Here is a 57,671-nt window from a genome sequence, read left to right on the forward strand (position 1 = left end):
AACTAGCACTTTCAATATTTTCGGCTCTAATATCAGCAAAATTCTTAGAAATCAAAGCAGCATTTTCATTTAGCTCAATTCCATAAAGGTTAGCATTTTTATACAAATTTTTTATTTTTAATAATGTCGCTCCACACGCACATCCCACTTCTAGTATATTAAAATCTTCCTCACTTCTTTTATCTATATATTTAATTATATCATTTCTTATAAATGAAGAATATGATGAGTTAAAACCCCATTTTTCCTCAAATTTCTTCGAGTTTTTATATAATATACTATTAAAATTATTAATATCTTTAAATGAAGTACTTCCAAAATGATGTATGAAAGTATCATTGCAAAGCAATAAATTATATCCCTCATTTATTATTCTTATAGAATAATCATCATCTTCAAAGTTCCCTGGAGTAAATCTTTCATCAAGCAGTCCTATATCTTTTATAATACTTTTCTTTATAAGCATACAAAACCCTACTAACTTTATTCTTTTTTCCCACTTTAGAGGGTTTGACACATTGAAGTCTTTTGCAAATTCTATCATTTCTTCTATACTTTTATATTCTGTATAAATAGATTGATAATATGAACAGTTATTAGTTACAGCTCCTACAGCTCCTACATTTTCTGAACTCCAAAGAGCTGAATTTAAATTTGTAAGCCAGTTTGGTGTTACAATTACATCATTATTAAGTAGAAGTATACTTTCTCCTTCTGCTATTTTTATGCCTTGATTACAACCTTTGGGAAATCCTAAGTTCTCCGAATTTAATATTACTTTCAAATCTTTCTGATTTTTTATCCATTCTATAGTTTCATCTGTAGAATTATTATCTATTACAATTATTTCATAACTACCTTCTTCTGTATACTTTCTTATACTTTCTATACAAAGTCTTGTATATTCAAAATTATTATAAGTAAGAATTATTATACTAGTTTTTAAAAATTTAGGTTTTCTCAAAATATCTTCTAAATCTTCTGTTTCCCCCATAACTTTCAAATTTTCAAAAATAAGACTTTGAATGTTTTTATCTTTTATATTAAAAAGAGCCCTTTTATAATAAATTTTCGATTTATCTATTATATTCTTATTTTGATATAAATATCCTAAATTATAGTTTAAATCAAAATTGTCATCTTTAATTAGCAACCCTTCTTTAAATATTTGTTCTGCCATATCTAGATTATTTTCCATAATCTCTATGATTCCTTTGAAAGAGTATAGATCAATATCATTTTTCTCTATACTTTCGTACTCTTGTATCAATCCTTTGGCTTCCACTAATTTGTTTTCATTAATAAATTCTTCTATAATTCTTTTTATTTCTATTTTATATGATTCAAATTCATTTCTATTTGCAATATTTTTATCATTCATTTATTCTTACCTCTCATGACTTTTCTATTATTTTAATTCTTTCTACAGCCTTAGTATAATTTTTACATAAGTAGTAATATTCAAGAGCTTCTTTATAAAAGCCCAAACACTCAAAAATAACTCCAATATTATATAAAGCTAAATATGAATTTGTTCCTAAAAGCTTTCCATCTTTCATATCCAAACATTTCAGAAAAATCTCAGCACTTTCTTGAAATCTGCTATTATTCATATATATAAGAGCTTTCAAAAATATAAAGTCTACTTCATTCCTATAATACTTTTCATACTTTTCTATATACAAAGCCTCTTCATATTTCCCTAAGTTAATTAAACAATACCCATAACTTTCTATCAGATCTTCAATATATTCAAGCAAAAAAACATCCTTGTCTAAAAGTCCTATGGCTTCTTTAAAATGATTATAGGCTTCTCTATATTCTCCATTCATATAATAAGATTTTCCTAATTGATAAAGTATGTATATATCACTAGGGGCTTTTAGTAATATTTCCTTCAATAGACATATGTTTCTTTTTATCTTATTAGTACTATTTATTATTTCCGTAGTATATCCTATATGATCAACCTCAATATCTGCTGGAATCATTTTTCCTATAAGATTATTTATAGGAACGAGTTGTTCATGTACTATTCCTTCATATTTATAATATTTCTTGTTGAATAATCTATTTACTCTTTCTATATAGGTTTTTACTTCACCGTGTCTATCAAAGGTATTAAATGTTTTTATTCTACCGATACAATCTATTGAAGAGAGTTTCACAAAGTTTAAAACACTTTCTTTATCATATCCTACTATATTCTCATCTCCATCTAAAACTAATATCCAGTCATTACTTGCTTTAGATAGAGAATAATTTCTAGCACTTCCAAAATCATTTTGCCATCTATAGTCGTATATATTTTTAGTAAACTTACTAGCTATTTCTTTAGTTTTATCACTTGAACCAGTATCTACAATTATTATTTCATCTACAATGTCTTTTACAGAATTCAAGCAATCACCTATATTTTTTTCTTCATTTTTTACTATCATACACAATGAAATCATAAATCCATCATCCTTATAATTATTCTTTTAATGACTGTACATTCATAAATGCATCTCTATTATCAGGATCCAGCAACAAACTTCTATTGAAATATCTTAATGCATTATCTTTATCATTCATATAATAGGAAACTACACCTAAGGCATTTAAAATATCACTATCAAATGGAATTAATTCTATAGTTTCATTTAATATCTTCAAGGCTTCTATGAAAGAGCCTTGATTAATTAAACTTTCTATATTTCTAAGTAATAAGTTCTTTTCTTTAAATAAATTAACGTATTTATCATATGTCTCTATCCTATCTTTATATATCTTAATGATTCTTCTATATTGTTCGTTCCTATTTAAAATAAAATTCAATTTTCTAACAAACTCAAGCTTATTTATAGATATTAGTTTATATAACTCTAAAAACTCATTAACTCTTTCAATTTCAAAGCTATCAATATTCAGTTCTTTATAATTTTCTCCATATAGATGCTGAAATAATTTATCAGAGTCTCTTAAGTACTGTTCAAATATGTTCAGATATTCTTCATCAGTTAAGTTAGGTATATCTAGCAAAAACTTCTCTATCTCAACTATTACTTTTAATTCTTCTTTTTTATCTGAAAATTGTCTCGTTATTATTAAGCTTTTAAGTGAATTCACTAATAAAAGATTATTTGAACATGCAGCTTTTAATAAATCCTTGGATATTATATTGTTGATAGACTCTAATTCAAATAAACTATTTGAATTATTATATATCAGATACCTTAAAGCGTATATTGATACTAAGTTTACCTTAGAATAGGATATTTGAGCTATCTTATTTAATATATTGTTATCATTCCAATCTTCTTTAATGAATTTATCCTTAATATTAATATATAAGCCTATATCATTTACAACACCTTTTAATGTTTTTAGTATATTTTCTTTTTCATATATATACATTGTCTTTAAGCTATTTTCTAAAGCTGAAATAAATATATCCTTATTATTTTTTTCATTTTTAGCTTCTAATAATAGTTTATCGTAATTCTTAGAGGTAATTAAGGAATCTAAATAAATTGAAAAATAACTAAGTTTAAGACTATTATTTTTACAATTCTCATATAATTCTATGGATTTATTATAATTTCCTATCTTATTCTCTATACTACATAAAGTTAATGCCACATTATCTATGTTTCCTTTAGTGTATATAACCAAGGTTATATCCTTATAGCTGTTATTATTTTCTAGGTTATTTAAATAAAATAGATATTTTTCAAAGGCTTCCTTTGATTTAATGTATTCTTGTTTTGAAAAATAGCAAAAACCTAAATAATAGTAGTAATCTATATGATCCTTTCTAACTTCCAAGGCTTCTTCAATAATTTTGATACAATCATCATATAAATTATATTCATAAAGAAGTTTTATATAGAGTTGGTATATATAAGAGTCACTTGTTCCAAGTCTTTTAGATTCTAAATAAGCTTCTTTTATATTAATTAAGGAACTTTCGCTATCATTAATAAGATTATAGTTTTGAGCTATTTGAAATAAAACATACTTTCTGTCATCTGTACCTATTAATTCCTTCTTTAATATCTCTTGATTTCTATAAAATTTCTTTTCTATAAAATCCAAGTCTGTAGTTGAATATCCGTAATGTTTAAAACAAGCAGTTAGTCTAACTACAGGTACCGAATATTGAGGTTGCTCATGTATAGCTCCTTTATACAGACTTTTTTTCTTTTTGAATAACCTAGGAATAGGACATATAGCGTACCCTTCTTCTTCTGAAAAATTAAAGCTCTTTATATCCACTGTAGCTGCGTTATATTTCGTATATATTTTTTTATCAAAAAATTCTACTATAGTATTGGGATTTTCTAAAACCTCATCCCCATCAACTACTAATATCCATTCTCCTTTTGAATATTCTATAGACTTATTTCTTGCCTTAGAAAAATCATTTTCCCAAATATAATCATAAATGTTTTCAGTGTATTCCTTCGCTATATCCTTAGTAGCATCTGTTGAACCTGTATCAAGTATAACAATCTCTGATGATATTTTTTTTGTTATGGGCAATAATGCCTTTAAGCACTGATCTAGATATTTCTCCTCATTTTTTACAATCATAGCTATACTTAGTTTCATATATCCTCCTATTAAAAAAGCGATAGAGAAACCTCTACCACTTCTAGTACCATAATAATTGTAGACCACTTTATGGCTTCTAATTTATATTTAATCATTATTTATCTATTAAATATTTTATCGTAACTTTCTTAATATACTTTATATGTTTTCTAATATTTTTAGATCCTATACATATTTTCCAAAAGAAAAAAGGTAGGGAATTCCCCACCTTAAATACTATCTTAATAATTGTAAAACGTTTTGTGGTTGTTGATTTGCTTGAGCTATCATTGCTTGAGCTGCTTGTTGTAATATGTTGTTCTTTGAGTAGCTCATCATTTCTTTAGCCATATCAACGTCTCTAACTCTTGATTCTGCAGATTGTAAATTTTCTGATGCATTATTTAAGTTAGCTACTGTATGTTCAAGTCTGTTTTGAACTGCTCCAAGTTTAGATCTTTCTTTTGATACTGACTCTATAGCTTTATTTATTGTGTCTATAGCGCCTGTAGCATTTGCACTTGTATCAACACTATTAGCTACACTGTTAACAGTTAAAGCTGTTGAACTCATTTGAGAGAATGTAACTGCTATTGTTTGATCTTTATTAGCTCCAACTTGTAATGTTACTGTAGTTGATGCTGCACTAAATAAATCTTTAGTATTGAATTGAGTTTGTGTAGCAATTTTATCAATTTCACTTGCTAAAGCTGATAATTCTTCTTTTATAGAATCTCTATCAGTTGTTACGTTTGTATCATTTGATGCTTGTACTGCTAATTCTCTCATTCTTTGAAGAATGTTGTGAGTTTCGTTTAACGCACCTTCACCTGTTTGAATTAATGATATTCCGTCTTGAGCATTTCTTGAAGCTTGATCTAAGCCTTTAATTTGTGCTCTCATTTTTTCAGAGATTGATAGTCCTGCTGCATCATCTCCAGCCCTGTTTATTCTTAAACCTGAGCTTAATTTTTCCATTGATTTAGCTGCACTTCCATTGTTTATGCTCATATTTCTATGTGCATTCATAGCGTTCATATTGTGGTTAATTATCATAATATATTCCTCCTTGAATTTTGTTTTAGACATCCATGTCTTTTTTTAGTTTAGTAAATATTATTACTTACTATTAAATTATCGAAATAATCAATTAAGACTTTATATATCTTTTAATTATTATCCTTTTAATTATTATCTTAATAATTGTAAAACATTTTGTGGTTGTTGGTTTGCTTGAGCTATCATTGCTTGAGCTGCTTGTTGTAATATGTTGTTCTTTGAGTAGCTCATCATTTCTTTAGCCATATCAACGTCTCTAACTCTTGATTCTGCTGCTTGTAAATTTTCTGAAGCATTATTTAAGTTAGCTACTGTATGTTCAAGTCTGTTTTGTACTGCTCCAAGTTTAGATCTTTCTTTTGATACTGATTCTATAGCTGAGTTTATTGTGTCTATAGCTTCTGTAGCATCTGCACTTGAACTAACTTTAGTATCTACATCATCAACTGATAATGCTGATGAACTCATTTGAGAGAATGTAACTGCTATTGTTTGATCTTTATTAGCTCCAACTTGTAGTGTTACTGTAGTTGATGCTGCACTAAATAAGTCTTTAGTATTGAATTGAGTTTGTGTAGCAATTTTATCAATTTCACTAGCTAAAGCTGTTAATTCTTCTTTATAGAATCTCTATCAGTTGTTACGTTTGTATCATTTGATGCTTGTACTGCTAACTCTCTCATTCTTTGAAGAATGTTGTGAGTTTCGTTTAATGCACCTTCACCTGTTTGGATTAATGATATACCATCTTGAGCATTTCTTGAAGCTTGATCCAAGCCTTTAATTTGTGCTCTCATTTTTTCAGAGATTGATAGTCCTGCTGCATCATCTCCAACTCTGTTTATTCTTAAACCTGAGCTTAATTTTTCCATTGATTTTGCCGCACTTCCATTGTTTATGCTCATATTTCTATGTGCATTCATAGCGTTCATATTGTGGTTAATTATCATAATATATTCCTCCTTGAATTTTGTTTTTAGACATCCATGTCTTTTAGTTTTAGGGATTACCCCGTATGTTTATATTATCGTAGTTAGTTATAACTACTTAATATCTAAAATTTATATTTTTTTATTTAAAAACATATTGTTTGCTACAACACTATTTTGATATCCTTGATTAGCTCTTTTTAGGTTGGCTATTCTATTTAGTTCAGCTTTTATCTCACTATTTTTTTTTGAATAAATTTGTTTTAAGTTATCCTGATAATTTTTAAATTCTTTCGAGTTAAAAAATTCCTTTGCTTCTTCAAAACTATATTCACTATATTCCTTATAAAACTCTTCTCTCTTTTCCAGGTGATTATCAAAGTATTCAAATTTCTCTTCTTTTAATAGCTCTATGAGTTTTAATTCTATCTTTATTGCTTCTTCTTTATAGTTCATCAGCTTGAAGTTCCAAACATTGATGATAGAGAAGACATTTGAGCATTGTATTTATTCATTATTGTTTCTAGATTAGCAAATTTTTGATAGAATTTTTCTTCTCTATCTGATAATGAACGTTCCATTTCTTCTATTTTTCTTTCTTTTGATAATAAGTTTTTAGTTATTTCATTATCAGTATATGTAGCTGTTCCAACATAACCAACCTTTTTCAAAAAGTTAGAACTTGAACTCATAACAGAATCATTTAAAACATTTTTAACCCTTTGGAATATACCAGAGTTATTGTATTTTTCCTGTTTATCAGTTATTCCGCTTGCCGGTGTTTGTGTAAAAAGCTTCACTATCTGGTCAGCACTTGTTTCTAATGCTGCTGTTAATTTCGTTTCGTCAATTTCAATTTGTCCACTTTTAGACATATCGTTGGTAAAGTCAATACCTATGCTTCTCAAACTTATGCTTGTACCTTCAACCTTACTGTTAAACGCTTGCCTTAACTGAGACATTATATTTGTTAAATCACTATCTCTTTTTAAAAGACCTTCTTTAACTTTAGCATCCCATTTCTCTATTTGCTCATCAGTCATACTATCTCTTTGCTCTTCTGTTAAAGGCTCATACTTATATTGTTTCTTTTCACTAACCTTTGTATTTATATCACTAATTAGTTTATTATAATCATTTACAAAACCTTTTATTTTTTCTATTAATCCTGATGAGTCTTGATTTCCTGTAATTGTTGCAGATCCTATACCTGTTACTTTAAATTTAACATTATCAACAACAAACTCATTTGAGTCAGATGTTTTTCCTGTAACCTTATTACCATATGAATCAGTTATATCATATATTGCATTAGTTCCTTTTATTGAACTTACAGAATTACCATCAGAATCTTTCAAAAGGCTTGTTTTGCCTTGAGTTTCTCCAATTGACTCATATACAGTGGTTCCTATAGATAACTTTAAGGCTTTTCCATCCCCTGAACCATTCATTATGCTTATATCATCATTTTCAACCTTTACTGATGCACCTTTTTCAGTAAATGCTGCTGCTAATTTTTCAATTATTGCTGTTTTTCTTTCTGACTCATCAGTAGTTGTTATTCCACTAAAGTCAATTATAGCTTCATCACTACCATTGATTGAAAACTTAATGTCTTGTCCATCTTTAATAGCTTGATTCAAGTCAGAATAGCTCATATTTTCAAGTTTAACATCTGTTTTGCTTGTAAAACTCTCGATTCCTATATATGCTGTTTCTCCAGTTTTAGTTGTTTCTAAATATATATTTCCTGTAAGATCACTTTTAGTGAACTTAGCATTCATACCATTAGTAACTAAAGTTTGATTTAAATACTGAACAGCTTCATCATCAGTTAGTGTATCACTAAGATTAATATCAACTTTTTTCCCTGATATATTAAGCGTTAGATTTTTACCTTTTAAATCACTAAATTTATTAACTTCATTTGTTCCAGTTCCAAAACTATATTGAGCTACCTTAGCGGTTTGCTTAACATCAAGAGTATATGTTCCTAGTTTAGCTCCAGCTAATCCTTCCGCAGTAACATTTGATCCTGTACTTGTGAACTTTGAAGTTCCATAATTTTTTGAAAGTAATAAAGAATCTGGTTTACTTAAATCCATGTATTTTGAGTAAAAGTCTCTTGAATTTTTAATAATCTCTCTATACATGTCTTGTTTAAATACTAGTAAATCTCTTTCTTGTTGTGCTTTAGTAACCTTTAGTTTATATGGTTGCATCATTTGTTTAACCAGATTATCTGTATCTAATCCAGTAGCAAGTCCTGTTATTCTTTTGTATGATGTAGCAGTTGTTGATGATGTTACGCTTGCCATATCATCACTCCTTTTTATTTATTAATTTTTGATAACTTATAGGCTTCATGCCAAGTATCTCTAACATCCTCTATTAGTGGTATTAATTTTTCTAATTTTTCGCCATCTTTTTTAATATTCACTTGTAAAAGTTCATCTTTTATAAACTCATATACATTAAATAAATTTGTTGCCCACTCTCCAGCATTCTTATCTAAGCTCACCATAAGCTCCACGAATATATCTTGTGTTCTAGTTAAATACTCATGAGCATTTTTAACATCATTTCTATTTATAGCTTCTTTAGCTTGTTTAGAAAACTTTACAGCTCCATCTACAAGCATTAATAAAAGCTGTTCCTTTGAAGCATAATTAACTGAATTATTTTTATACACATTAACTGCATTTGGGTACATATTATTCCTCCTATTTTTTTATATCTATAAATACCCCTTTGGAGATTTCTGATACGTCCTTTTCTCCTTCTACTTGAAGGTTGTCTACCATTACTCCATCTATAATTATCTTTTTTTCTTTTTTAGTTTTTTTCTTTTCTTCTAAAATTTTAGCGAACTTTTTATCTTCTCTAAATTTTTCTTTTTCCTCGTTATATGCTTCTATGGTTGTTCCTTCTTTTCCATGAACCTTATGATCATCTCTTTTTTCTTGAAGTTTTAATCTTAAGTCAGTATCTATTTTATTTAATTTAAATTCCATAGAATCACCACCTTAATTTTAAGCTTTTTTATCAAATAAGGATTCTGCAGCTTCAACCATTCTAGCAATTAAATCTAAAACTTTTTTAGGTGGTACTTCTAATATTACTTCTTTCGTCTTATTATCTATTATCTTTACCATAACATCGTACTTAAATTTATCATGAACCCTATACTCTGCATGACTTCCTTCATCTTCCAAAAGTTTATTTAATTTTTCCACTGCTTTATCTATATCTTTCTTAGTGAAATCTTTTTTATCCTCTGTTTGAGTTTTAACTTCAACCTTCTGAGTCTGATTTCCTGAGTAATAATCTAGGTTTAGTTGTCCTCCCTGACTAACTGAGTTAATATCCATATTATACACCTCGATTATGTTTATTTTTTTAAATTCTTAAGCGTATCTAAATTAAATGTTAAGGCTTCCTTATTCTCTTTTTCAACTTCTTCATAAAGCTCTTTCCTTAAAATAGTAATATTTCTAGGTGCCTTTATAGCTAGTTTAACAGAACCATCTTGTATTTTGGAAACTTCTATCTCTATATCTTCTCCTATAATCAAAGTTTCGCCCTTTTTTCTTGTAATAACCAGCATCTAAATCACCTCTCAATCAAAGGATGCTTTATTTTATATTCTTCCTTATCTATTATTATCTGTTCTCCTAGTTTTTTATCCATATTTATAACTATAGGAGCTTTTAGATTTACTGTGATTTTATGTACATCTGAGTTTACAGTAACTGTATTGTACAGCATAACTTCTTTTTGAGACGATATACTTAAATTTTCAGTTAAATTTTCTTTAAGTTCTATCTCATAGTTATTTTTAACCTCAAAAGGTGAAATTATAACCAGTCCTACATCCGCATCTTCTATTGATTGAAGAATTTTAAATACAGGGTTTTCTTTAATATCAGCTATTATAAACTTCTTTAAATGTTCTAACCCCATTATACCTTTCTTGAAGGTTATTACTTCCTCTTCATTATAAGTGAAAGTTCCATGCTGTTTTGTTATTAGTTCCATTTTATCTTCCTCCTATTATTTTAGGAAATCAATTAAAGAAGGTTGTATTACTTTAGATGAAGTTTGTAGTGATGCCATATAAACTGTCTGCATCATTGAATATTGCATAAGCTTTTCTGTTATGTCTATATCCTCTGTTTTTGATAAAAGCTCTGTCATATTAAAGTTTTCATCTTCATTTTTAGATTTAGCAGACTCCATTCTGTTTTGTTTAGCTCCTACTTCAGCCATTATCTTTGAAAGGTTACCCATAGTAGCTGTTAAATCAGCTAAATTTTCTCCAGTTATTTTACTTGATTCTGTAGCATCTGAAGATTCTAAATTTTTAGTTATATCACTTAAAAGCTCCATGACATTTATATTTTTGCCTTTATCACTTCTAAACATTAATACATCTGCAGCTGAAACATTATATTCCATGCTAACACCTTGAGATATTTCTGTAGACATTTTTCCTTTTATCATATCTATTTGAGCGTTTATATTGCTATTCCCACTGTTTAGAGGAAGAAGTTCCCCATCTTTTCCTGAAAAATTTAACACATTATTCCCTGTAGTAGGATCTTCCGTTACAGTTATTGGTTTAGAAGTTGTTTTATTTCCTCCAAACAAGTATCTTCCATCAAAGTTAGTATTAAGTATCTGGGATATCTCACTAACCTTTTCATTTATTTCATCTTTTATAGCTTTTTTTTCATCAGAACCATAAGCAGCATTTCCTGCTGATATCATAAGTTCTCTAACTCTTTGAAGTGAATCATTTACCTGTCCTAAAGCTGTATCAGTAGAATCTAGCCAATTTAAGGTATCCTTTATATTTTCGTTATATTGCTTGTTTGAAGCAATATCTGTATATAACTGCATTGATCTAGCAACTTTAAAAGGATTGTCTGATGGTTTACTTATTTCTTTCCCCGTTGTTAATTGGGTTTGAACCTTTGACATATTATATAAATTAGTACGCATATCTCTTAAATAATTGTTAGATAACATTCTGTTAGTTACTCTCATTTAGTATTCTCACCTCTTATCGTTTTAATCCATTAATAACTACATCCAAAAGTTCATCTACGGTAGATATTATTTTTGCATTTGCATTGTAGGAATGTTGAAATTGAATCAAGTTTGCAAATTCTTCATCTAGTGAAACTCCTGATACAGAGTCTCTATTTTGTTCTAGAGAAGATAATAGACTATCTTGATTAGTTACCATTCTTTCAGCTTCTTGAGACTGTACTCCAAGTTTATCAATCATGTCCTTAAAGAAAGCATCTAACTTCATACCTGAGGTATCACTTGATATTTTCATACCATTGTTAGTTAGAGTTGCTCCACCTTTAGCTGGGTTAAACATGTCTTCTCTTGAGTTTATATTTTCACCGAAGTCTTGAACTCTAAGTAAAGTGTTTTGTAGTTGTGCTATTGCTAAAGCTCTGTCACCATTACCTTCTCCATCTACAGTGTTATCACCAGCGAATGCATATGAGTTATCATTAAGCTTGGCTTTTATTTTCATAACATCTTTTAAAAGTTCTGTATTTATAGTTATATTTCCAGCATTTATTTCCTGTTCTGCTTCTAGAGTAACATCTAAGTTATTAAGTTCTCCATTAGCTTTATATTTAGCAACATCTTTATTAACAAAAAATGGTGAGTAATCTTTATCTGGATATCCACCATTATTACTGCTCTTTGGAAGTCCTGAATGTATTGCATTTACTGAAAGTGCTATAGACTTTGCAACTTTATTAAGTTGATCTATGTACTCATTAATATCTTTTTGTACAGACATTATTCCTGAAAGTTCACCTGAGGTTGGTTTAAAGTCCATAAGTTCTCCAACATGTATAACTTCTCTTGAGTTTGTTGGATAGCCGTCCCCTTTAACTGGAACTCCTTCTGAGTTACTCCATAGAACTCTGTTTGCTTTGAGTTCGTTTAACTTGTCCTCAGTTAGTCCAGTAACTTTAAGTGTTCCTTTGTTTAGCTCTGATGAAGTGTCTCCAAGTTTATAATAAGTTATTACATAGGTTTGTCCAGTTACATCTGTCCCATCTTTTTGTATATCACTTATATAAGAAAATCTAGAAACATCTGCGTTTTGATCAGCTGAAACTAGTTGTCCATACTTCATATCACCTTTATCTACTGGCTTAACATCTACGCCTTCAAATTGTTTTCTATCTACAGTTATATTAAACTTACTGCTTAGTTGATCTAAAAGCAAATCTCTTTTATCCATTAAATCGTTAGGTGTATTACCTGATACTTCAACGCTCATTATTTCTTTATTAAGTTGATCTAGCTGATTCAGTATACTATTTACATCTGTAACACTATTTTTTATTAAATTTTGAGCATTTGTTTGAAGATCAATTAGTTTTGTGTAGGTGTGATTTAATGCATCTGTAAGCGCTTGTGTTTGTTGAGCCACAACTGTTCTTGCATTTGAACTTTGTGGTTGTTTAGATAGCTCCTGCCAAGAAGAAAAGAACTTTGTCATTAAAGTAGATATTCCTGTATCTGAAGGTTCATTAAATATACTTTCTACTTCTTTTAGAAAACTGTTTTTTACACCATATTTTCCCAATGTACTATTTTCATTTCTTACTTGGTAGTCTAAAAAGCTGTCTCTAATTCTTTGTATGGCAGAAACCTGAGCCCCTGTTCCCATTTGACCTGCTGTTATAGTACTTGCTGGTCTTGTTGTTTCTACTTTAGCTACTTGTCTTGAATATCCAACTGTACCTGAGTTAGATATATTATGAGATGTTACATCTATTGTTTTCTGGGCTACAGTCATTCCTCTTTTAGCTATATTAAATGTTGAGAATAATCCTGACATAATTACCTCCTACCTATTTATCTTCCCATAAGAGTTATAGGTGTCCATATCTCTTCTTGGATTAATAAGGTTTAATAATTTATTAGTAAATACTAAACTTTGCTTAATTAATAAATCGTTTGTTTCCTTCTGTAACTTTAGTATTTCTAACAATTTCTTTATTTCTCTATATAAATTTTCTAATTCTTCATCTTCCGAGTCCCATATAAACTTTTGAAAATCTACATTTCCTACTGCTCTTCTTCTTTTAACTTCCCACTCGGCAACTTCTTTATTGGAGCCTTGAATTTCTTCCACTACAGACTCCATTTTAAATATATCTTTCTTAAGTATATACTCATGTTGCCTCTCTAAGCTATGCAAAAGTTTTTCTAGACTTTCCTTTTCTTTACTTAATATATCTTTTAAGTTTTCAACCATTAAAAGTCTTTACCTTTCATAACATTATACATAGCTCTAGAAATAGCCTTTGCAGTAGGTTTATAAGTACCATTAGCTAATTGTTTTTTTATCTCTTCTATTCTCTTAGTGTTATCCTTTAGTTCTTCTATGCCATAGCTTTGAAGTGTTTTAGCTGCTTCTGATATCTCTACTTTATCTTTAACACCCTCTATTTGTTTGTTTTCTATTTTTTTTCTACTTACATTATGATAAGCATTAATATTAGTTTGAGATACACCCTTAATATTCATAACAAAACCTCCAAGCTCTTAATAATTATTCTATTTATATTATCGGACTTAATATAAATTTATTTAGAAAAAAACTTTATAATGCAAAAATTACCTAGTGAGTTGCATTATTTCCTTATTAAAAAACTAAAAGTTAAAAACTCCTATTATTATCTGAATTATTTCAGTAATAAAAAGGAGTTTCCCCTATTTTAGTGATTTTATTCTTTCTTGACCTGATACAATACTAGTTATTCTTACACCAAAATTTTCATCTACTACCACAACTTCACCATAAGCTATTTTCTTACCGTTAACTAAAATTTCAACTGGTTCTTCTGCAAGTTTATCTAACTCAATTAAAGATCCATTTGAAAGTCCTAATATATCTTTTATACTTTTCTTTGTTCTTCCAAGTACAACGGATATTTCTAGAGGTACATCTAATATTAAATCAATATTCTTATGAGGTACTCCTGTTGCTTCATTTCTTAAAGGCTCAAAATGTGCTTGATGAACTTCTACTGGTGGCATTTGTGGTGCGGGTTCTCTGTATGTAACTGGTTCTTCGTATGTATAATGCGTTTCCTCAACCTGTATGTTTTTAGGTGGAGTTTTTTCTAAAACTTCTTGTTTAACTTCCTGCGGTTTATCCTCTTCACCCATCATTATGGCTACTATTTTTTTAGCAGTTTGTATAGGTAAAATTTGCATTATACTTGAATCTACTAAATCACCTATAGTAAGTCTAAAAGAAACTTTAACTACAGATTCATCATCATTCATACCTTCTGAAAGTTTATCGTCTGGATTCTCCCAAGTTTTAGATGTTGGAGGAGATATATTAACTTCTCTAGCAAACATAGTTGCCATTGAGGTTGCAGCGGAACCTATCATTTGATTCATAGCTTCTTGAACAGCTGATATCTCAAGCTCTGATAAAACCTCCTGAGTAACTGTTCCATCTCCACCCATCATAAGATTAGCTATAACAGATGCATCAGAAGTTTTCATAATAAGTATGTTTCTTCCTACTATACCTGATGTATACTCTACTTCTAATATTATGTTAGGAGTTTCAAAACCATTTTTAATTTCATTTACTGTATTTATACTTACTACAGGAGTAGTAATATTTACTTGTTGATTTATTATTTGTGATAGCGCTGTTGAGGCAGATCCCATTGAAATATTTCCTATTTCCCCCAACAAGTCTTTTTCTATATCTTTTATGATCTCTTCATCATTACTTCCTAGATCAGGTGAAGGATCGCCGCCACTTCCATTTAATAGCGAATCTATTTCTTCTTGAGAAAGAAACCCATTACTCATCGTCTTCCACATCCTTATCTAAAATATCTAGAATAGATACACCTATATTTTTTCCTACTATACCAGGCTTTGCATAATAACTTGCTTCATTTTCTACAAACACTTTGACAGGTTCAGTAAATCTATTGTCTAGTTTTATAATATCACCTTTAACTAACTTTAAAAAATCATCTATATTTAAATGGGTTTTTCCAAGTTCAGCTGACACTTCAACATCCACAATATTTAATCTTTCTTTCACCTTTTCTTGAGTATCATCTGAATCTTCTTCAGATTCATTTTTAAACCAATATTGTACTACTAGTTTGTCAGAGATTTTCTCTAAACTCATATAAGGTATACATAAATTAATAAAAGAACTATTTTTACCAAGCTCTACTGAAAAAGAGATTAATGCTACTGGTTCAGTAGGCGCCAAAGTTTGATTTAAGGCTGGATTAGTTTCTAGACCCTCCACTTTAGGTTCAACTTCCATTATATCTTCCCAAGCAAGTTTTAAGTTAGAAATTAATCCAGTATTAACTTGTTTTATTATATTTTTATCTATATCCGAAAACTCTTTAGTTGAATAATATTTTCTCTCACCATTACCACCTAAAAGTATATCAATAACTTGATATACAAACTGTGGATTGGTTTCAAACAAAATGTTTCCGCTTAGTGGTGGCAAAGTGAAGATAGTTAGCAATGTAGGATTAGATATCGAATGTATAAATTCTTCATAGGGCACTTGTTCTACAGTTTCTAAAGTGACTTTAACGTTTCTTCTTAACTGAGCACCTAGATAGTTTGCAATTATTCTAGAATAGTTTTCATGAATAAGTTCTAGAGTTCTAATGTGCTCTTTAGAAAACTTCTGAGGGCTTTTAAAGTCATAAAGTTTAACTTTTTGTTTCTCTTCATCCCTTTGTAGCTCCTCAGGTTCAAGTTCCCCTGTAGAAAGTGCAGATAACAAGGCATCTATTTCACTTTGAGATAAAACCTCTGCCATGCTTTTCCCTCACTTTATTATGGATTCAATAATTTATTTATATCAATTATTGTTACTATTTTATCCTCTAGATTTAGTATTCCTTTTATATATCCTTGACCTTTTGAAGAATCTAGCTTTTGCATAGTAGTCTCTTCAAGTTCAATAACTTCTTGAACAAAATCAACGGTTATTCCTATTTGTTCACTTTCAATGTCTAATATGATTACATTAGACTGTTCACTTGTTAAATGATTATTTTCAAGAAGTAAATTTAAATCTAATAAAGATATTATGTTACCTCTTAAATTTATTAATCCTTTTATGTATGATGGAGCATTAGGAACTTTAGTTATCTCCATCATATCACTTATATTTTGAACATTTAGTGTTTCAACACCAAAAAACTCTTCACCTAATTTGAAGACAACAATTTGCATAGGTATCCCCTCCTAAAAGCTAACCAATAGCCTTTTTAATCGCTTCTAGCACTCTCTCTGCTTGGAAAGGCTTAACTATAAAATCTTTTGCTCCAGCTCTTATAGCATCCATAACCATGCTTTGTTGACCCATTGCTGAACACATGATAACTTTAGCACCAGGATCGAAAGCCTTTATTTGTTTTACAGCTTCTATTCCATCCATATCTGGCATAGTTATATCCATTGTAACAACATCTGGACTTTCTTTCTTATAAAGTTCAACAGCTTTTAATCCATTGTTAGCTTCTCCAACAACTTCAAAACCGTTCTTTTCTAAAATATCCTTAATCATCATTCTCATAAAAGCAGCATCATCAACTATTAATACTTTTGACATTTACATTACCTCCGTAATTAGATTACACCTATTGCACCTAATATTTTTTCTAATGAACCAGGCATTGGTAAGAAGTAAAAATACCCTCCAGCCTCATTGTTTTTTCCTGTTAAAAATTTTGTTTCTATTTCTAGTATGTTTTCACTATATTGTGCAGCCTCAATCAATGTAGATGATAGAATCGCACTTAGCATATCATGAGCCATTGCTGGTACAGATGCCATAATTGATAGATTGGTAAATTTACTTATGGCATTCATGTAAGCTCCTGATATTATATTTCCAACTTCACAAAGAGCGGAATTTCCCATTTCTGATAATAACAAATCTTCTGAACCAAGTAAAGCTTCAACAATTTCTTTTGCAGATTCTTTTTCAAAAATAAACAGAATATTTCCCGGGCAATCTCCTAAAACTCTTATTAGTATGCCCAAAACTTCTTTTTCTTCTGTAATATTAGTAAAAATATCTTCAAAATTAATTATATTAACAAAAGGAACAGTCATATCTATTTTTTTATTCACTAATTGAGAAAGCGCAGTTGCAGCATTTCCAGCTCCAATGTTGGAAACTTCTCTAATTGCATCCAACTGTAAAGGGCTTAATTTACCATGTTCCATCTTATACCTCCTACCACTCTATTATAATAAAGCGGCTACATCAAGTATTAAAGTTACAAGTCCATCACCTAGGATAGTTGCTCCTATGTACTCTTCTAGTGATTCTAAACTCTTACCGAGTGGCTTAATTACAATTTCTTGTTGTCCTGCTAAAGAGTCCACTAGTAAGCCAACGGTTTTTCCTCCAACTTTTACTATAATAACAAATTTCTTACCTTCTTCTCTACTTTGAATATTAAGTTTTTCATTTACTCTTACAAGTTGAATAACTTGATCTCTGTAGATTATAACTTCTTTTCCATTAGTCTTTTTAATATTTTGTTCTTTATAATCAATAACTCTATCAATAAAGCCTAAAGATATGGCAAAAGTCTCTCCTCCTACCTTAACTAGAAGAGCTTGTATTATTTGTAAAGTTAGTGGAAGTTTAATTATGAAAGCTGAACCTTTACCAACTTCAGAAACTACTTCAACAGTTCCTCCAAGTGCAGATATCTTTGTTTTAACAACATCCATACCTACTCCTCTTCCAGATATATCAGTAACTACTTCATTAGTTGAGAAACCTTGAGCAAATATAAGATTTCTAATATCTTCATCACTCATTCCATCGGTATTTATACCAACTTTTTCAGCTTTAGCTTTTACTTTAGCTACATTTATGCCAGCTCCATCATCTTCAACCTTTATAACAGCCTTTGTACCTTCTTGATAAGCTACAAGTTTAACTGTTCCTATAGGATTTTTACCACTTGCAATTCTTTCTTCTTTACTTTCAACTCCATGGTCAGCAGCATTTCTAAGTAGATGAATTAGAGGTTCTCCTATTTCATCTATTACTGTTCTATCTAACTCAGTTTCAGCACCTTCTATTACGAAGTTTATTTCTTTGTCAAGTTCTACTGAAACGTCCCTTATCATTCTTGGGAATCTATTAAATACAACATCTAATGGTAACATTCTTATCTTCATTACTAAGTCTTGAAGATCAGTTGTAGTTCTTGCTACTTGTTCTAAAGTTTCATTAAGTTCTTGTGACTTGTACTTTAAACTTATTTGCTCAAGTCTAGTTCTATTAATTACAAGTTCAGAAACCATGTTCATAAGTTTATCTATACGATCTAAGTCAACTCTTACTGACTGATGAGTTTTCTTGTTATCTTTAGCATTGTTTTTACTAGTTTCAACTTGTTTTCTTTCAACTTGTTTAACTTCTTGTGTAGCTTTTGCTATCTCTTTAACTGGTACGTCTAACTTTGTATAAGCTGCCTCAACACTACTAACTTCAGAAGTTTGTTCTATTTTACTCTCATCCATATTTACATAGTTAGCTTTTACACTCACAATTTCAGAAATTCCCATAACTAAGTCATAAACTTCTTCTTTAGTTGAATGAGTTAGTAATATAAACTTTAATACAAAGTCAAAGTTTTCTGACTCTATATCTTCTGTACTTGGGAAAGATTTAATAATCTCACCATGTTCCTCCAAGTCTTTAACAACTAAAAATGCTCTTGCAGACTTTAACAGAGTTGACTCACTTAAAGTTATAACTAAACTAATAGCATTAAAGTTCTTTTCCTTAGCTTGCTTAATTACTGATAAGTCGTACTGATTTAGTTCTAATTCTTCTTTAAACACTTCAACAGTTTCTTCTACTACTTCCTCTACTACATCTTCTACTACTTCTTGTTTAGTTCCTATAGACTCTAAATCTTGTATTATAGAACTAATATCTATCTGCTCATCTACACCATCTTGGATGTTGTTTATCATCTTTTCAAGTGTATCTAGACAAGCAAAAAGAACTGTTACTACGTTCTGAGTTACTTTTAACTCTCCCTCTCTAAACTTAGAAAGTACATCTTCCATTTTATGAGTTAACTCTGCTACATTGGTAAATCCCATAGTAGCTGCCATTCCTTTTATGGTATGAGCAACTCTAAATATTTCATTTAATTTATCCATATCTCCTGGATTTTGTTCAAGCTCTAGTAAAGATTCATTTAACATTTGTAAATTGTCAAAGGATTCTTCTAAAAACATTGATAAATATTGCGATGTATCCATGTTATCCTCCTTATAGTTTTCTATATATAAAAGTAGACGCTTTTTCAAAACCATATTTTTTATAATCGTAAATAGTTTCTGTAGCTCCTACAAAAAGTAGTCCTCCCTTTTTAAGAGACTCTGCAAACTTACTATAAATAGCTTCTTTAGTATCATTATTAAAATAAATGACAACATTTCTGCAAACAATTAAGTCAAAGTTTTTTTCATAAGTCCCAAGTATTAAATCATGTTTTTTAAAAGTTACCTTCTTTTTTATAGAATCATCTATATAGTATTTATCGTTAACTTTCTTAAAATATTTATTTAAATCTGAAGGACTTACGTTTTTCATTTCATTATCAGTGTATTCACCCTTATTAGCTTTACCTAAAATAGTAGTATCTATGTCTGTTGCTAAAAGAGTTAAATTCCCTTTATAATTTATATTTTCTGCAATCATTGCAAGAGAATAAGGTTCACATCCTATAGAGCAAGCTGCACTCCATATTTTTAAGGATGAGCTTTTAGCAAGGTCTTTTTTAAGTATATCTTCTAGTTGTTTAAACATCTCAGGATTTCTAAAAAATTCTGTTACGTTAATCGTAATAAAATCTAAAAATCTTTGTTTTTGATTAGGATCTTTAGATATTAATTCTTTATATTCCTCAAGATTTCTAACTCCAACTCTATTCATTAAACTTTCTATTCTTCTATGCAGCTGGTTAGGTTTATAAGCGGATAGGTTTATTCCTATATATCTATGAACCCACTTTTCAAATTCTAAGAAATCCATGGCGCCTCCTAATTTTTACTGACTATTTTTATTATACTGTCTTTTATTTGACTTAAAGGTAACACCATATCTACTTTTCCAGTATCGTAGGCTGCTTTTGGCATTCCATATATGGTACAAGTACTTTCATGTTCTGATATAGTTATTCCACCTGCATCTTTTACTGCAACAGTACCTTTTGAACCATCCCTGCCCATTCCAGTTAAAATTACAGAGACAACATTTCCTCCATACACTTTAACCGCTGAAAACAATAAATTATCTACTGCCGGTCTTACTCCCCATACAGTAGGCTCTTCATTTAAATGGATTCTCTTATCTACACCAACTTCCATGTGATATCCTGCTTTTGCTATATATATCTTATTTCTCTCAACTATCAGGCCATCTTCTGCTTCTATTACCTGCATATTAGAATTTTCATTTAATCTATCTGCAAAGGCTTTAGTAAAACCTTTAGGCATATGTTGAACTACAAAAACCGGAACATTTAAATCTCTTGGAAGTAGGGGAAGAACACTATATAAAGCCCTAGGGCCTCCTGTTGAAGCTCCTATTAAAAGTGCCTCCACTCTTTTTTTAGAACTTGTTACTCTTTCTATATGTACTGGTTCAACTTTATGTTTTATAGTACTTATCTTCTTGTTTACAGACTTTGTACTTCTTATCTTTTGTATTAAATCTTCTCCAACTTTAGTAATATCTAAAGATATAGATCCTGATGGTTTTGCTACAAAATCATAAGCTCCCAGTCTTAAACAATCCATGGTCAATCTTGAACCATTAACTGTTAAGCTACTTAACATTATCACCGGTGTAGATACTTTTCTGCCTTTTAATTCTTTAAGAGTTGTTACTCCATCCATTTTAGGCATTTCTACATCTAAGGTAATAACATCAGGTGTGAATTTATGTAATTTTTCTAATAAGTCTTCTCCATTTCTGGCAGTAGTAATAACTTCTAAATCATCCTGCTCATTAATAATATCTGATATTATTTTTCTCATAAGAGCTGAATCATCAACTACTAAAACTTTAATTTTATGCAATTCAACCAACTCCATTATATTTCTTTAGTTTCTTGTCCTATGGTTCTCACTATGACCACTCCATTTTGAGGATCTACAATCATAGTTCTTCCTTTATTTCCGCCTACATCTGAAGCAATTATTGGAATTTTAAGTTCTCCTAATGATTTTATTACAGCTTCAGCATTTCTTTTTCCTATATCATTTATCATAGTTTTATCTGAAAAGTTAAACATGGACGCTCCTCCGACAATTTTTGCCTTCAGGTGTCTTATAGAGCAACCTTCTTTTTGCATCTTGTCCATAAGTATTGGGATTGCTAAATCTGCAAACTTATATGGATTAGTTACATTTTTAAAACTTTTACTATCAGGAAGCATTATGTGCGCGAGTCCAGCTATTTTTTTTATATTGTCATATAGAGCAATACCTATACAAGAGCCTAATCCTATAGTCATAATTTTTCCTGGTGGATTAACAATATTTAAATCTGCAATTCCAACCTTTATCTCATTGCTCTGCATTTTACGCCTCCTAAAAAATTATCTGATTTTCCTCTTCAGTTAAAACTTTAGAAAGATTTAATAGAATAACAATCTTATTATCTTCTAATTTTATTAATCCTTCTATATATCTTCCAGAAATAGCTGATGTAATTGCTTTAGACATTTCAATGGACGATGTATTAATATCCTTAACTTCATATACATTATCAACTAATATTCCAAATTTATTTGTTTGTTCCTTTGTTACTACTATCTTAGAATCCTGATCATTACTAGACTGAGGATTTAAAGAGAATTTCTTTTTCAAATTAATTATTGGAAGAATACCAGTTTCGTAATTTATAACCCCTTCCATAAAATGAGGAACATCTGGTATCAAGGTTGGTTTTTCGAAACCTAATATTCTTTCAACATCCATTATGTTAATTCCATAAAACTCGTTATTTAAACTAAAAATTAAAACTTTCATCTCAGTAGATGACATAGCAATTCCTCCTATAATACAAACTTATCAATATTTACATCTCCATATTGATCTAAATATCCGTGTACATTTTTACACGGCGCATCAATAACATATTCTCTTTTTCCAAATATAAATTTTGTTCCCATGTATACAACATCAGCATATATATGTCCAGTTTTACTGGTTATTAATGTTGTTTTTCCTCCGCCTTCTGAGCCAACTATCTTGCATTTTATTTCATTCTGCGCTTTTAATGACCCTCCCCTTATAACAGAATTGTTATTTTTAAAATATATACTGCCTTGAGCGGATATATTAGATAGATAAGCGCCTTTCCCTGTAAATATTATATCCCCAGAAGATTCTATATTGGAATCTTGAGTGTAGTTTATATATAAGTTTACAGGAAGCTTTAGTTCTGAACTTAAGCTTTTAATTCTATTATCTAATAACTCTATAATTTCATATAATTCATTATAACTTTTTATTTCGCTAACGCCTAGAGAAAAAAGTTTAGTTTTCAATAGTTGTTTTATTTTTTCATTTTCTTCTCCATTTATACTTTGGTTCACTAATAGTATTCTTCCCTTACTAGATAATGTTTTAAATTTACTTTCTAGAAGGGTAAGTATTATTTCACCATCTCTAACGCTTCCAACATTTAAGTTTCTTTCTTTTATTTGGGTTATAACATCTATTAATTCAGATAAATCCTCTCTTATTCCCTTATATAAGTACACTTCATTCATTGCAATAGTATTATCTCCTCCTGCAATGACTCGTCCTCTTATTACAGTTCCTTTTAAGGTCATCTCTCCCTTTGAAGTTAAAAAGGCGCCCTCAACATTTTTTTCAACTATTAATGAATTTCCTGCACTAACAGTCATTCCATCCTTAATGTTGCCCCTTACATGCACATCTCCAATAAAATGTATATTTCCACTTTTTACATCAACATCAATATCTTGATTGAAAACTTTATATACATAAAATACTCCACCTTTAACGCAAGGTCTTCCATCAGTAGATGAATATGCTTTATTATCTTTAATGTAGCAGCCTTCTCCAGCTTTTAAGTTAATTTTATTAAATGTTTTTCTTTTTTTTGCTTTCCCAAAGATATCAATACCATCTTTCCCTTCAGATCCCTGTATTATCTCCCCTAAGGGTTGATTAGCTTCAATATTTGCTATATCATAAAAATTTCTGTAATCAACCTTATCTAAATCTCCATGCTCTTTTGACTTAGTCTCTTCAGCAAAAAATATATTAATCCTATCTCCCACATCATCAATAGCCTTTAATCCTTCTGCTACTGTTATTCCTTCTACTATTTCTTTCTTTGTAAGTTCTTCTATTACATCCTCTTTTATACCAAAGGTTATTCCATTACTTTTTAAAGCGTCTTTTATTTCTTCTTTAGTAAATTTAGGTGGGTAGGTTTTTTCTTTTTCAACTATTTCAATATCTATGTTATAAGTTCTTTCACAATCTTTAATAGAGTAATTAATTTCCGGTTCATAAGTAATCCATAAATTAGCTTTCATATTATCATCTGAGGTTTCTATATTTAAAATTCTTTTAGCTTCTTTTTTTTCTATATGGTAGTATAAGTTGTTTTCTTCTAAAACTTTTATTTTATTAAAAACTCTTTCCTCATCTACAAAAAATTCTATGGTTTCTGGTATGTTTACTAGTGCTGGTTTTTTTTCATTTTTAGGATTCTCTATTAAAAACTTTCCGTCAATAATAGAAACATATCCTTTATCATCTATGATTTCCTTTGGTGTTACTTCAAGCTCTATACTCTTTTTAAACAAACCTTTTTTTTCATTAAGTATTCTATAACTTAATCGTTCTATAGGTAAATTTAATTCGTCACAAGCTTCCTTTAAAGCATTTTCCAAAGTATCACTTTTTATTACAATTCTCTCCATAAACATACCCCTTTCAACAAGACAAGTATACCATAATTAGCTAAATTTATAAATTACTTTTATTTGCATTAACATAAGTATTTATCTTATCATCGTATGTTTTTATCAAAACCTTTATAATCTCATTAACATTTGAATTAAATATTCTATCATTAACCGAAGTAATTGGTAAAATTTTAGGAGATGTACCTGTTATAAATAGTCCATCTAATCTATCTAAGTCTTTATAATTAACTTTTTGCTCTTTAAAATCTATATTGTTTTCTAGGCATAGTTCTATAATTTCTCCTCTAGTAACACCTGGAAGTACAGCTTCAAGAGGTGAAGTTATAATCGTATTATTTTTTACCATAAAGATGTTAGATCTACTTCCTTCTGTTACATCCCCATTTCTATCCACTAATATAGCTTCGTAGGCATCATTTTCTTTTATTTCTTTATTAACTAAATCCCTAAAACTATCATTAACTATTTTTGCATTAGGATTTGTTCTTTCTCCAAAATACAATATAGTTTTAACGCCTTTTAAATATTGTTCTTCTGTAGGATAACTATGAGGTATAAAAAATATCTTAAGTTTGTTATCTTCTGTAGCCTCTATTGTTATTTTTACATTTCCATCTTTAACTTTATTAGTTTTTGAAAGTTCTATTATAGAGTTTTTTATCTCCTCATCCTTATATGGATTTACCTTATCTATTATTTTAAATGAATTATTCATTCTTTCTAAATGATTTTCTAAAAAAAGAGGCACTCCATCAATTATTCTCAAAACCTCATATATTATAGTTCCTTTTGGTTCTTCAAAATCTTTTGATAATTTCTTCAGATTATTTTCTATAAAATATTCATGTAAACAAGGCATGTGTATCAACTCCTAAATATTAGTTTTAGATATATTATAGCTCTTAATTGTTAAAATAAAAGGTGCACAATACGATTTTTTCGTATTCTGCACCTAAAAATTCTTAAGCTAATTCATCTTGATAGAATTTTGATACTATCTCGAATTCATTTTCATCTTCTACAGGGATTAGAGATTCATCTGTATCTGCTTTCATTAAGAAAACCGAATCATCATTTGGATCTTGAATTAATGCATACACATTATTCTTTAAAGCCTCTTCACTACCTGTATATTCAAAGCTATCTACAACATCAAATGATACTATATTTCCATTTTCATCTTCAAAATCAACTACTAGAGTTTCTCCTTCTTCATGATCATGGTCGTGTCCACATCCACAGCTTTCTTTTTCTTCACCTTCGCAGCCGCATTCACAGCCATTATTTAATTCTTTATCTGTCATATTAATTCCTCACCTTAACTAGTTATATACTAGCAAGTATGAGAAGTCACCTCCTTATATAAAAATGGTACTCTTTTCATTTTAACCGTAATATCTAAATATTAAAAGAAAAATTTTAATTTTTCTTAAATAATTATTTATTCCTCTTCAAAAGCATCTAGAAAACTATGTTTAACTCCACCTTTTTCCCATCCTAATATGGAATCCATAGCTACATTTTCTGCTGCTTTAAATATTGATTTATCAACATTTTCAAAATTCTTCTTTAGGTTTTCTATAAGTTCTTTTATTTCATATCTCTTATTACCTGTCTTTTTAGCTGCAACCATACAAGCGCAGTTAAGAGGCCATATTCCTGAACCTTGAGTAAAGTTTTGTATAGACTGTTCTTCTATGTAATACATGGGTCTAATAAGTTCTATTCCTTCGAAGTTTTTAGCCTTAAGTTTAGGTAACATTGTTTTAAAATTACCTGCATATAAAACATTTAGCATAGTTGTTTCTATAACATCATTAAAATGATGACCTAAAGCCAGCTTATTGCAACCAAGTTCCTGTGCTTTTGAATATAAAGATCCTCTTCTCATCCTAGCGCACATATAACATGGATATTCCTGTGCAATTCGATCTACAACATCAAAAATTCCTGATTCATATATCTGTACAGGTATATTTAAGTGGTTGCAGTTATCTATTAAAAGTTCTTTTATATTTTCATGGTACCCTGGGTCCATAGCTATAAACTCAAGCTCAAAATTAACTTGCCCATGTTTCTTAAGTTCTTGAAAAAGCTTTGCCATAAGCATAGAATCCTTGCCTCCTGATATGGCTACCGCTATCTTATCTCCTTCTTCAACAAGTTTATAATCCTTTACTGCCTTTATAAACTTAGTCCAAATCTTTTTTCTATATTTCTTAATTAAACTTCTTTCTATTTCGTCTAGTGGTTTTCTTTCATTAAAAGGTACTAATATTTCACAACCTTCTCCTGCTGTTTTACTCAAGTTTTTCACCTCTTTATTTTTATAACGGTTCTAATCTTTTGTTATTATAACACCATTTTTTTTATTTGTCCTGACTTTTTTAGTTGAGAACTGAAAGTTGAAATTTGAGAATTAAATGAGAACTAAAAGTAGACAGTTGACATCTGAAATTTCTCATCTGTCAACTGTCCAAGTTTATCTTATAATTATTAACTTACTCTATAGTTACTTGTAATCCCCTTAAGTATTCCTGACTTCTTAAGATAAGAAAATAGAGGAACTCCTACTAAAGTTACAACTACAAACTCACCTAAACCTACTTGGAACATTGTTAATGCAAGTGGAGCTTGCACAACATAGTACAACATGTACCCTATCATAACACCATTAATTATAGTTGGCCATAAAGATGCAATAACTGTAGCTAGGCTTTGTTTTTTTATAAATCTCATTGTATAACTCATAAGTACTAAAGATATAAAGGTTGCTAAAGTTCCAACTACTATATCCATCATCCCATATGGTCCTAAGAGGTTAGCTAAAAAACACCCTAAAGTTAATCCTCCTATATAAAATGGATCCAATAAAACTAATAACACCATAATCTCTGATACTCTAAATTGTATAGGTCCATAACTAATTGGTGCTAAAAAATAAGTTAGTGCTGCATATAGTGCTGCTATAAGTGCTGAAAATACTATTCTTCTTGTTTTCATACTTTCCTCCAAAAAAATTATTTTGAAAGCCTGGGAATTAAAAAGGTGGCTGCGCCACTTCGCTAGGGAACCCTATGGTTCCCTTCGACGACACTGCGTGCCTGAGCACCCTCCTTAAGAGGCAGGGGAACACAACTTCCCCTGCACCCCTTGCATCTTTTTATTGAATAGGAAGAAAATCCTTTCCTATCCAATAAAAAAAGCCATAGAAATATAACTATATTTCTACGGCTTTAAGTCAACAAAAATAAATAGGAGAGATAAATCTCCTACTACATGTACAACTTAATGTATTAATGCCGTAGTTTTGTTTTAAGGCAGGAGGCTTCCGAACTGCCTTTGTTAAGTTTACTTTCCTATTATATGTTATGATTACCTTAAAATCAATATTTTTTAAATAGCAATTTATTACTTTATTATAGAAAAAGCTTGAGTTTTGTTTTGATTAACAAAACTCAAGCTTTTTCCTATTTCTTATTTTTATTTGCTACCAACTCTTTTTCAAATTCTTCCACTGCATTTTTTGTAAAATTACCTACTCTTACCCACTTAACGCCTTCACTATTGCTGCCTTCATACACTTTATGCTTCAACCTTACCACTCCTTCCAGGATAATTACTTATAAAGCTACTACCTAGAATTAGTATTCCTCCTATTACAGTGTTTATGCTTATTCTTTCACTTAAGAAAAGTGCTCCAAAAATCACCGAAGAAACAGGATCAATGTAACTTAATACTACTATTTTATCTGTAGCTACATCTTTAAAACTTGAGAAGTACAGCATGTACGCAATCCCAGTATGTACAACTCCTACAAAAAGCAGTATAACTAAAGTCAACCCATTCTCAACTCTAAAGTTTCCTCTAGTTACTACTAGTGGAAGCAAAATAACTATACTTAAAACCATTTGTATTAATGTTCTAATAATATCATCTATGTTATTAAGTTTCTTGTTCATTAAAACTATTAAAGCATATATAATAGCAGCAGCTAATGCAAAAATCATTCCTTTTATATGATTATATTCGCCTGAAGTTTCTCCATTAGAAATTAATATCAATGCTAATCCTGATATAGCTACAAATACTGAAACCAAACTTTTAAGTTTAATTTTTTCTTTAGTTATTATAGGAGAAAGCAAAATAGTAAATGCAGGTGCCAAGTAATAAATCAAAGTTCCATTCCCAACTGTTGTATACTTATATGACTGGAATAAAAATACCCAGTTTAGTCCTAAAAGTAAACCTAACATAATTAATATAAAAATTGATTTTTTATTACTGTTTTTTAATGACTCTATAATAGGTTTTTTAAAATAAAATTTATTTATCATAAAAATAAACAAACTTCCAACTACAGCTCTTGAAAATGCAATCTCAGTAGAGCTAAGAGGTATATTTTTTACGAATATGCCCAAACTTCCCCAAATTAGCATAGCCCCTATTAATTTAAAACTACTTTTTTTATCCAAAAATATTACCCCCATTCTTAATTATCCATTTTCAGCTAACTCTAGTAATTTGTCAACAAAAAAGACTATCACAAATTTGTGATAGCCTTAAACTTTTAATTATCTCTCTTCCCTAAAGTAAGGTAAACTTAAAGACTTAGGTGGTGAGTTCTTTTTGGATTTTTTACTTGAAATTATAACTAGAACTACTATAGTAACCACATAAGGTAACATACTTAAAACATATGAAGATACTATAGGATTAGCTATTCTAAATCCTACTATATCAAGTCCTCCAAATAAGTATGCTCCAAGTAGAGCCTTATATGGATTCCATGCAGCAAATATAACTAAGGCTACAGCTATCCATCCTCTACCTGCTGTTATATTATCTGCCCATACTGGAACATATACTAATGAAAGGTATGCTCCACCAAGACCAGCTAAAGCTCCTCCAAGAAGTATGTTAACATACTTATATAAACTTACATTTATACTTACAGCATCTGCTGCTCCTGGATTCTCCCCAACTGCTCTTAAGTTTAAACCTACTCTAGTTTTGTATAAATAAATCCCAACCATTATAGTTAATACATAAGATATATAGATAAAGGTATCATGATTGAATAGTATATTTCCTAAAAAAGGTATATCTCCTAATACAGGTATCTTGGTTTCAGCAAAAAAACTTTTAACACTATCAGGAACAACTTGGCCTACAGCCTTTTGTCCAAGCAATGAAGATACTCCTGTTCCAAATATAGTTAAAGTTAAACCTGTAACAACTTGATTAGTTCTAAATGAAACAGTTAAAACCGCATAAATTAAACCACCAAGTGCCCCTGCTCCTGCTGCTGCAAAAAGAGCAAAGATAGGATTTCCTGTTTTATACCCTATTAAAAATCCAGATATAGCTCCTAAAAGCATCATACCTTCTACCCCAAGATTTAAGTTACCAACTTTTTCACATAAAATTTCTCCCAAGGTAGCTAATAAAAGAGGTGTTCCTGCAATTATCGCTGCATGTAAAAATGATTGAACATTCATTATTTCACCCTCCTAAAGTCTATTCTATATCTAACAAACATTTCACTAGCTAAAACACAAAATAGTATAAGAGCTTGAATAACTGAAGCCGCTGCATTAGGAATTCCAAAAGCAGTTTGTATATAAGCTCCACCTTGAGTAAGTCCTGCAAATAGTATAGAAACTATTACTGCAAATATAGAATTTAGATTAGATAACCAAGCTATTATTATAGCAGTATTTCCTGCTCCATTTGTAATTTCTGTAGATAAAGTCTGACTTACAGCAGAAGCTTGTATAAATCCAACAAGACCACATAAAGCTCCACTTATAAAAACTGCTTTTAATATGGTTTTATTGATATTTATTCCTGCATACTTTGCAGTATTAGTACTATCACCTAAAACAGCTATTTCATACCCCATTTTACTATGCTTCATAAATATATAAAAAACTACTACAATTATAAGTGCAATTATCCACCCTATATGTACTCCAAAAACTCTAGGTAATATAGCATTATCCTGAAAGTTAGCTATTTTAGGAAAACCCATAGCATTTTTGTCTTTTAATAAATCAAACTGAAGTAAAGTTATAAATTTTAGTGCAACATAGTTAAGCATCAATGTTATTATTGTTTCATTTGTATTAAAATAAACTTTCAAAACTCCAGCTAAAGCCGCCCATAATCCTCCGCAGATTATAGCTGCTAAACACATAACTAATAGAAGTACAGGTTTTGGAAGTGAAGTTAAGTTTAAAGCAACTATAGTTGCTCCAAAAGCTCCCATAAATATCTGACCTTCTCCACCAATATTCCAAAAAAGCATTTTAAAGGCTACACCTACACCTATAGCTGCTATAAGTAGTGGTATAGCTGTTATTATAGTTTGTCTTACTCTATTCGCTGTACCAAATGCTCCTTTAATCATTCCAGAAAATACTTCAATAGGATTATGTCCTAAGGTAACTAAGAACAATCCTGCAATAACTATAGCTATAACTATAGCCATAACTCTTATTCTAATACTTACAGATTTATTTATATCTTCTCTTTTAACTAATCTCAAAGTTTTATCCTCCTCTAGGCTTTGGCTCCTACCATCATGAGTCCTAATTTTTCTCTAGTTGCTTCTTTGCTCTTTATAGTTCCACTTACATTTCCATTACATATAACCATTATTCTATCGCATAATTGCATAAGAACGTCTAAGTCTTCCCCAATGAAAAGAACAGCAGTCCCCTTCTTTTTAGCATCGTTAATTAAACTATAAATAGTAAAGCAAGTATTAATATCTAATCCTCTTACTGGATAGGCCATAACTAAAAGTTTAGGATTAACACTTAGTTCTCTTCCTAATAATATTTTTTGAATATTACCGCCAGATAAGTTTTTAATAGGATAATGAATTGACGGTGTTTTTATTTCTAGATGATCTTTAAGTTCATGCGCTTTTTTCTCTATAGGTTTTCTATCTATTAATAATCCTTTTTGAGAATAATAAGACTTTAACAAAAGATTATCCACCATATCCATAGAGCCAACTAAACCCATACCTAATCTATCTTCTGGTATAAAACTCATGCTTATTCCTTTTTTAACAAATTCTCGAGGATTTTTACCAGCTAAATTTTCTCCATCAAATACAATAGCTCCATTTTTAACTTTAGTAACTCCAGCTATAGCTTCACAAAGTTCTTTTTGCCCAGCTCCAGCTATACCAGCAACCCCAAGTACTTCTCCCGCTTTAATATTAAAGGATATGTTTTTAATTGCTTCTATTCCTTCTTCACTTAAAACGGTTAAGTTTTCAACCTTTAGAAGTTCTCTTCCTTCTTTAACTTCAACATTTTCTATAAATAAGTCTACTGCTCTTCCAACCATAAGTTCAGTTAACTCTTTAGGAGTCGTTGCATCTTTGTGAAGAGTTTTTATACTTTCACCTTTTCTTAAGACTGTTATTTTATCACATATCTCCATAACCTCATCCATCTTATGTGATATAAATACTACAGCACAGTCCATTTCTTTCATTCTTCTCATGATTTTGAATAGTTTTTCAGTTTCTTGAGGCGTAAAAACAGTAGTAGGTTCATCTAATATAAGTATCTTAGCTCCTCTATAAAGAACTTTTAGAATCTCAAGGTTTTGCTTTTCTCCTACAGACATGTCTGATATATACTTATCTAAATCTATATCCAAATCATATTTTTTGCATATATCTATAATATCAGCATCTGCTTTTTTACCTTTACTAAATAGCCCTTTTTTCATACCTAATAGTATGTTTTCTCTAGCAGTCATAGCTTCTACTAGTTTAAAGTGTTGATAAATAGTACCAACTCCTGCATCCATAGCTTCTTTAGGAGAAGTAAAGTGCACTTCTTTTCCATCTAGCTCTATAGTTCCTCCATCTGGTGAGTAAACTCCAGATATAATACTTATTAATGTACTTTTTCCTGCACCATTTTCCCCAAGTAGTGCATGAATTTCTCCTTTATAAAGTCTAAGATTTACGTTATTATTAGCAATTACTTTTCCGAATCCTTTTGATATGTTTTTCAACGCTATTACTGGTGTATTATTACTCATTTACGCCTCCATAAAATTAAAACTGAAGAAATTTTACTCTCTTCAGTTCTATTATTTTTAATCCTTAGATTAGTTGCTTGGAATAGTTCCGTCTACTCCTTGAACAAACCAGTTTATGTTCCAAACTTCATCGTCTGTTAATGTTTGACCTTCTTTAACTTTAACTGCACCGCTTTGATCTTTTATTGGACCTTGGAATATTACATTGTTTCCTTCTTTTATCTTAGCTTCTGCTTTTTCTACTGCTGCTTTAGCTCCTTCTGGTGCTAATGAAGTTAATGGTGCAAGAGAAACTATGTTATCTGCGTATCCGCCCCAATATTTTTCTGATTTCCAAGTACCAGCTTGAATAGCTTTTATTTGACTTACATAGTATGGACCCCAGTTCCAAACAGCTGATGTCATGTTAGCTTTTGGAGCGGTATTGCTCATATCTGTATTATATCCTAGTGAGAATACACCTTTAGATTCAGCAGCTTGTTGTGGACCTGCTGTATCTTGATGTTGTGCTATAACGTCTGCCCCCGCATCAATTAATCCTAAAGCTGCATCTTTTTCTTTAGCTGGATCATACCAAGTGTTAGTCCAGTTAACTTTAACTTTAACGTTTGGATTTACTGATTGAGCGCCTAATGTAAATGCATTTATATTTCTAATTACTTCTGGTATTGGGAAAGCTCCTACAAAACCTAATGTATTTGATTTTGTCTTCATTCCTGCTACAACACCATTTAAGTACATCATTTCATGAATTTTACCAAAGAATTGTCCCATATTGTCTGCTAATTCATATCCTGAACAGTGTAAGAACTTAACATCTGGATACTTTTTAGCTGCTGCTAATAAACCATCTTGGAAACCAAAACTTGTTCCTACTATTACAGTAGCACCTTGGTCTACCATATCATCTACAACTTTTTCTACTTCAGCTTTATCTTCTGCAACTGATTCTTTGTAAATTGTTTTTACACCAGTTTCTTTTTCAAGATAAAGTCTTCCTTCATTGTGAGCATAACTATAACCACCATCACCTATTGGTCCTACATAAATAAAACCTACTGTTAAATCTTTCTTGTCATCCTTTTTACCCTCTGTACCTGAGCTGCTACATCCTGTTAATACTAGTGCTGCTGCTATTGTAGCGCTTAACATTACTTTAAGGAATTTTTTCATGATTTTTCCCCCCGAAAATATTATTTTTATTGTTTTGCTTAAGGTTTCTTTAAAACAAAAAAATCCTGAGCAACTATACTGCTCAGGAATGCATAATAAATATTGCCAAAAAAACACAGACAATAACCATTATACATTCGTAGTCAGGCAGTTTACGGCATCCTGGTAGAAACGTTTGAACCATATCATCAAACATATACGAAATGAATAATAACCTCTTTATTAATACGAACATTCGTATTAATACATCTTATATTTGTATGTTACACTCTCAGAGGTTAAAAATCAATATTTTTTTTCAAAATAATTATTTGTATTTATTTTGAGTTTATTTTTTAATAATCTATTAAAATGAAATCATCTTCATTTTACATATTCGTTTTTAAGTAACCTTATACTTATGGTACTTAATGGCATTTAAGGAAACGTTAATTTTAACCCTCTAATTCAATAGTTATAAGGCAATGATCGGAACTAAAAATATCATTTAAGATCTCAGCGCCTTTAACCTTACACGAAATACTACTCACTATCTTTTCCTCCTACTAATAATTATTATCTATAGAATAAATTATATTATAAGTATTCTTCGCTATTAATTAAAATGATATAATAGGGACAGTTAAGTAATTTTATCAAGGAGGAAAAATTATGATAAAAAATGACTTTAATGATAATGTAGTTTCCGAATTTTTAATGATAATCCCTAAATTAGAAGAATTAGATATAGAAAGCTTCAATAAAGATATTGCTGAATTATACAAAAAATACACCGGTTATAATTACTTAGTTATAGAAAACCTTCCTTATGAAGAGATAGTTAATTTATTAAAACCATCTAGAATAGAAGATTATACTAGATTACTTATTGTCGCTACCTTAATATTCCTAGAAGGTATTAAACTAGAGGATTATTTTAGAATGATGAAATCTTACAATATATTTAATACTTCTATAGAAAAAGGATTAGATACAAAAGAAAGTACGTTTAAAATTGTATTCTTAAAAATTTTAGAAAGCTTACGCGATTTTGAACTTCCATCTACTCTATATTATCAAATTTTTAATCATTATAAATACATGGGTGAGTATGCTAAAGGGGAAGATTGTTTATATGAATTAATAGAGTTAGACTCTTCTTATCAAAATCACCTTCAAGAATATTATGAATTCCTTTTAATATTAGATGATAATGAACTTGAAAATGGTGGTCTAAATAAAGATGAGGTTGAGGAATCTTTAAGAGAACTTTAAAAATAAAGCAATAGTTAAAAGTATATTATCAGTACTTTTAACTATTGCTTTTAATTTAAGTCTTAGTTTTTCCAGCTTCCTTTTTCAAGGACTCTAGCCATCATTACGCCCATAAGTGATGCCATCATAAGACCTCTTGTCCATCCACTAGAATCTCCTAAACAATATAATCCTTCTATATTACTTTTAAAGTTCTCATCTATATTTATTTTATTACTGTAGAACTTTATCTCAGGTCCATATAAAAGAGTTTCATTAGATGCAAAACCAGGTACAACAGTGTTCATAGCATCTATAAAATTTAAAATATTAGTCATTGTTCTATAAGGTATAGCAGCAGTTAAGTCACCTGCAACAGCATCTGGAAGTGTATACTTCACATTAGTTCTATCAAGTTCATGTTGCCAAGTTCTTTTTCCTTCTAATATATCTCCATATCTTTGAACTAATATCTTACCATTACCAAGCATGTTAACTAGTTCTCCAACCTTTTGTCCATATTCTATTGGTTTATCAAAAGGCTCCTTAAAGTTATGAGAGCTAAGTATAGCTAAGTTAGTGTTTTCTGACTTTTTGTCCTTATAAGAATGTCCATTAACTATAGCTAAGTTATTATCATAGTTTTCTTGACTTACAAAACCACCTGGATTTTGGCAGAAAGTTCTTACCTTATCTTTAAAAGGTTTTGGGTATCCAATAAGTTTAGATTCATATAAAACTCTATTAACTTCATCCATAACTTCATTTCTTATTTCAACACGCACTCCTACATCTACAGTACCAGCTTTATGACTAATATTGTGATCTACACACATATCCTTTAGCCAATCTGCACCTTTTCTTCCTGCAGCCACTACAATGGTTTCTCCATATATAATATCATTTTTTTCTTTCTTTAAAGAATCTGTAGCTAGTACACCTTTTATTTTATTATCTTCTATAATTAAATCCTTAACTAAGGTATCAAATCTTATTTCTACACCTAACTCTATTAATTTATTTTGTATTTTTAGATAGATGTCTTGGGCTTTTTCTGTTCCTAAATGTCTTATAGGACAATCTACTAATTTAAGTCCACCTTCAATTGCTTTTTTTCTTATTTCTTTAACTTCTTTTTCGTTGCCTACTCCTTCAATCTTTGAGTCTGCACCAAATTCTAGGTATATTTTATCTGTATAATCAATATATTCTTGTGCATTAGAACTGCCTACTAAATCTGGTAACTCTCCACCAACTTCATAACTTAAAGATAACTTACCATCTGAAAAAGCACCTGCTCCTGAAAAACCAGTAGTTATATGACAATATGGTTTACAAGATACGCATACTTTAGTCTTATCTTTAGGACAATGTCTTTTATTAATACTTTTACCCATCTCTAAAATCAAAATTTTCTTTTTACTTTCTTGTTTTACAAGCTCTAAAGCCGTAAAAATCCCAGCTGGACCTGCTCCTACAATAATCACATCATACATAGTATTATCCTCCGCTTTATTTCGCATAGTTTAATGAGATATATCCTTCCCCTGTATGCAAAATTCTTTATACGAATATTATTTAATATTCTTGGGATAAAGTTCTCCCCAATAGGAGAGTCTATACCAAATAATATAAAAATGCAATACTTTTGCGTATATTTTTAATTATTTTACTTGTAAAATTCGTACTATGTCTTTAATTGCTAATTTTTATACCGAATATCTACCTTAAACTAGGAAATAATACTATCAAACAACAAACATAGGAGAATTATCATGAAAGAAAAAGCTTCAATTTTTAAGAAATTATTATCATTAGTTACATATGCGAATAATAACGAAGAGACTTTTTCTCTTAGAAATCCATTAGTAGAAGATACAAAATTGCCTCCTTATATAAAATCAAAAGATATGATAAATGAAAATCAACCTATAAAAACGGATTTGTCTTCTAATATAAAGTTTATTGAAAATAGTTTTTACCTTCCTACAAATAAGGGAGTTATAATTAGACGTTTCAACTTGGGCAATAGATATGAAGGCTTTTTAGTTTATCTAGACGGTATGGCAGATTCCAAACTTTCCGGTGAATTCATATTAAAGCCTCTTTTTAATTTAAATTTTGAGGATTATCTTAGTTCTGAAGACTTAGAAAATAAACTTAACAATGTAGTAGAAGTCAACCGCATAACTAAAGCTAATATCCCTAAAGAAATAATCTCTTTGATACTAAATGGAGATACTGGAATATTTATTGATGGTTTTAAGAATTATTTGTTTTGTGAGACTAGAGGATTTGAAAAAAGAAACATAGATAAACCAACTATTGAAGGTTCAGTAAAAGGCTCTCAAGAAGCTTTCACCGAAAGTCTTCTCTCAAATCTTTCTTTAATACATAGACTTATAAAAGATACGGACTTAATAGCAGAAAGATTAGTTTTAGGTGATAGATGCACCTCTAATTGTGCCGTTATTTATATTAGGGATTTAGCTAATCCAACCATAGTTGAAGAAGTCAAAAGACGGCTTAATAATATAAGTACAGATTTTATATTAAATAGTGGCATACTAGAGCAGTTTATAGAGGATTCACCAAACTCAATTATCCCAACTACTTTATCTACAGAAAGACCTGATAGAGCAGTAAGTCACATAACTGATGGCAGGGTTGCAATAATTTTAGACAACTCACCCTTTGCTATTATAGTTCCTGTGACATTTTTTACGCTAATAAGAACTACAGAAGATAAAGCCGTTAAATGGCAGTATGGAATTTTACTAAGATTAATTAGGATTTTTGCTGTCACTGTAGCAACACTTTTGCCTGGACTTTATATAGCTACAACAAACTTTCATATAGAAATGATTCCAACAGCTTTATTAATAACCATTGCACAATCTAGGGAAAATGTTCCTTTTCCTACTGTTTTAGAAGTAGTTTTTATGGAACTAGCCTTTGAACTTATTAGAGAAGCTGGTATAAGAATTCCTGGAATAATAGGTAACACCATAGGGATAGTTGGTGCATTAATTTTAGGGCAAGCAGCAGTTCAAGCCAATATAATAAGTCCTATATTAATTATAATAATATCATTTACTGGCTTAGGAGGCTTTTCTGTACCTGACTTTAATCTATCTTATGGTTTACGCATAATAAGGATTATTTTTATAACTTTAGGGGCTTTTTTCGGTTTTTTCGGTATATCTTTAGGATTAGTAGTCGGATTAGCATTAATATCAAACATTAATTCTTTTGGTGTTCCTATGCTGTCAGACATAACCCTTAGAAAAAAACAAAGCAGTAAATTATTAAGAGTACCTATATGGAAAGAAGAGTTTAGACCTAAAGAAATTCAACCTATAGATGAACGAAAAGAAGAGACTCTTTCTCGTAAATGGACTAATAAACCTTTAGGTAAATTGACTAATAAATATAACAAAAAGGGGCGCTAAAAATGCAGAAACAAGGAACCTTAACTTTTTACGAATCATTTGCTTTTATAACTCTAATCACAATGTCAAAGATTTTCTATACCAGTGTAACTAGTGCTATGAACTTAACAAAAACCTCAACTTGGTTCATGACTCTAATTTCATGTTTTAGTAGTGTTATCATGTTTTATATTTGTTGTAAGCTTATGGAGAGATTTCCTGGAGAAAATTTATTTGGTGTTTTTGAAGGTATATTAGGTAAATTTTTCGGCAAAATATTTGGAATGTTTGTTTGTGCCTATGCAGTATATTATTCTTCATCTAACTTAATAGAATTTGTTAATATGCTTAAGGTTTATAGTCTGCCGAACACACCTCCAACCCTTATTATAACTACTATGTTAATAGCTGCATTAATAATAGTGTATCTTGGATTAGAAGTAATAGGGAAAATATCTAGCCTGCTTTTAATCCCTGTAATACTTGGATTACTATCTATATTTTTATTTGCAGCACCAAAATATAATTTTGATGCAATAAAACCATATTTAGGTGTTGGATTAAAAAAAACTTTTGAGGTAGGTTTTTTAAGAAGTTCTGCTTATACCGAGGTCACTATACTTTTAGTTTTAATAAACTCAATAGGGGGAGTTAAACAAATAAAAAAGATAGGAATTAGCAGCTTAATTTTAACAGGTATTCTTTTTTCTATCTCATTTTTATGTTATACATTTATCTTCGGTTATGCAGCTGGAGGAGAAAATATTTCGGGATTATTCGAGCTGTCTACTACTATTTATTTTAACAGATTTTTTCAAAGAGTCGATTCAATACTTCTATTTACTTGGATAATACCTTCTATAGTTACAACTTCAGCAGGAATTTATTTATGCCTTATAGACTACTCTAATGTGTTTAAAATAAAAGATTACAAACCATTGATTTTCCCCTTTTTATTTATAATATTTGTAGTGACTAGTTTGCCTAAAAATTCTTCTGAAGTAATAGAAATAAATATGAAAATAATAAGACAATACAGTTTTTTACCACTTTATATTTTCCCGATTATCTTACTCATAATCTCTATCTTATTTAACAAGAAAGGAAAAAACTATAATGCGAAAAAAGCTTAGTCTTATATTAGTAATTATTATATTTATTTCTACTAACTTTTATGGATGTTATGATTCTAAAGAAGTTGATGATCAAGTTTATCCTTCTCTTTTAGGAATAGATAAAGGAACCTTTAATAAATTAAGAATAACAATTCAGTATCCAACTTATATGGCCAGTCTATCTCAAAGTTCAGATGCTTCAAATAAGTCTGAAAACATTCTTTCTGGTAGTAACATACATGTTGTAGAATCACCAAGTATTATAGAAGCTCAAGATTTATTTCAAACAGAAATATCTAGAAGAGTATCTTATATACACCTAAAAGGAATTGTTATTTCTGAAGATATAGCAAAAGATGGTATGGGATACCTACTAAGTGCTATGAAAAAATATAGAGATATACGATCCTCAGCAAGTTTAATGGTCTCTAGATGTACTGCCGAAAATTTTATTAAAGAAAATATATCTAGCATAGGCTCTAGTCTTCCTAAAATGATAGAACTGCATTTATCTCAAGGTAAAAAGACAAACTATTTCCATCTGGTATCTTCTATAGAATTCTATAGATCTATGTTATCAAATTATGAAGAATCTATAGCTACCTATGTTGGGGTAAATGACATGACTTCTATTGATAACCCCTCTACTAACCCCAATCCCCCATTAAATATAGGAGAAGGTTATGTACCTGGGGAAATTCCTCGAAATGGTATAGCTAAAAGAGAATTTGCTGGAACGGCTGTTTTTAAAGGAGATATTATGGTTGGATTTTTAGATAGTTATGAAACCAGATTTTATTCTTTAATACGAGGTAAATATAAAAATGGATTCATGACAATACCAGATAAAAATGCCCCTAATAAAGTTATGGTTTTTGAAGTTAAAACTCAAAAAAAACCTAAAATAAAGGTTATAACTGATAAAGATACTGCTGAAATAAATATAGAATTGACTTTAGATGCTGACCTTCATTCAATACAAAGCCGCATCAATTATGAGAGCTTAGGTATGATAGATGATTTAAATAATCAACTAAAAAACTACTTAGAGGATGGAATAAGAAAAACCATCTTAAAAACTCAAAATGAATTTAAGTCAGATATTTTCGGTTTTGGTTATGCAGCTGTAAATAATTTTTTAACTATAGATTCTTGGGAAGAATATGATTGGCTTTCTAAATATCCAAAAGCAGACTGCAATCTTACTCTTAATGTAAACACATCTATTACAGGAGTTACATTTAAATCAAAAGAGATTACAAATTAGGAAGTGTACTATATATGGTTTATTTATTAATTATACCTATTATAATTTCATGTTTTTACACCTTTACTTATGGTTTAAACACATTAAAGAATGAAAAAAATAAGCTATCAGCCTTTGGAATTTTTCTTTTATCAATACTCGGTGCTATCATACCTATAGTATATATGTTTGTAAAAAAATAGGGAGGATTATTCCTCCCCTATGTTATTTCTTACTATAATTTATATGAAGTAATTTATGAGCTAACCCTTCACCTGGTTTACCCATATAACTTTCGTACATTTTTATAATAGCGCTATTTTCATGAGATTTTCTCTTAGGTAGATTTTTATCTTGGTTGTAAAGAACAGAGGCTCTAACAGCTCTTATATCCATTTTAGTTCTATCTGCTGAACTTACATGAGGTTGTCCTCCACCATTTACACATCCACCTGAACATGCCATCACTTCAATGAAGTGATACTCTTTTCCTTGAAGCTTTCCTGCTTTTACAAATTCAAAAACATTCACTGCCCCATTTATAACAGCCACATTTATATCTTTTCCAGCTATATTTACTGTAGCTTCTTTTATTCCATTAAGACCTCTTACTACTTCATACTCAATTTCTTTAAGTTCTTTCTTTTCTATGAAGTCTTTAGCACTTCTTAATGCAGCTTCCATAACTCCACCAGTAGCTCCAAATATAACTCCAGCTCCTGAGTACTCTCCCATAGCTGGATCAGCTTTGCTATCTTCTAAATTAGCAAAATCTATCTTTGCGTCTTTTATCATTTTTGCAAGTTCTCTTGTTGTTATAACCGCATCTATATTTCTTAAACCATCATATTCATTTTCTGGTCTATCAGCTTCAAACTTCTTAGCAGTACATGGCATAATATTTACTGTAAATATTTTTTTAGGATCCAATCCTTCTAAACTAGGATAATAGGTTTTAGCTGCTGTTCCAAAAATCTGCATTGGCGATTTTGCTGTCGAAAGATTCTTTAAAAACTCTGGATAATAATTCTCTACTTGTCTAACCCAAGCAGGACAACAAGATGTAAACATAGGGAAAGGCCCATTATTAGCTAGTCGTTGCCCAAGCTCCGTTGCTTCTTCCATTATTGTCATGTCTGCACCAAAATTTATATCAAATATTTTATCAAAGCCTAACATTCTCATAGATGTATATAATCTTCCAGTAGTATCAACCCCATAACCCATCTTAAATAATTCACCCATTGCGGTTCTTATTGATGGCGCCATAGCTACTATTACATGTTTTTCTGGATCAGCTAAAGCATCTTTTACTCTATCCATATGTGATTTCTCTGATAGTGCATCAACTGGGCAAGCAGCTACACATTGTCCACATAATATACAGTTTGTATCATCTAAACACTTATTATCTTTAAATGTAACCTTTAGTCCATCTCCATTATCAACTAACTTTATTGAACCAGTTCCTGTATGCTTTTCACAAGCTGCTTCACATCTTCCACAAAGTACACATTTAGTTCTATCTATAACTATAGACTTACTTCTATCATCAACATAGGTCGTTTTATCTGCCACTACAAATGGCTTACTAGCTCTTGCTTTATGTTTTATAACTAGTTTTAAAAACTCACAGTTTTCTCTTCTTTTACATGGTCCACATTTAAATTCATGTTTATCTAATAGTGTTGATATTCTATCTTTAACTGCATTTTGAACTTTTTCACTATTAGTATTTATAACCATTCCATCTTCTACATAAGTAGTACAAGAAGTAGCAAGTTCATCTCTTCCTTCTATTTCTACAACACACACTCCACAATTACCAATTTCGTTACAATCATCTAAAAAGCAAAGAGTTGAAATGTCTATTCCATTTTCTCCTGCTAATTTTAAAATAGTAGTAGCTTCATTAAATTCTACAATTTTTTCATTAATAACTACTTTATTCATAGTCTCCTCCAAGTAAATAAAATATTACTTTCCTGTAATCAGTTATTAATTTTATCATAGATTTTTCAAAACTTTAGCTTTCTCTTAATTTAAACTATTCTGAATTTAATACACAATTATGATATTTTTCATCTTTCAATCGTTTACAGATGTTATTTTAAAAATTAATTAAATATGAACTTAATCTTAGTTAAAAAAATATCATTAAATTTATGATTTTGATTTTTACATTTTCTTACCAAATTTATTAACTGTCTAAAATATTGCTAATTATATCACAATCTATTTATATTATTCAAATAAATTTAAAAATACCATATACATTCATATAATATATATGGTATTTACCTTTAAGACATTAAGAATAAGCTAATGAACTTCTCCATAAAATTGATAAATTTTTCACTAATATTAGGATACACTTCTCTTATTGTATTTATAATTTCTTTTAGATTTGAAGAATTATCAAATAAATATCTTCCTTCTCCGCTTTGTTTAAATATAGAAATTACACCCTTTGATATTCCACCTATTGCTATATTAGCGCTTGCATAACCACCACAAGCCATAAGTTTGCTAATTGCTACACCTCCTATGCTTACTCCAAAAGCCATTGCAATTCCACCGATAGAAAGTAATCCAGCTAAGCTAATTCCACCTATTGCAGCTAAAATACCCATTGCTATAGCTCCAAAACTTATAGCCCCAATAGAAATTCCCCCAAAAGCTAAAACTCCAATTGCAATACTTCCTATTGATATTATTCCTTTTGCTACTCCCATAGGCTTACAGTTTATATGAACTAGTGGTATTCCTAAAACAGTAACCTTTGATTTATATTCATACCAATAATAATCATGAAAATATCTTCTTTCAATTCCTATATTCGCTCTAAACTCTTCTGCAACATCTTCAGGATCTCCCATTAAAATATACGGATTAGTTTCTCCTGTTATCTGCTGTTTTTCTATTAGTGATGAATATAAATCTTCTCTTATATTTCTAGCCTTTTTTCCAGTTAAGCCAATGTTGCTAACTATTTTATTTATATAATTATCATATTCTTTATTCATAAATTTCCACCACCTTTATTATCAATATATTTTAAAACCTTGTTTGTTCTTTCATTTAAAATATGCCACGCCATGTCTTGGTTAAATGCTTCTATTTTTCCATGTTCCGTTATCTTATAATATTTTCTCGGAATTTTTCTCTCCTCATCAAAGGAAACCTTATAACTCTCCACCCATCCCTTATCTTCAAATTTATATAACATTGGGTAAAGTGTTCCTTCCTTTAAACTGTGATAGCCTTCGCTTAATTCCTCAAGTTTTTGAATTATTTCATAGCCGTACATATCTTTCTCTTTGAGTAATTTTAAAACTAACATAGAGAGAATTCCTTTTTTAAGTTGATTCTCGAAATCTGCCAATATATCACTTCCTTACTTAGGATATCTATATACCTAGGTTACCTAAGTATATTGTATACCTAAGTATTTAGATTTGTAAAGTATTTAGGTTACAATAGTATGATTTTTTTCTAAAAAAAGAGACTGCTGAAGTATTTCAGCAGTCTTTTATTAATTTATATAGTCTGGTCTATTAGGAATTATAATAGCGCAAATTATATATGCTAGAATTCCACTTCCTCCTAAACACACAAATAGCACCCACCCTAATCTGACTAGTGTTGAATCTATATCAAAATATTCAGCTATTCCTCCACAAACACCTGAAAGTTTTTTATCTGTTTCTGAAAGATATAATTTTTTATTCACTTCAATCCCCACCTTATAATATAATAGGCTTTAATTATATTATACCACTGACTTAGGTATTATTCATTCTTTCTTCTTTCATTTAAGAAAATCTTTAGGTTTACACATATGCTTTTGAATTATATTTGGGTTAAAAATTGAAGACTGTCCCCAAGTAATGACATTCCGCTGTTATTATCTAAACTTAAAATACTTTCTGGATGAAACTGAACACCTAATATTTTTAGATTCCTATGCATTACACCCATAAGTATTCCTTCTTCATCTTCACAGATATTTATAAGTTCTTCTCCAATTTCTTTCCCATATAAAGAATGATAAAGTCCTACTGTGAATTCTTCATTTACTGATGGCCATGGAGCTTCTTTTGATTTTTTAACTTTAAGTTTTTTGCCGTGTCTTGGATTCTCTATATAATCAAGTTTCCCTCCAAAATACTCAACTATTCCCTGAAGCCCTAGACAAACCCCAAGTACAGGTACACCTAGTTCTATAGCTATATCAATACTTTCATTTAATTTAAACTCACTTGGTGTTCCTGGTCCTGGAGAAATAATCAAAACATCAAACTTCTCTTCTTTTAACTTCTTTCTACCTTCTTCACCTCTATAAGTCACAACCTCAAAACCTAGAGTTTTAATGTAATTAGCTAAAGTATGAACAAAGGAGTCTTCATGATCTATAATTAATGCTTTTTTATTTTGGGGACGGTTATCTATTTTATTCATGGAATTAATGCTTAACTGTCCCTCAAAATTCTCTAAACTTTTAATCATAGCTAAGGATTTTACTTTTGTTTCTTCTTCTTCATCTTCTTCTATGGAGTTCATAAGAAGTGTTGCACCAACTCTTATTTCAACCTTTTTATCTATATATCTCAAAGTTCTTAGGGTTATTCCAGTGTTCATATCTCCATTAAACTTTATAAAACCTACTGCTCCACCATACCAGTTTCTTTTATCCCTCTCAACTTTCTCGATCCATTCTATTGCTCTTTTTTTAGGTGCTCCAGTTAGAGTAACTGCCCACATATGAGTTAAAAATGCATCTAAAGCATCATAGTTTTCTTTTAATACTCCTTCAACATGGTCAACCGTATGAATTAAGTGTGAGTACATTTCTATGGTTCTTCTATTAATTACCTTAACCGTCCCCTCTTTACACACTCTGCTCTTATCATTTCTATCAACATCAGTGCACATAGTTAGCTCTTCTTCATCTTTTTTAGAATTAAGAAGTTTCTTTATCTGCTCACTGTCTTCTATTGCATTAGCCCCTCTTTTAATTGTTCCGCTAATAGGGCAGGTTTCAACTTTCTTATCTTCTACCCTTACAAACATTTCTGGGGATGAGCCAATTAAATATTCTTTACCTAAGTTTATAAAGAAGTTATATGGACTTGGATTTATATTCTTTAAGTTGTGATAAATTTCTTTTGGATGAAGTTCTGTTTCTCTAACTATTGAATAAGATGGAACAACTTCGAACAAGTCTCCTCTTCTAAAACTTTCCTTTGCCAAGGTTACTATTTTAGCATAGTCTCCTTTTTTAATATATTCTTCATTTAATTTCTTTTGGATATCTTTTTGATTTATTAATTCATTATTTTTACAGGTACCTGTTGCTATTCCTTCATAGTAAAAATCATATTTTACACAAAAAGTCTTTGATAGTTTATTGTCTCTTAGATATATTTTTTCTGGGAAGTACAACACTACATCTTCACTCTCATCTCTTGATTTATGAAGTTTAATATCATCTTCAAATTGAAAAACAAGATCATAACCAAAAGCTCCATATAGTCCAAGCCAATTATCTTCACTTTTAAATCCGTTCATAAGAGCTCTTATTATTGTAAATATGCTTCTCTTTTTACTTCTTTCCTCTTCCCTATAAACCTTGTTATCTTTCTCTAGTGTGAATTTTATTATTTCTTCATTAACTTCTAAATTCAAGCCATCTATTTTTTGTAAAATTATTTTTACTATTTTTAAAAGTTCTTTTCCAGATCTACTTAATGCTCTTACCTGTCCCTGAAGTCCTGTAGTTCTAACTTCTAAATAAGGATTTACTACCCCAAGCTCCCATCTTGAATATCTATTAGGAAATTCATAGTTTGATGAAAATAGTGCTCCTTTATTATTATTTATTTCTTCCTCTAAAAAACTTAAATCTTTAAAGTTTATCTCCTCTTTGTGCGCAGTAATCTCAATATTCATTGGGGTTATATAATTTTTATCCATAATCATTCTGTAGCCGCCTTAATTAATTCTGAAATTTCTGCATAACCGTCCCCTCTTAAAAGTTTGATTATTTTGCTGCCTACAATAACACCATCCGAATATTGTTTTATCTCTTTAACATCATCTTTACTACTTATACCAAACCCAGCCATGATAGGAAGAGTGGAATTTTCTCTAATCTTTGTAAGACTGTCCCCCAAGTTTTTCTTATCTATTTCCTTTTCTCCTGTAACTCCTAATGAGGTTACAACATATAGGAAACCTGAACCTACTTCACATAAATCTTTAATTCTTTCTAAAGGAGTTGTTGGTGAATATAAAGGTACATAATCTATTTCATATTTTTTTATATATTTTTCTATAAAGGAAAGCTCCTCTATTGGAACATCTGGAAGTATTACTCCTTGAACTGATAACTCAGATGCTTTTTTAAAAAACTCCTCTAACCCAAACTTAAAGATAGGGTTTATATAACTCATTATAACTAAAGGAACTTCTGATACTTCTCTAACTTTTGATATTAACTCAAAAACTTTATGGATATTCACTCCATTTTTTAGTGCCTTGATTCCACTTTCTTGGATAACTGTCCCATCAGAAGCTGGGTCTGAAAAAGGTATTCCAAGTTCTATTAAGCTTGCTCCTTCTTTTTCTAAAAACAGTATATCTTTATAGGTTCTCTCTAAAGAATCTTCTCCAACCATGATATACGGAATAAATGCTTTTTCCCCTTTTTCTTTTTTCTCATTTAATAGCTTTAATAGATTACTCATTAGATTCACCCCCGAATAATTCACTAACTCTTTCTACATCCTTATCTCCTCTTCCAGATAAACATATAACTAAAACTTCATCTTTTTTCATAGTTTTTGCTTTCTTAACTGCATAAGCAACAGCATGAGCAGACTCTAGAGCTGGAATTATCCCTTCTAATTTTGATAAAAGTTTAAAACTCTCTAAAGCCTCATCATCATTAATTGGGTAATATTTTGCTCTTTTTATATCACTTAGATAACAATGTTCAGGTCCAACACCTGGATAATCTAACCCTGCTGATATTGAATATGGTTCAATAACTTGACCATCTTTATCTTGAATTAAATACATAAGTGCTCCATGTAAAATTCCCTTTTCCCCTTTAGCTATTGTTGCTGCATGTTCCTCAGTATCTATCCCAAGTCCACCAGCTTCTGCACCTATGAGTTCAACTTCTTCATCTTCTATAAAAGGATAAAACATCCCTATAGAGTTACTTCCTCCACCTACGCAAGCTACTATTGCATTTGGAAGTTTATCTTCTGCTTCTAATATTTGATTTTTAGTTTCTTTTCCTATTACACTTTGAAAATCTCTAACCATCTTTGGGTATGGATGAGGTCCTAAAGCTGAGCCAAGTATATAGTTTGTATCTTTAACATTTTCAGCCCAATATCTTAAAGCTTCGTTGCAGGCATCTTTTAAGGTTTTGTTTCCACTTTCAACAGCCACAACCTTAGCTCCTAAAAGTTTCATTCTAAATACATTTAAAGCTTGCCTTTTTACATCCTCAGCCCCCATGAAAACTATACATTCTAAGTTAAACATAGCTGCAACAGTAGCTGTAGCTACACCATGCTGACCTGCTCCAGTTTCTGCAACTACCTTTTTCTTTCCCATCCTTAAAGCCAGTAGAGCCTGCCCTACTGTATTATTTATTTTATGTGCTCCTGTATGATTTAAATCTTCTCTTTTTAAATAGATTTTAGCTCCACCGCAATACTCAGTTAATCTTTCTGCATAATATAATGGAGTTTCTCTTCCTACATATTTCTCAAGATAATAATTAAATTCTTTTTGGAAATTTTCATCTTTTATTGCCTCTTCATAGTATTTTTCTAGTTCTTTTAATGGTTCCATCAAAGTTTCCCCAACAAACCTTCCACCATAAATATCAAAATGCCCTCTTTCATTTGGTAAATTATACATTTATTTATGCCCCCTTACTATTTCTATAAATTCTTTTATTTTCTGCTTATTTTTAACTCCATCTACTTCCACACTTGATGAAACATCCACCATGTAAGGCTTTGAGATATCTATTGCATTTAGTACATTTTCGGCGCTAAGTCCTCCTGCTAAGATTATTCTTTCTCTATCTTTTTTGTTAACTGTCCCCAAAAATTCTAAAAGTTCAGATGATAGTTTGTTGCTATTTCCACCTTTTAAAAGTCCTTTTCCTTCCAATAAAATAAATGGAACATCATAGTTTAAAGCTTTATTTATATCTTCTAGAGTTTCAACATTGAAGGCTTTAATAAATTTAAAAGGAAGTTTTCTTATAAAGTTTTCATCCTCATCCCCATGAAGCTGAACCATGGATAATCCACCTTCATAGTAGTATCTTTTTATTTCATCTTCTGATTGATTAACAAAAACTCCAACTTTCTCTACATTACTTCTTATCTCTGAAGTAATAGCTTTTAAGGTATCAAGGTTTATTCTTCTTTTTGATGGACATAGAATAAATCCAAGGGCATCTGCACCTAATTCTTCTGCATATCCTCCTATTTCTCTGTCTCTAATCCCGCAAATCTTTATCTTTGTCATAGAGTTAACTCCCTAAAGGTTTCTTCAACATTTCCTGAAGTTACAAAACTTTCCCCAACTAATATCCCTTTAACACCATGTTCTTTTAGCTTCTTAACATCTTCTCTTGTTTTTATCCCACTTTCTGAAATAATTAGTCCATCTTCTTTTATATATTTAGAAAGTGATATCGTTGTATCTATGCTTACTTCAAAAGTTTCTAAGTTTCTGTTGTTTATTCCAATGATATCTGGATTAAGTTCCTTCGCTCTTAACAGCTCTTCTTCATCATGAACCTCCATTAAAACTTCTAAATTTATAAAATGTGCATAATCTAAAAGTTCCTTTGCCTCTTCATCTGATAAGACCTTCAGAATAAGAAGGATAACATCTCCACCATGAATCTTACATAGATCAATCTGTATTTTGTCAATGAAGAAGTCTTTATTTAATATGGGGACAGTTAAGCATTTTCTTGCATTTTCTAAGTCTTTATAGCTTCCTTTAAAATATCTCTCTTCAGTTAAAACAGATACTGCCTTAGCTCCAGCATTTTCGTAAATTTGGGCCATTTTTTCAACATCTAGATTTATATTTAAATCACCTTTTGAGGGGGAAGCTCTTTTTATTTCTGATATAATTCCTATAGTTTGGCTTTTTATTAGGGTATTTTTCAGTGACTGTCCCCTATTATTTTTAAGTTCCATAGCTTTATTATGAATCTCTTCTCTACTTAAAAGTTTTAAATCTTCTTTCTTTTTTTCAACTATTTCCTCTAAAATATTATGCATAACACTGACTCTCCTCAATTAGTTGATTTAATTTATTTAATGCTTTTTTGGAGTCTATAAGCTCTTTTCCTTTATCTATGCCTTCTTCTAAAGAGGAAACTTTATTTGCAGCTAGAAGTCCCAGTGCACAATTAAACAAAACTGTATCTCTGCAAGCTCCTTTTTTCCCATTTAAAATATCTAAAGTTATCTGTTTGTTGTATTCTGGCTCTCCCCCTTGAATATCATTTAATGTTATCCTTTCAAAACCTAGTTCTTCTGGAGTTATTGTTTTATATGCTATATCTTCTTTTCCTACTATGGCTAAATGTGTTTCTCCTGTTAAAGTCCCCTCATCCAATCTATCATCTCCATTTACAACAATTCCTGTTCTGCCCATAGCTTTAAGCGCTTTTGCTATTGGCTTAACCAAATCTTTTCTATAAACCCCTAAAAGCTGTGACTCTAGTTTAAACGGATTTGCAAGCGGTCCTAAAACATTAAAGATAGTTGGTATTCCAAGACTTCTTCTAACAAGCATGATATTTTTGAATTTTGGCTGCATGTTTGGTGCAAATAGAAAAACTATCCCAATTTTCTCTATAAGTTCTTCTATTCCTTCTTTAGTAATATTAATATTCACTCCTAAAGAAGTTAATAAATCTGCTGATCCACTTTTAGATGATATTGATCTGTTACCATGCTTGGCAACCTTCACGCCCCCAGCTGCTAATAGAAAGCTATTGGTTGTTGATATATTAAAGCTTCCACTTCTATCTCCACCTGTCCCACAATTATCAAAAAGACCTTCTATATTTTTTAGTTTTATAGCATTTTCTCTCATGCCTTCTGCCATTCCAGCTATTTCTTCATAGCTCTCACCTTTTGTTTTTAATGCAAGTAAAAATCCCCCAATTTCTCCTTGTGTAGCTTCATCTGAAAACATGTAGTTTACAGCCTCTTTTGCTTCTTTTTGATTAAGGTCACTTCCTGATGATACTTTTAATAAATAATTTTTAAATTCCATTATAAAAGCCCCCTTTTTTAATCTATTTATTGTAATAAAAAAAGCCCTCTATAGAACTTTAAAGTTCTATAGAGGGCGAATATCCGCGTTGCCACCTCTGTTAGCATAAATAAAATTACAAAAAGTTATAATCTTACCTATACCATCTCATTGTCAGATACTTTCATATCTTATCCCTGTAACGTAGGAAAACGTATTGCATACTCAAATTCAGCTCTCTCTCGTAAGTCCATTCGCTTAAAAAGTTATTGTAAGTTCACACCAAACCACTTACTCTCTGAAAATTCCTTTAAAAGTTACTACTCTTACTCATAGATTTTATCAATATTTTTTTATTAATAATATAATATGATTATAGTTATCTTTTGTCAATAAAAATTGGGGACAGTTAACAAAATTTGTTTGAATTAAATTTTATTAACTGTCCCCGAAATGTTTAACTCTCCTTTTTATTGTCAAGACTTTAGCTAAGGAGATGATTTTTATGCCAAGATTACCAAGAATAAAACAAGATAACGGTATTTTTCATGTGATAATGCGCAGTATAAGTGATGTAAATCTATTTAAAACTTCTGACGATAAAGTAGAATACTTAAAAATAATCAAAGAAACTCAGTATCTTTTTAAGTTTAAAATATACTCCTATTGTCTTATGAGCAATCACTGTCACTTTATAATTGACAGCTGTGGAGCTAATATTTCTAAAATTATGCATAGAATTAACTTCAAATATGCGCGTTATTTTAATCTTAAATACAATAGGCATGGCCACTTATTTCAAGATAGATTTAAGAGTAAACTAGTGTCTGATGAAAAATACTTATATTCATTATCACTCTATATACATAGAAATCCAATGGACATTAAAAACTATTCAAAATTTCCTGAGAAATATAGATTTTCGAGCTTATCCGTGTTTTTAGGAATTAAAGCTGATGAATTTGAAATTCTAGATTATTTGTTCATTCTCTCACTTTTATCTGATAGTTTAAAAAAATCAAGAGAAAAATACCTAGAGGCTCTTTTAATTACCAGTGAGTTGAAAGATAAAAATATTGATATGAAACAAGATAAATCCTTATATATGAGTGGAAAAGTTTATATTAATAGAAATTATTCTCCTAATTCAATAATCAATTTTGTATGTAATAAATTTAAAGTGAATAAAAATCTCATATTCAGTAAAAATGTTAGAGAATTTGTACACATACGAGCATTAATAGTAACTATGATACGATCTTTATGTGATATCAATATAAAATCTATATGTAGTATATTGGGTAATATTTGTGCATCTAACGTATCACGCCTGTCTTCAGTTGGCGTAGATTTATTAATGACTAATAGGATTTATTCAAACTTAATTGACGAATATGTTACTTTAAATTTAAAAGCTATGTAAGAAATCATATCTTAAAAGTTCTTTTAAAATTTTTTATTATTTGATAGTTAATTATGGACAAGTATCATAACTTTATAACTATTATTTATAAAAATCCTCATTTTCCCTATATGTTATTTAAATAACTAATACTTAACTGCCCCTAAAAGATATAGTTTTTATGAGTCTATCTTCCCCTATTACAACATTTTCAAAAATATCTTTAGCATTAACTAAATACCAACTTGGTTCTTCCATAGCTGGCGAGAAGTGAGTTAAAAGTAGTTCCCCTACCTCTGCATTTTTAGCTAAATTAGCTGCCTCTCTAAAAGTCATATGTTTATTTTTTATCGCTTTCTCTAGATCATTATCATCACCATAAGTGCCTTCACATATAAATATATAACTGTCCCTAACAAAGTTTATAATTTCATCTATAGGTCTTGTATCTGTTATTATTGATAACTTAATTCCTTTTCTATCACTACCTAAAACCATAGATGGATTAAATATTTTACCTTCAAACTCTATTTCATTTCCTTTTTGCAAAACATTCCATATATCTTTCGGTATATTATTTTCTAATGCATTTTCAACACTAAATTTTGGTGCTCTTTTTATATAAAAACTATATCCTAAGCAAGGAGCTGAATGATCAAGATTTAAAGTTGAGATATTAATAAAATTATCTAACTCTATAGTATCAATTGGATTTTCAATTATCTTAATATCATAAGGTAGATATGGACATATTACCCTTAGTGAATTAACTGTATTTTCAATTCCTTCTGGTCCTATTATTGTTAGAGGCTCTGTTCTTCCGCTATTTCCTATCGTAGATAGTAATCCTGGAAGTCCTACAATATGATCTCCATGAATATGAGTTATGCATATAATATCTATGGTTTTGAATCCCCAGCCAACCATTCTCATAGATACCTGAGTTCCTTCTCCACAATCCACTAATATCTTTCTGCCTCTATAATTTAATAAAATTGAAGAAAGATTTCTATTTGGCATTGGCATTCCTCCACCACAACCTAATAATGCTACATCTATCATAATATTCACCTCCTTGTTATATTATGCACTAAACTTATTAAATATTGTAATATATATGAGAAAAAATTGGGGACAGTTAATCATAAAATTTTTGCTTAACCGTCCCCCATTATACACTTTTATTTAAGCTTCGCAAGCATATCCTTAGCCGCCTGTTCAATATCATCTTTTCCTAAAATAGCACTTACAACTGCTATCCCATCTATTTTACTTTCCTTTAATAGTTCAGCATTATTTTCGTTAATACCACCTATTCCAACCACAGGGACGGTTAAGGATTTTTTTATCTCCTCCAAAAGATCTATAGATACTGAGCGAGCATCCTTTTTTGTATCTGTTGGAAAAACAGCTCCAATTCCTAAGTAGTCTGCTCCTTCTGCTTCTGCTAATTTAGCTTCCTCTAAAGTTGCGGCAGAAATACCTAATATCTTCTCTTCACCAATGATCTTTCTAGCAACTTTTGTAGGTATATCACTTTGTCCAACATGAACTCCAGCAGCATCAACAGCTAAAGCAATGTCAATCCTATCATTTATAATAAGGGGTACATTATGTTTGTCCGTAATCTTTTTAACTGCCACAGCTAAGTTATAAAAATCCAAAGAACTAATATCTTTCTCTCTTAACTGTACTAATGTAACCCCACCTTTAATACTTGCTTCTATAGCTTCACAAAGGTCTCTTCCTTTTAAAACATCTCTATCGGTAACTAAGTACATTGTATAATCTATATTATTGTTCATATACCTTACCTCTTTCTAAAATAACTTCTGAAGACAAGTTATATATTTCATCAATAATGTTTGATCTTAGTTTACCTGTCCCCTCATTTTCTCCTAATCTTTCATGAGCCTTTTCTCCTGCAATTCCCATAGAAACTACCCCAGCTAAAGCTGCTGTAAATGAATCCTCACAAACTCCTGCAAATGCTCCAGTTAAAGCTGTGCACATACATCCTGTTCCAGTAACTTTTGACATTATCTTGTGTCCATTTTCTACAATTGCAACCCTTTCTCCATCAGTAATTATATCTTTAGCTCCAGTGATTGCGATAACTGTCCCCCATTTTTTTGCAATTTCCCTAGCTAGTCCAACTTCATTTAAAGAACTTTCTTCTAAAGAGTCTACTCCTTTAGTTTTAACATCAGCTCCATATAAACTTTTTATTTCAGATAAGTTACCTCTAATTACTGAAAATTTCACTTCTTTAATTAACTCTGCTCCAACCTTATTTCTAAATGGAGTAGCTCCAACACCTACAGGATCTAAAACAACTGGAACTCCAAGTTCATTAGCTTTTTTACCTGCAGCTATCATTGATTTTACAGTATTGCTGTTAAGTGTTCCTATATTTATCACTAAAGCAGAAGCTATGCTAACCATATCCTCAACTTCGTTTATATCATCAGCCATAACTGGAGATGCACCTATAGCTAAAGTTATATTAGCACAATCATTAACAGTAACATAGTTAGTTATTTGATGAACTAAAGGAGACTTTTCTCTAACATCTTTTAAAGCTTGAACAACATTATTTTTCATAAAAAAACACCTCAATTAAAATTATTTTAAAACAAAAAAGACACAACCCATAGGATTGTGTTTAACTTCATAAAATACTATTAAACAAAACACTTCCTACGCTGGCATTATCCAGTTCAGGTACTAGGGTTAAAGAAATTTAGTTCTTACTCTCAGTTGGCTATCATCCAACACCCCTGTGCTATTTAAGTTATATTTTTATAATAGCACTATAAAAATTCTTAAGCAATAGAAAGAGAAAGTATTTTACTTTATAGGGTATAATGTTAATATAGTAGATACGTTATGAATTTATAGAAAAAGGTGAAATTGTTGAATAATATTAATTTTAAAGATTTTAATTTAAATCCTAATATTCTAAAAGCTTTAGAGGAATTAGGATACTCAAATCCTACAGATGTACAGAAAGAAGTTCTTCCTATAGTACTTCAAAAGAAAGACTTAATTGTAAAAGCTCAAACAGGTAGTGGAAAAACTGCCTCCTTTGCAATACCTCTATGTCAATCTATTGATGTAGAAATAAAAAATCCTAAGGCACTTGTATTAACTCCAACTAGAGAGCTTGCTGTTCAAGTTAAGGAAGACATAAATAACATAGGTAGATACAACAAAATTCGTTCTGTAGCTATCTTTGGAAAACAACCTATAACTAATCAAATAAATGAGCTTAAGCAAAGGGTTCATGTTGTTGTTGGTACTCCAGGTAGAACTCTAGATCATATTAAGCGTGAAACTTTAAATGTAAGTGAAATAGATTATTTAGTTTTAGATGAAGCTGATGAAATGTTAAGTATGGGCTTTTTAGAAGAAGTTGAAGAAATTTTATCTTATCTTCCTAAAAAGAAAACCACTTTGCTATTTTCTGCAACTATTCCGGAGCAAATTAAAACAATTTGTGATAGACATATGAAGTCTCCTAAAAATGTTGAAATAACTCCAAACAAGCTTACTGTTGAAAATATAAAGCAAGGATACTTTGACGTAAAAGATGAAGATAAGTTCTCTCTACTTGAAAAGTTACTTATAAAAGAAAACCCTGACAGTGCAATACTTTTCTGTAGAACAAAAGAGAATGTAGATACTCTTATTTCTAAACTTGAAGGTAAAAGATATCCATCAAAAGGACTTCATGGAGGTATGCTTCAGCCAGAAAGATTAAGAACTATAGATGAGTTTAAATCAGGTAAGTTTAGATTTCTTATAGCTACTGATATAGCATCAAGAGGTCTTGATATAGATAAAGTTTCTTTAGTTGTAAACTATGACCTTCCTATGGAAAAAGAGAAGTATGTACATAGAATTGGAAGAACAGGGAGAGCTGGAAACTCTGGAGTTGCCTTAACCTTTAAGACTCCTTATGAAGATAGATTCTTTCAAGAAATTCAAGATTATATAAATTATAAAGTTCCTAAACTTTCTCCACCTAGTAGAGAAGAATTTCTTGCAAATAAAGAAGACTTCAAGCTAAAAAATGAAAACTTCAAAAAAGTTACTACTAGTAAAAAGAAAGAAGTTTCAAAAGACATTACTAAGATATACTTAAACGGTGGAAAAAAGAAAAAGATACGCCCAGGTGACATAGTTGGTGCAATATGCAGAATCCCAGGAGTTGAACATGATGATATAGGTATAATAGATGTTTCTGACAATGTTTCCTATGTTGATATTATGAATGGTAAAGGTGATTTAGTTTTAAGAGAACTAAAAAATGCAACGATAAAAGGAAAAACTCTAAAGGTTGAAAAAGCTAAAAGTTAGTTTAGAAAAGATGAGCACTTTATGAAAATGCTCATCTTTTAATTTTAGCTTATATTCATATTACACTTAACACCATTTCTCCTTAGTTCATCTGCAAGTGCAACTTTAAGTTTTTTTATTATAGTACTTTTAATTTCACTCTCCACCTTCCCCCTAATCAAGTCTTGTGGAACAAAACCAGGAATTCCGTGATTAGCTGCTACCTCACCAGGATTTTTAACATCAATGGTTATTGAAATATTTATCATAACCGTCCCCTAAAAAATTATTACTGTACTATATTTATGCTGAAAGCTCAAATAATATTATTTATTTTTTATTAATACAGCTGTTATCCACTCATTTGTTTTTGTACTTTTATCTAAGGTATATCCGTAGCTTTTAACTATGTCTAAAACTTTTTCACTACTCCACTCAACCATACCCGAAACGAATAATACACCATTTGCTTTTAATACTTCATTTATAAAATCCATTGAAGATAAGGTTTCTTCACCTCCAATATTTATAAACACAACATCAAACTTGCCTGAAACTCCAAAAGTCTTTGATGTAACATCACTTATAACAACTTTTATGTTGTCAACATTATTTAACAATGCATTATACAGTACTTCTTCTGTAACATCTCTAATATCTAAAGCAACTACTCTATCCGCATTTTTTATA

At 30.2% G+C, this 57,671-nt stretch carries 58 protein-coding genes, 1 pseudogene, 2 riboswitches and 1 other annotated feature (2 of these 62 running past the window's edge); of the genes and pseudogenes, 6 read left to right on the forward strand and 53 right to left on the reverse strand.

Annotation, left to right across the window (positions count from 1 at the left end):
- The 37 genes and pseudogenes from P8F83_RS11675 to P8F83_RS11855 all read right to left on the reverse strand — a co-directional run.
- On the reverse strand, positions 1-1,381 hold the 5' portion of the coding sequence (locus P8F83_RS11675) for a glycosyltransferase (RefSeq protein WP_326514720.1). It extends 1,070 nt beyond the left edge of the window; 1,381 of the gene's 2,451 nt are visible here — the first part of the coding sequence; the start codon lies at positions 1,379-1,381; its stop codon lies off the left edge, out of view.
- A 13-nt stretch (positions 1,382-1,394) separates the two neighbouring features.
- On the reverse strand, positions 1,395-2,456 hold the full coding sequence (locus P8F83_RS11680) for a glycosyltransferase (RefSeq protein ID WP_326514721.1): 1,062 nt from the start codon (positions 2,454-2,456) through the stop codon (positions 1,395-1,397).
- A gap of 19 nt (positions 2,457-2,475) precedes the next feature.
- The gene (locus tag P8F83_RS11685; RefSeq protein ID WP_326514722.1) at positions 2,476-4,596 is read right to left on the reverse strand and encodes a glycosyltransferase; all 2,121 of its coding nucleotides are present in this window, start codon (positions 4,594-4,596) and stop codon (positions 2,476-2,478) included.
- Positions 4,597-4,815: 219 nt separating this feature from the next.
- Positions 4,816-5,634 carry a flagellin N-terminal helical domain-containing protein gene (locus P8F83_RS11690; RefSeq protein ID WP_326514723.1) on the reverse strand — a complete coding sequence of 273 codons (819 nt, stop codon included), beginning with the start codon at positions 5,632-5,634 and terminating at the stop codon, positions 4,816-4,818.
- Between the two features lie 135 nt (positions 5,635-5,769).
- A pseudogene (locus tag P8F83_RS11695) lies at positions 5,770-6,587 on the reverse strand (flagellin N-terminal helical domain-containing protein).
- Between the two features lie 111 nt (positions 6,588-6,698).
- A complete protein-coding gene (locus tag P8F83_RS11700) occupies positions 6,699-7,022 on the reverse strand; it encodes a hypothetical protein (RefSeq protein ID WP_326514724.1) in 324 nt (107 codons plus the stop codon).
- Complete coding sequence (fliD, locus tag P8F83_RS11705; RefSeq protein ID WP_326514725.1) at positions 7,022-8,884, reverse strand: flagellar filament capping protein FliD; 1,863 nt, start codon at positions 8,882-8,884, stop codon at positions 7,022-7,024. Before fliD ends, P8F83_RS11700 begins: the two co-directional genes overlap by 1 nt.
- A gap of 14 nt (positions 8,885-8,898) precedes the next feature.
- Complete coding sequence (gene fliS / locus P8F83_RS11710; RefSeq protein WP_238902594.1) at positions 8,899-9,279, reverse strand: flagellar export chaperone FliS; 381 nt, start codon at positions 9,277-9,279, stop codon at positions 8,899-8,901.
- A 10-nt stretch (positions 9,280-9,289) separates the two neighbouring features.
- The gene (locus P8F83_RS11715) at positions 9,290-9,580 is read right to left on the reverse strand and encodes a hypothetical protein (protein ID WP_326514726.1); all 291 of its coding nucleotides are present in this window, start codon (positions 9,578-9,580) and stop codon (positions 9,290-9,292) included.
- Positions 9,581-9,598: 18 nt separating this feature from the next.
- Positions 9,599-9,937: a flagellar protein FlaG gene (locus P8F83_RS11720; protein ID WP_238902596.1), complete on the reverse strand. Its 339-nt coding sequence runs from the start codon at positions 9,935-9,937 to the stop codon at positions 9,599-9,601.
- A gap of 20 nt (positions 9,938-9,957) precedes the next feature.
- Positions 9,958-10,173, reverse strand: coding sequence for a carbon storage regulator CsrA (gene csrA, locus P8F83_RS11725; RefSeq protein ID WP_326514727.1), 216 nt, complete (start codon positions 10,171-10,173; stop codon positions 9,958-9,960).
- Positions 10,174-10,178: 5 nt separating this feature from the next.
- Positions 10,179-10,604: a flagellar assembly protein FliW gene (gene fliW, locus P8F83_RS11730; RefSeq protein ID WP_326514728.1), complete on the reverse strand. Its 426-nt coding sequence runs from the start codon at positions 10,602-10,604 to the stop codon at positions 10,179-10,181.
- 15 nt (positions 10,605-10,619) lie between these two features.
- The gene (gene flgL, locus P8F83_RS11735; protein ID WP_326514729.1) at positions 10,620-11,615 is read right to left on the reverse strand and encodes a flagellar hook-associated protein FlgL; all 996 of its coding nucleotides are present in this window, start codon (positions 11,613-11,615) and stop codon (positions 10,620-10,622) included.
- 16 nt (positions 11,616-11,631) lie between these two features.
- On the reverse strand, positions 11,632-13,449 hold the full coding sequence (gene flgK, locus P8F83_RS11740) for a flagellar hook-associated protein FlgK (RefSeq protein WP_326514730.1): 1,818 nt from the start codon (positions 13,447-13,449) through the stop codon (positions 11,632-11,634).
- 9 nt (positions 13,450-13,458) lie between these two features.
- Entirely contained in the window at positions 13,459-13,869 is a 411-nt protein-coding gene (locus P8F83_RS11745) for a flagellar protein FlgN (RefSeq protein ID WP_181601064.1), read from the reverse strand.
- Positions 13,869-14,141, reverse strand: coding sequence for a flagellar biosynthesis anti-sigma factor FlgM (locus tag P8F83_RS11750; RefSeq protein ID WP_073018607.1), 273 nt, complete (start codon positions 14,139-14,141; stop codon positions 13,869-13,871). The genes P8F83_RS11745 and P8F83_RS11750 overlap by 1 nt, the downstream gene beginning before the upstream one ends.
- A 186-nt stretch (positions 14,142-14,327) precedes the next feature.
- Positions 14,328-15,452, reverse strand: coding sequence for a flagellar motor switch phosphatase FliY (gene fliY / locus P8F83_RS11755; RefSeq protein ID WP_326514731.1), 1,125 nt, complete (start codon positions 15,450-15,452; stop codon positions 14,328-14,330).
- A complete protein-coding gene (fliM, locus tag P8F83_RS11760) occupies positions 15,445-16,443 on the reverse strand; it encodes a flagellar motor switch protein FliM (RefSeq protein ID WP_021800891.1) in 999 nt (332 codons plus the stop codon). Before fliM ends, fliY begins: the two co-directional genes overlap by 8 nt.
- A 17-nt stretch (positions 16,444-16,460) precedes the next feature.
- Positions 16,461-16,862 (reverse strand): chemotaxis protein CheW, encoded by a 402-nt coding sequence (locus P8F83_RS11765; RefSeq protein WP_021800890.1) that lies wholly within the window; start codon positions 16,860-16,862, stop codon positions 16,461-16,463.
- Positions 16,863-16,881: 19 nt separating this feature from the next.
- Entirely contained in the window at positions 16,882-17,241 is a 360-nt protein-coding gene (locus tag P8F83_RS11770; protein WP_021800889.1) for a response regulator, read from the reverse strand.
- A gap of 17 nt (positions 17,242-17,258) precedes the next feature.
- The gene (locus tag P8F83_RS11775; RefSeq protein WP_021800888.1) at positions 17,259-17,861 is read right to left on the reverse strand and encodes a chemotaxis protein CheC; all 603 of its coding nucleotides are present in this window, start codon (positions 17,859-17,861) and stop codon (positions 17,259-17,261) included.
- 21 nt (positions 17,862-17,882) lie between these two features.
- Entirely contained in the window at positions 17,883-19,931 is a 2,049-nt protein-coding gene (locus P8F83_RS11780) for a chemotaxis protein CheA (RefSeq protein WP_238902603.1), read from the reverse strand.
- Positions 19,932-19,941: 10 nt separating this feature from the next.
- Positions 19,942-20,706, reverse strand: coding sequence for a CheR family methyltransferase (locus tag P8F83_RS11785; protein ID WP_326514732.1), 765 nt, complete (start codon positions 20,704-20,706; stop codon positions 19,942-19,944).
- 8 nt (positions 20,707-20,714) lie between these two features.
- The gene (locus P8F83_RS11790) at positions 20,715-21,755 is read right to left on the reverse strand and encodes a protein-glutamate methylesterase/protein-glutamine glutaminase (protein WP_326514733.1); all 1,041 of its coding nucleotides are present in this window, start codon (positions 21,753-21,755) and stop codon (positions 20,715-20,717) included.
- 14 nt (positions 21,756-21,769) lie between these two features.
- On the reverse strand, positions 21,770-22,258 hold the full coding sequence (locus P8F83_RS11795; RefSeq protein WP_326514734.1) for a chemotaxis protein CheD: 489 nt from the start codon (positions 22,256-22,258) through the stop codon (positions 21,770-21,772).
- A gap of 10 nt (positions 22,259-22,268) precedes the next feature.
- Positions 22,269-22,724 carry a chemotaxis protein CheW gene (locus tag P8F83_RS11800; protein WP_021800882.1) on the reverse strand — a complete coding sequence of 152 codons (456 nt, stop codon included), beginning with the start codon at positions 22,722-22,724 and terminating at the stop codon, positions 22,269-22,271.
- A gap of 11 nt (positions 22,725-22,735) precedes the next feature.
- Positions 22,736-24,643, reverse strand: coding sequence for a FapA family protein (locus P8F83_RS11805; protein WP_326514735.1), 1,908 nt, complete (start codon positions 24,641-24,643; stop codon positions 22,736-22,738).
- A 46-nt stretch (positions 24,644-24,689) separates the two neighbouring features.
- A complete protein-coding gene (locus P8F83_RS11810) occupies positions 24,690-25,508 on the reverse strand; it encodes an aminotransferase class IV (protein ID WP_326514736.1) in 819 nt (272 codons plus the stop codon).
- 103 nt (positions 25,509-25,611) lie between these two features.
- On the reverse strand, positions 25,612-25,953 hold the full coding sequence (locus P8F83_RS11815) for a DUF1292 domain-containing protein (protein ID WP_326514737.1): 342 nt from the start codon (positions 25,951-25,953) through the stop codon (positions 25,612-25,614).
- 137 nt (positions 25,954-26,090) lie between these two features.
- Positions 26,091-26,957, reverse strand: coding sequence for a tRNA 2-thiocytidine biosynthesis TtcA family protein (locus tag P8F83_RS11820; protein ID WP_326514738.1), 867 nt, complete (start codon positions 26,955-26,957; stop codon positions 26,091-26,093).
- A 188-nt stretch (positions 26,958-27,145) separates the two neighbouring features.
- Positions 27,146-27,664 carry a QueT transporter family protein gene (locus P8F83_RS11825; protein WP_420022613.1) on the reverse strand — a complete coding sequence of 173 codons (519 nt, stop codon included), beginning with the start codon at positions 27,662-27,664 and terminating at the stop codon, positions 27,146-27,148.
- Between the two features lie 455 nt (positions 27,665-28,119).
- Entirely contained in the window at positions 28,120-28,245 is a 126-nt protein-coding gene (locus tag P8F83_RS11830; protein WP_275299511.1) for a hypothetical protein, read from the reverse strand.
- Entirely contained in the window at positions 28,235-29,125 is an 891-nt protein-coding gene (locus P8F83_RS11835) for a DMT family transporter (protein WP_326514740.1), read from the reverse strand. Before P8F83_RS11835 ends, P8F83_RS11830 begins: the two co-directional genes overlap by 11 nt.
- A gap of 99 nt (positions 29,126-29,224) precedes the next feature.
- Positions 29,225-30,151, reverse strand: a complete 927-nt coding sequence (locus tag P8F83_RS11840) for an ABC transporter permease (RefSeq protein WP_073018580.1) — start codon at positions 30,149-30,151, stop codon at positions 29,225-29,227.
- Complete coding sequence (locus P8F83_RS11845; RefSeq protein ID WP_326514842.1) at positions 30,151-31,143, reverse strand: ABC transporter permease; 993 nt, start codon at positions 31,141-31,143, stop codon at positions 30,151-30,153. Before P8F83_RS11845 ends, P8F83_RS11840 begins: the two co-directional genes overlap by 1 nt.
- 71 nt (positions 31,144-31,214) lie before the next feature.
- Positions 31,215-32,723: an ABC transporter ATP-binding protein gene (locus tag P8F83_RS11850; protein ID WP_326514741.1), complete on the reverse strand. Its 1,509-nt coding sequence runs from the start codon at positions 32,721-32,723 to the stop codon at positions 31,215-31,217.
- Between the two features lie 69 nt (positions 32,724-32,792).
- A complete protein-coding gene (locus P8F83_RS11855; RefSeq protein ID WP_326514742.1) occupies positions 32,793-33,896 on the reverse strand; it encodes a BMP family ABC transporter substrate-binding protein in 1,104 nt (367 codons plus the stop codon).
- A gap of 120 nt (positions 33,897-34,016) precedes the next feature.
- A riboswitch (purine riboswitch) is annotated at positions 34,017-34,118 on the reverse strand.
- Positions 34,119-34,547: 429 nt separating this feature from the next.
- Between P8F83_RS11855 and P8F83_RS11860 the strand changes: the two genes are divergently transcribed.
- Positions 34,548-35,150, forward strand: a complete 603-nt coding sequence (locus P8F83_RS11860) for a DUF6483 family protein (RefSeq protein WP_326514743.1) — start codon at positions 34,548-34,550, stop codon at positions 35,148-35,150.
- Positions 35,151-35,212: 62 nt separating this feature from the next.
- On the opposite strand, the gene P8F83_RS11865 is transcribed toward P8F83_RS11860, so the two are convergent.
- A complete protein-coding gene (locus P8F83_RS11865; protein WP_326514744.1) occupies positions 35,213-36,625 on the reverse strand; it encodes an NAD(P)/FAD-dependent oxidoreductase in 1,413 nt (470 codons plus the stop codon).
- 279 nt (positions 36,626-36,904) lie between these two features.
- Here P8F83_RS11865 and P8F83_RS11870 point away from each other — a divergent pair, with 279 nt between their 5' ends.
- The 3 genes from P8F83_RS11870 to P8F83_RS11880 are packed head-to-tail and all read left to right on the forward strand — an operon-like array spanning position 36,905 to position 40,942.
- Positions 36,905-38,581 (forward strand): spore germination protein, encoded by a 1,677-nt coding sequence (locus tag P8F83_RS11870; RefSeq protein ID WP_326514745.1) that lies wholly within the window; start codon positions 36,905-36,907, stop codon positions 38,579-38,581.
- A 2-nt stretch (positions 38,582-38,583) separates the two neighbouring features.
- Entirely contained in the window at positions 38,584-39,693 is a 1,110-nt protein-coding gene (locus tag P8F83_RS11875) for a GerAB/ArcD/ProY family transporter (protein ID WP_326514746.1), read from the forward strand.
- Entirely contained in the window at positions 39,677-40,942 is a 1,266-nt protein-coding gene (locus P8F83_RS11880) for a Ger(x)C family spore germination protein (protein WP_315109197.1), read from the forward strand. The genes P8F83_RS11875 and P8F83_RS11880 overlap by 17 nt, the downstream gene beginning before the upstream one ends.
- 204 nt (positions 40,943-41,146) lie before the next feature.
- Here P8F83_RS11880 and P8F83_RS11885 read toward each other — a convergent pair whose 3' ends face one another.
- The 10 genes from P8F83_RS11885 to trpD form a co-directional block, all read right to left on the reverse strand.
- Positions 41,147-42,874 (reverse strand): ferredoxin hydrogenase, encoded by a 1,728-nt coding sequence (locus P8F83_RS11885; protein ID WP_326514747.1) that lies wholly within the window; start codon positions 42,872-42,874, stop codon positions 41,147-41,149.
- Between the two features lie 350 nt (positions 42,875-43,224).
- On the reverse strand, positions 43,225-43,947 hold the full coding sequence (locus tag P8F83_RS11890; RefSeq protein WP_315109202.1) for a hypothetical protein: 723 nt from the start codon (positions 43,945-43,947) through the stop codon (positions 43,225-43,227).
- Positions 43,944-44,264 (reverse strand): PadR family transcriptional regulator, encoded by a 321-nt coding sequence (locus P8F83_RS11895; protein WP_073018925.1) that lies wholly within the window; start codon positions 44,262-44,264, stop codon positions 43,944-43,946. Before P8F83_RS11895 ends, P8F83_RS11890 begins: the two co-directional genes overlap by 4 nt.
- Positions 44,265-44,456: 192 nt before the next feature.
- Positions 44,457-44,654 carry a PspC domain-containing protein gene (locus P8F83_RS11900; RefSeq protein ID WP_286908777.1) on the reverse strand — a complete coding sequence of 66 codons (198 nt, stop codon included), beginning with the start codon at positions 44,652-44,654 and terminating at the stop codon, positions 44,457-44,459.
- A gap of 119 nt (positions 44,655-44,773) precedes the next feature.
- Positions 44,774-46,903: an anthranilate synthase component I gene (locus P8F83_RS11905; protein WP_326514748.1), complete on the reverse strand. Its 2,130-nt coding sequence runs from the start codon at positions 46,901-46,903 to the stop codon at positions 44,774-44,776.
- Positions 46,900-47,670, reverse strand: coding sequence for a tryptophan synthase subunit alpha (gene trpA, locus P8F83_RS11910; protein WP_326514749.1), 771 nt, complete (start codon positions 47,668-47,670; stop codon positions 46,900-46,902). Before trpA ends, P8F83_RS11905 begins: the two co-directional genes overlap by 4 nt.
- Positions 47,663-48,862, reverse strand: a complete 1,200-nt coding sequence (trpB, locus tag P8F83_RS11915; protein WP_326514750.1) for a tryptophan synthase subunit beta — start codon at positions 48,860-48,862, stop codon at positions 47,663-47,665. The genes trpA and trpB overlap by 8 nt, the downstream gene beginning before the upstream one ends.
- A complete protein-coding gene (locus P8F83_RS11920) occupies positions 48,863-49,483 on the reverse strand; it encodes a phosphoribosylanthranilate isomerase (protein WP_326514751.1) in 621 nt (206 codons plus the stop codon).
- Complete coding sequence (trpC, locus tag P8F83_RS11925) at positions 49,480-50,253, reverse strand: indole-3-glycerol phosphate synthase TrpC (RefSeq protein ID WP_326514752.1); 774 nt, start codon at positions 50,251-50,253, stop codon at positions 49,480-49,482. Before trpC ends, P8F83_RS11920 begins: the two co-directional genes overlap by 4 nt.
- The gene (gene trpD, locus P8F83_RS11930) at positions 50,246-51,259 is read right to left on the reverse strand and encodes an anthranilate phosphoribosyltransferase (RefSeq protein ID WP_315109224.1); all 1,014 of its coding nucleotides are present in this window, start codon (positions 51,257-51,259) and stop codon (positions 50,246-50,248) included. The genes trpC and trpD overlap by 8 nt, the downstream gene beginning before the upstream one ends.
- 68 nt (positions 51,260-51,327) lie before the next feature.
- Positions 51,328-51,581, reverse strand: a binding site (T-box leader).
- Between the two features lie 162 nt (positions 51,582-51,743).
- On the opposite strand from trpD, the gene P8F83_RS11935 reads away from it, so the two are divergent.
- Positions 51,744-52,661, forward strand: coding sequence for a transposase (locus tag P8F83_RS11935; protein ID WP_326514753.1), 918 nt, complete (start codon positions 51,744-51,746; stop codon positions 52,659-52,661).
- Between the two features lie 132 nt (positions 52,662-52,793).
- Here the strand turns inward: P8F83_RS11935 and P8F83_RS11940 are convergent, their stop codons facing one another.
- The 3 genes from P8F83_RS11940 to thiM form a co-directional block, all read right to left on the reverse strand.
- Positions 52,794-53,702, reverse strand: a complete 909-nt coding sequence (locus P8F83_RS11940) for a ribonuclease Z (RefSeq protein ID WP_326514754.1) — start codon at positions 53,700-53,702, stop codon at positions 52,794-52,796.
- 119 nt (positions 53,703-53,821) lie between these two features.
- Positions 53,822-54,445 (reverse strand): thiamine phosphate synthase, encoded by a 624-nt coding sequence (thiE, locus tag P8F83_RS11945; RefSeq protein WP_326514755.1) that lies wholly within the window; start codon positions 54,443-54,445, stop codon positions 53,822-53,824.
- Positions 54,435-55,244 (reverse strand): hydroxyethylthiazole kinase, encoded by an 810-nt coding sequence (gene thiM, locus P8F83_RS11950; protein WP_326514756.1) that lies wholly within the window; start codon positions 55,242-55,244, stop codon positions 54,435-54,437. Before thiM ends, thiE begins: the two co-directional genes overlap by 11 nt.
- Positions 55,245-55,320: 76 nt before the next feature.
- A riboswitch (TPP riboswitch) is annotated at positions 55,321-55,432 on the reverse strand.
- Between the two features lie 124 nt (positions 55,433-55,556).
- On the opposite strand from thiM, the gene P8F83_RS11955 reads away from it, so the two are divergent.
- Entirely contained in the window at positions 55,557-57,002 is a 1,446-nt protein-coding gene (locus P8F83_RS11955; protein WP_326514757.1) for a DEAD/DEAH box helicase, read from the forward strand.
- A gap of 44 nt (positions 57,003-57,046) precedes the next feature.
- On the opposite strand, the gene P8F83_RS11960 is transcribed toward P8F83_RS11955, so the two are convergent.
- Together P8F83_RS11960 and P8F83_RS11965 are read right to left on the reverse strand one after the other, a co-directional pair.
- A complete protein-coding gene (locus P8F83_RS11960; protein ID WP_021800858.1) occupies positions 57,047-57,250 on the reverse strand; it encodes a hypothetical protein in 204 nt (67 codons plus the stop codon).
- Between the two features lie 57 nt (positions 57,251-57,307).
- Positions 57,308-57,671: the 3' end of a 50S ribosomal protein L11 methyltransferase gene (locus tag P8F83_RS11965; protein ID WP_326514758.1), read on the reverse strand. 518 nt of this gene lie beyond the right edge of the window; only the last 364 of its 882 coding nucleotides appear in the window; the start codon falls outside the window, past its right edge; the stop codon is at positions 57,308-57,310.

This window comes from Clostridium intestinale (assembly GCF_035905475.1).
GTDB lineage: Bacteria > Bacillota > Clostridia > Clostridiales > Clostridiaceae > Clostridium_T > Clostridium_T intestinale.

Bases quoted from the DNA above. Each gene is read 5' to 3' on its own strand.
- P8F83_RS11680 (WP_326514721.1), bottom strand. From the start codon at position 2,456: ATGATTTCATTGTGTATGATAGTAAAAAATGAAGAAAAAAATATAGGT.
- P8F83_RS11685 (WP_326514722.1), bottom strand. From the start codon at position 4,596: ATGAAACTAAGTATAGCTATGATTGTAAAAAATGAGGAGAAATATCTA.
- P8F83_RS11690 (WP_326514723.1), bottom strand. From the start codon at position 5,634: ATGATAATTAACCACAATATGAACGCTATGAATGCACATAGAAATATG.
- P8F83_RS11700 (WP_326514724.1), bottom strand. From the start codon at position 7,022: ATGAACTATAAAGAAGAAGCAATAAAGATAGAATTAAAACTCATAGAG.
- fliD (WP_326514725.1), bottom strand. From the start codon at position 8,884: ATGGCAAGCGTAACATCATCAACAACTGCTACATCATACAAAAGAATA.
- fliS (WP_238902594.1), bottom strand. From the start codon at position 9,279: ATGTACCCAAATGCAGTTAATGTGTATAAAAATAATTCAGTTAATTAT.
- P8F83_RS11715 (WP_326514726.1), bottom strand. From the start codon at position 9,580: ATGGAATTTAAATTAAATAAAATAGATACTGACTTAAGATTAAAACTT.
- P8F83_RS11720 (WP_238902596.1), bottom strand. From the start codon at position 9,937: ATGGATATTAACTCAGTTAGTCAGGGAGGACAACTAAACCTAGATTAT.
- csrA (WP_326514727.1), bottom strand. From the start codon at position 10,173: ATGCTGGTTATTACAAGAAAAAAGGGCGAAACTTTGATTATAGGAGAA.
- fliW (WP_326514728.1), bottom strand. From the start codon at position 10,604: ATGGAACTAATAACAAAACAGCATGGAACTTTCACTTATAATGAAGAG.
- flgL (WP_326514729.1), bottom strand. From the start codon at position 11,615: ATGAGAGTAACTAACAGAATGTTATCTAACAATTATTTAAGAGATATG.
- flgK (WP_326514730.1), bottom strand. From the start codon at position 13,449: ATGTCAGGATTATTCTCAACATTTAATATAGCTAAAAGAGGAATGACT.
- P8F83_RS11745 (WP_181601064.1), bottom strand. From the start codon at position 13,869: ATGGTTGAAAACTTAAAAGATATATTAAGTAAAGAAAAGGAAAGTCTA.
- P8F83_RS11750 (WP_073018607.1), bottom strand. From the start codon at position 14,141: ATGAATATTAAGGGTGTATCTCAAACTAATATTAATGCTTATCATAAT.
- fliY (WP_326514731.1), bottom strand. From the start codon at position 15,452: ATGAGTAATGGGTTTCTTTCTCAAGAAGAAATAGATTCGCTATTAAAT.
- fliM (WP_021800891.1), bottom strand. From the start codon at position 16,443: ATGGCAGAGGTTTTATCTCAAAGTGAAATAGATGCCTTGTTATCTGCA.
- P8F83_RS11765 (WP_021800890.1), bottom strand. From the start codon at position 16,862: ATGCAAATTGTTGTCTTCAAATTAGGTGAAGAGTTTTTTGGTGTTGAA.
- P8F83_RS11770 (WP_021800889.1), bottom strand. From the start codon at position 17,241: ATGTCAAAAGTATTAATAGTTGATGATGCTGCTTTTATGAGAATGATG.
- P8F83_RS11775 (WP_021800888.1), bottom strand. From the start codon at position 17,861: ATGGAACATGGTAAATTAAGCCCTTTACAGTTGGATGCAATTAGAGAA.
- P8F83_RS11780 (WP_238902603.1), bottom strand. From the start codon at position 19,931: ATGGATACATCGCAATATTTATCAATGTTTTTAGAAGAATCCTTTGAC.
- P8F83_RS11785 (WP_326514732.1), bottom strand. From the start codon at position 20,706: ATGGATTTCTTAGAATTTGAAAAGTGGGTTCATAGATATATAGGAATA.
- P8F83_RS11795 (WP_326514734.1), bottom strand. From the start codon at position 22,258: ATGCAGAGCAATGAGATAAAGGTTGGAATTGCAGATTTAAATATTGTT.
- P8F83_RS11800 (WP_021800882.1), bottom strand. From the start codon at position 22,724: ATGTCATCTACTGAGATGAAAGTTTTAATTTTTAGTTTAAATAACGAG.
- P8F83_RS11805 (WP_326514735.1), bottom strand. From the start codon at position 24,643: ATGGAGAGAATTGTAATAAAAAGTGATACTTTGGAAAATGCTTTAAAG.
- P8F83_RS11810 (WP_326514736.1), bottom strand. From the start codon at position 25,508: ATGCCTTGTTTACATGAATATTTTATAGAAAATAATCTGAAGAAATTA.
- P8F83_RS11815 (WP_326514737.1), bottom strand. From the start codon at position 25,953: ATGACAGATAAAGAATTAAATAATGGCTGTGAATGCGGCTGCGAAGGT.
- P8F83_RS11840 (WP_073018580.1), bottom strand. From the start codon at position 30,151: ATGAATGTTCAATCATTTTTACATGCAGCGATAATTGCAGGAACACCT.
- P8F83_RS11845 (WP_326514842.1), bottom strand. From the start codon at position 31,143: ATGGCTATAGTTATAGCTATAGTTATTGCAGGATTGTTCTTAGTTACC.
- P8F83_RS11850 (WP_326514741.1), bottom strand. From the start codon at position 32,723: ATGAGTAATAATACACCAGTAATAGCGTTGAAAAACATATCAAAAGGA.
- P8F83_RS11855 (WP_326514742.1), bottom strand. From the start codon at position 33,896: ATGAAAAAATTCCTTAAAGTAATGTTAAGCGCTACAATAGCAGCAGCA.
- P8F83_RS11860 (WP_326514743.1), top strand. From the start codon at position 34,548: ATGATAAAAAATGACTTTAATGATAATGTAGTTTCCGAATTTTTAATG.
- P8F83_RS11865 (WP_326514744.1), bottom strand. From the start codon at position 36,625: ATGTATGATGTGATTATTGTAGGAGCAGGTCCAGCTGGGATTTTTACG.
- P8F83_RS11870 (WP_326514745.1), top strand. From the start codon at position 36,905: ATGAAAGAAAAAGCTTCAATTTTTAAGAAATTATTATCATTAGTTACA.
- P8F83_RS11875 (WP_326514746.1), top strand. From the start codon at position 38,584: ATGCAGAAACAAGGAACCTTAACTTTTTACGAATCATTTGCTTTTATA.
- P8F83_RS11880 (WP_315109197.1), top strand. From the start codon at position 39,677: ATGCGAAAAAAGCTTAGTCTTATATTAGTAATTATTATATTTATTTCT.
- P8F83_RS11885 (WP_326514747.1), bottom strand. From the start codon at position 42,874: ATGAATAAAGTAGTTATTAATGAAAAAATTGTAGAATTTAATGAAGCT.
- P8F83_RS11890 (WP_315109202.1), bottom strand. From the start codon at position 43,947: ATGAATAAAGAATATGATAATTATATAAATAAAATAGTTAGCAACATT.
- P8F83_RS11895 (WP_073018925.1), bottom strand. From the start codon at position 44,264: ATGTTAGTTTTAAAATTACTCAAAGAGAAAGATATGTACGGCTATGAA.
- P8F83_RS11905 (WP_326514748.1), bottom strand. From the start codon at position 46,903: ATGATTATGGATAAAAATTATATAACCCCAATGAATATTGAGATTACT.
- trpA (WP_326514749.1), bottom strand. From the start codon at position 47,670: ATGAGTAATCTATTAAAGCTATTAAATGAGAAAAAAGAAAAAGGGGAA.
- trpB (WP_326514750.1), bottom strand. From the start codon at position 48,862: ATGTATAATTTACCAAATGAAAGAGGGCATTTTGATATTTATGGTGGA.
- P8F83_RS11920 (WP_326514751.1), bottom strand. From the start codon at position 49,483: ATGACAAAGATAAAGATTTGCGGGATTAGAGACAGAGAAATAGGAGGA.
- trpC (WP_326514752.1), bottom strand. From the start codon at position 50,253: ATGCATAATATTTTAGAGGAAATAGTTGAAAAAAAGAAAGAAGATTTA.
- trpD (WP_315109224.1), bottom strand. From the start codon at position 51,259: ATGGAATTTAAAAATTATTTATTAAAAGTATCATCAGGAAGTGACCTT.
- P8F83_RS11935 (WP_326514753.1), top strand. From the start codon at position 51,744: ATGCCAAGATTACCAAGAATAAAACAAGATAACGGTATTTTTCATGTG.
- P8F83_RS11940 (WP_326514754.1), bottom strand. From the start codon at position 53,702: ATGATAGATGTAGCATTATTAGGTTGTGGTGGAGGAATGCCAATGCCA.
- thiE (WP_326514755.1), bottom strand. From the start codon at position 54,445: ATGAACAATAATATAGATTATACAATGTACTTAGTTACCGATAGAGAT.
- thiM (WP_326514756.1), bottom strand. From the start codon at position 55,244: ATGAAAAATAATGTTGTTCAAGCTTTAAAAGATGTTAGAGAAAAGTCT.
- P8F83_RS11960 (WP_021800858.1), bottom strand. From the start codon at position 57,250: ATGATAAATATTTCAATAACCATTGATGTTAAAAATCCTGGTGAGGTA.